Here is a 57,671-nt window from a genome sequence, read left to right on the forward strand (position 1 = left end):
CTCTGGATGTGACGGATGAAGAAGGCGACGATGTGACCAACGATATCTTCGTTGGAGCTAAGGCAGACCTTGAAAAGACGATCTGGATGTTGACAGCTGAGCTTGGCCAAGCACCAGGTTTGTAAAATGATGTTTAAAGAGGCTGGGACAAAAGTCCTAGCCTCTAAATTGTCTTTGGATTGTCGAGCAAGACGCAGTGGCTGAGTGGGCTCTACTACGCTGATTTCATCAACTTTTACAGCCCTACTCAACTGTGCGGAGGTGGGACGACGAAATCGAATTCTAACGAATTACCGATTTCTGTCCCACTCTCTGTTTTTTATTTTGTCCTACGAGATACTTTCCTCACTCTTTCCTTAAAGAAGATTTAACTTTTTCTTAAAGATAACTGATATCAGCTAGCTTTAAGCCGCAATCTGTATACTTTCTACAAATCATCTAAGAAAGAGGTATGGATATGGACTATCTAGTGATTCCGGCTTACGAGCCCGATTATAATTTAATTAAACTGATTCAAAAAATTCAGAGCAAGAGTAATTTTCATATCATTGTCATCGATGACGGTAGCTCAGCCAAGCGCCAGACAGTCTTTGAAAACGCTGAACAATATGCGACTGTCCTCCATCACGAAAACAATCAAGGCAAAGGACAAGCATTGAAAACTGCCTTCACCTATATCCAGTCTCTGGGTCAATACGGAACCGTCATCACAGCGGATGCGGATGGCCAGCACAAGGTCTGGGATATTTTCCGAGTGGCAACCAAGGCTGCTAAAAATCCTAATCAGCTGATTCTGGGCGCACGCGCCTTTACTGGTAAAGTCCCTCTGCGTAGCCGCTTTGGCAACAGCCTGACTCGGACTCTCTTCAAGCTCCAGACTGGGGTGGGTGTCTCCGATACGCAGACTGGTTTACGAGCCTTTACGACCAACATGATTCCCTTTATGCTAAAGGTAGAAGGTCAGCGCTATGAGTATGAAATGAACATGCTCCTAAAAGCCAGTAAGGAATATCGCATTTTGGAAGTGCCCATTGAGACGGTCTATATCAATGACAATCAAGGTTCGCACTTCCGGCCTGTTAGAGACGGACTCATGATTTATAAAAATATCTTTAAATTTGCTCTGACCTCTCTCAGCAGCTTCGTCGTGGACTACATGGTCTACGCACTGGCTCTCTTGTTTTTAGCCGCTGTGCCGACCAGCCTGAGAATTCTCCTAGCCAATGGGATTGCCCGCGTGACCAGTTCGGTCTTCAACTACTCGACCAATAAAAAACTGGTCTTTAAGAACGACGACAGCATTCTCAAGACAGGAACTGGCTATTTCAGCCTAGCTCTGGTGCTCTTTATCTTAGACACACTACTGATTCGCCTCTTCTACGCTGTCTTTGGGCTCAATCTTCTGCTTGTCAAGATCATCGTCGGACTGCTGCTTTTCACCGTCTCTTGGATGGTACAAAAGAGATTCATTTTTAAGGAAAGGACACACACTGCATCATGAAATTTTTAAAGAAAGGCTATGCCTACGCCTCGATTTTTGGCCTACTTCTGACAGCTTCTTTTAGCTACTCCATGTTGAAAACCTTCGTCATTGCAGAGACCATTTCCACAGTCTCAAGCACCGCTTCTTCGTCCAATGCCGAGGCTGCCAGCAAGGCTGCCGAAACAGCCACAGTGACAGATACTAGCTATTCAGACGACAATATCTCGGTCACGCTGACTGAAAAGACCGTCAACAATACCCAAGTCTACATCGCTGATGTGACCGTCAGCTCCGCTGAATATTTGAAAACAGCCCTTGCCAACAACACCTACGGAACCAATGTCACCGCCAAGACTTCAGAAACGGCCGCTAATAACAAGGCTATTCTAGCAGTTAACGGCGACTACTACGGTGCCAATTCTACCGGCTATGTTATCCGCAACGGTGTCGTCTACCGTGATACCGTCCGAGAGGACGCCAGTAATGGGGACTTGGCTATTTACAAAGACGGCTCTTTTAAAATCATTTACGAAAATGAAATCTCTGCCGATCAGCTGGTCGAAGACGGCGTGGTCAATCTCTTAGCCTTCGGCCCAGCCCTCGTAGAAAATGGTGAGATTGTCGTTGATACCAAGTCCGAAGTCGGCCAGTCCATGTCTTCCAATCCTCGGACAGCTATCGGTATCATTGACGAAAACCACTATATCATCATCGTTTCAGACGGACGCACTTCAGAAAGTCAGGGACTTTCCCTCTATGAAATGGCGGAAGTCATGAAATCTTATGGCGTCAAGACGGCCTACAATCTTGACGGTGGCGGATCGTCCACTATGTACTTCAACGGTCAGGTCATCAACAAGCCTACCACCAACGGAAATATTTCAGAAAGGGCGGTGAGCGACATTGTCTACATCGGTTACTAATCCCAGCAAAAAACGTTTCAAAAAAACAGCTGTTTCCTACATCCTGCTAACGATTTTCTTCTTTGCTTTCAGCAGAATCTATGAATCCTTCAGCTTCGGGGAAATATCTATCCACATGCACTATCTCTTTGCCCTTCCTCTCGTTGGGGGCATCCTCCTCCTGCTCTTCATGAAAATAATTCCCAATCTCTCTCGGCTCAGCCTTAATCTCTGGAACTCAGCTGTAGCCATTATGACAGCCGGCATGCTCTTTCGTGGCATCGTCAATCTCTCTGGACGCTCCACAACACTGGATATGCCCTACTGGTATGTAGGAGCAGCCTTTGCGTCTCTAGCTCTATTCTCCATGGTCTTTACGCGCAGTGTGTGGGTAGATAATAAAGAGACCAGCTCAATGTCTTAATCTCATAAAAAACAGAAAGGTCGTGGTGTTTAAGCCACGACCTTTTCTTGAACACAAATCTGCTTTTTTATAATCAACGATAGAACTTCTAAGAAAATCTTTGCTATCACATGGAAATGAGATCGACTTGTAAAATTAGACGATTCTACCCTGATCAACAACCAACTTGCCTGCTTTATAAACTTGATGGGTCAGGTTGGTCGCAAAGAAATAAAGTGGATAGTCAATGTTCTTAGCGTCTAGGATAGTAATGTCCGCCTGCTTGCCAGTATCAAAGCTACCAATCCTATCTTGGCGGTTAACTGAGTAGGCCGCATTGATGGTTACAGCGTTAAGGACTTCTACTGGTGTCAGGCGCATCATAAAGCAGCCCAGCTGCATGACGAACTGCAGGTTAGCTGTTGGACAGGAGCCTGGATTGCTGTCGGTGGTCAGGGTGATGGCCATACCAGCTTCCAGCATCTTGCGGGCTGGTGCATAGGTATCTTCCATCAGACTGAAGGTAGTCGCTGGCAGGAGATTGCCGATAACCTTGGCTTCTGCCATCTTGCGAATACCTTCATCGGTTGCTACCATCAAGTGCTCTGCGCTAGTTGCTCCTAGCTCAGCTGCTACATCTACTCCACCGATCGATTCGATTTCATCAGCATGGATGCGAATCTTGAAGCCCATTTCCTTAGCTTTAGAAAGCAGGTAGCGTGACTCGTCAGCTGTAAAGACGCCTTTTTCACAGAAAATATCACAGAATTCAGCTAGATTTTCTGCTTTTACCCGAGGCAGCATTTCCTCGACGATAAGCTCCAGATATTCCTGAGAGCGTCCCTTGTATTCTGGTGGAACGGCGTGGGCAGCCATAAAGGTTGAAACTAGGTCAATCTCATGGTCACGGTCCAGAGCTCCAACGACATCCAGCTGGCGCTTCTCTGTTTCCCAGTCCAGACCATAGCCACTCTTGGCCTCAACAGTCGTCACTCCATGCAGCAGCATATAGTCCAGCAACCTCTTGGACTTATCATAGAGAGTGTCAAAAGAAGCTTCTCTTGTCGCTCGGACTGTACTGAGAATTCCGCCGCCTTGAGCAAGAATCTCCAGATAAGGGACACCGGCTAATTTCTTGGCAAATTCATGTTCCCGGCTGCCACCGTAGACCAAGTGAGTGTGACAGTCGATCAAGCCAGGTGTAGCAATCTTGCCCTCATAAGACTGAATCTTAGTATCTGGTTCAACCAGACTGGCATCTGGCTCTCCACTGCCAACTGCTAGGATTTTACCGTCTTTGACTGCAATGTAGCCGTCCTCCAAGACCTGAGCTTCCTTCATCTCCTCGCCAAAAAGGGGATGTCCGAGGTCCTTGGGACAGAAGACTTGATTAAAGTGAGTTAATAGTAAATCAGCAGTCATGCTTGTTCCTCCATTCATTTTCCAACTTATTCGCTTTCCATCATAATACACTATCGTCAAATTATAGTCAAAAACCAATATATATTAGATATATTGATATTTTTTATCTCTGGGAATATTTTCTTGACTTTGTACTGACGGCGCTGTTATAAAATAAGGTCAAATCTTAAGTTATTTTACAAGGAGGAAATAAACATGTCATTCTACAGCGAACAAGATATTGCGGCAGCAATGACCGTCAAATTAGACGATGTATTACCTGAAAAAACGGTTTTCCAAGAAGGCATCCGTCGAGCACCCGATCGGGGCTTCCGTTTGACTCAAGCTCAAACCGAAATTGCACTTAAAAATGCCCTTCGCTATATTCCAAAGAGATTCCATAAGGAAGTGATTCCAGAATTTCTGGAAGAGCTGAAAACTCGCGGACGGATTTATGGCTACCGCTGGCGTCCAAAAGAACGCATTTATGGTAAACCAATTGACGAGTATAAAGGGAACTGTACCGCAGCTAAGGCTATGCAGGTCATGATTGACAACAACCTGAGCTTTGAAATCGCCCTTTATCCTTATGAATTGGTTACTTACGGAGAAACTGGATCTGTCTGCGCCAACTGGATGCAGTACAACCTGATCAAGAAATACTTGGAAGTCATGACAGACCATCAAACCTTGGTTGTAGAATCTGGCCACCCGCTCGGACTTTTCAAATCTAAACCAGAAGCACCTCGTGTTATCATCACCAACGGCCTCTTGGTCGGTGAATATGACAATATGAAAGACTGGGAAATTGCAGAAGAAATGGGTGTCACCAACTACGGTCAAATGACAGCTGGCGGCTGGATGTACATCGGCCCTCAAGGTATCGTCCATGGTACTTTCAACACCCTCCTCAATGCTGGGCGCTTGAAACTAGGTGTAGCTGATGATGGCGACCTGACTGGTAAACTCTTTATCTCTTCTGGTCTGGGTGGCATGAGTGGAGCTCAAGGGAAAGCAGCTGAAATTGCTAAAGCAGTAGCAATCGTAGCTGAAGTAGACCAATCCCGGATTGAAACTCGTCACTCCCAAGGCTGGATTAGCCAATTAGCCGAAAGTCCGAAAGAAGCAATTGACTTGGCTCAAAAAGCTCTGGAAGCTGGCAAATCAACTTCTATTGCCTATCATGGTAACATCGTAGACCTCTTAGAATATGTCAACGAGAACAATATCCATGTCGATTTGCTGTCTGACCAAACTTCTTGCCACAATGTCTATGACGGCGGCTACTGTCCAGCTGGTATCAGCTTTGAAGAGCGTACTCGTCTCCTGGCTGAAGACAAGGAAACCTTTACAAAGTTGGTTGACCAAACCTTGGAACGTCACTTCAAGGCGATCAAGACCTTGACTAGCAACGGCACCTACTTCTTTGACTACGGTAATGCCTTTATGAAGGCCGTCTACGACTCTGGCATCAAGGAAATTTCTAAGAATGGCTTTGACGACAAAGACGGCTTCATCTGGCCATCTTATGTCGAAGATATCATGGGGCCTATGCTCTTTGACTATGGTTACGGTCCTTTCCGTTGGGTATGTCTGAGCGGTAAGCACGAAGACCTAGTCGCTACTGACCATGCAGCTATGGAAGTGATCGATCCTAACCGCCGCTACCAAGACCGCGACAACTACAACTGGATCCGCGATGCAGAAAAGAACCAGCTGGTTGTTGGAACTCAAGCGCGGATTCTCTACCAAGACTGTATGGGCCGTGTCAATATCGCCCTCAAGTTCAATGAATTAGTCCGTGAAGGCAAGATTGGTCCTGTCATGATTGGCCGTGACCACCACGACGTATCTGGTACTGACTCTCCATTCCGTGAAACTTCCAATATTAAGGACGGTTCTAATGTTACCTGCGACATGGCTGTGCAATGTTACGCTGGTAATGCCGCTCGTGGTATGAGTCTGGTAGCTCTCCACAACGGTGGCGGAACTGGTATCGGTAAAGCAATCAACGGTGGCTTTGGCTTGGTACTGGACGGTAGCGAACTCATTGATGAAATCATCAAATCTGCTATCGCTTGGGATACGATCGGCGGAGTTGCTCGTCGTAACTGGGCTCGCAATGAGCATGCTATTGAGACAGCTATCGAGTACAACCGTCTTCACCAAGGCACAGACCATATCACCATTCCGTACCTGACTGACGAAGATTTGGTCAAAGAATCTGTTAAGAAATTGTTCGAATAGGAAAAACTTGTCCCCCAGCTTCTGAACTGAGCTAGGCTTCACACCTAGCTCAGCTGGAAGTCCCACCACTTTATTCACTTTATAATTTTAATAACATATAACACGAGGTAATATCTTATGGCAAAAATTGTTGAATGTATTCCTAACTTTTCTGAAGGCCGCAACCAAGCGGTCATCGACGGTCTAGTGGAAACAGCTAAGAGCGTACCAGGAGTGACACTTTTGGACCACTCTTCTGATGCCAGCCACAACCGCAGTGTCTTTACCTTGGTCGGCGACGATCAAAGCATTCAGGAAGTTGCCTTCCGTTTGGTTAAATACGCTTCTGAAAACATTGACTTGACCAAGCACCAGGGTGAACACCCTCGTATGGGCGCAACTGATGTCCTGCCTTTTGTACCGATCAAGGACATCACAAGTGAGGAATGCGTAGAAATTGCGAAGGCCGTATCTGAGCGGATCAACCGTGAGCTCGGTATTCCAATCTTCCTCTATGAAGATGCAGCGACTCGTCCAGAGCGTAAGAACTTGGCTAAGGTTCGTAAAGGACAATTTGAAGGCATGCCTGAAAAACTCTTGGAAGCTGACTGGGCGCCTGACTACGGTGAAAGAAAGATTCACCCAACTGCTGGTGTCACTGCTGTTGGTGCTAGAATGCCGCTCATCGCCTACAACATCAACTTGGATACAGACAATCTGGAAATTGCCAACAATATTGCCAAAATTATCCGTGGTTCAAGCGGTGGCTACAAATACTGTAAAGCGATTGGCGTTATGCTGGAAGACCGCAACATTGCTCAGGTTTCCATCAACATGGTCAATCTGGAAAAATTCCCACTCTATCGTGTCTTTGAAACTGTTCGCTTTGAAGCCAAACGTTACGGAGTTGGAATCCTCGGCTCAGAAGTCATTGGTTTGGCGCCAGCCAAGGCTCTGATTGACGCAGCAGAATACTATCTGCAAATCGAAGACTTTGACTACGGCAAGCAAGTTCTGGAAAACCATTTGCTGGGCTAGGAGGACAGAAACCTATGAAATTAGTAGATTTAAGCTTGACAGAATTTGCCAAAGTCCTAGGCTCAGATGCTCCTGCACCAGGAGGCGGCTCTGCCGCTGCTCTTTCCGCAGCCAACGGTATTTCCCTTACTAAGATGGTCTGTGAATTGACTCTTGGCAAGAAAAAATACGCAGAATTTGAAGCAGAAATTGCTCAAGTACACGCAGAAAGTGCACGCCTGCAAGAAAGCTTGCTCGCAGCTATCGACAAGGACACTGAAGCCTTCAATCTGGTCTCTGCTGTCTTTGATATGCCTAAGGAAACAGAGGAAGACAAGGCTGCCCGTCGGGAAGCGATGCAGCAAGCCCTCAAGGAAGCGACCAAGTCACCTTATGGCATGATGGAAGACATCTTGGCTGCCCTGCAAACAACTCAAAAAGCTGTCGGTAAATCCAATACCAATGCTGCCAGCGACCTGGGTGTAGCAGCTCTCAACCTCAAGGCTGGACTGCAAGGCGCTTGGCTCAATGTCCTCATCAACCTGTCAGGTATCAAGGATGAAGCATTCGTCGCAGACTACCGCAGCAAGGGTGAAGAGCTCCTACAAAAAGGCTGCGCTCTCGCCGATGAAATTTATCAAGAAATTTTGAAAGTTGTCTAATAAATAAACGGAAGAGAAGCTCACTCTTTCCTGTGAATGGACTTCCTCTTCTCAAGAGGTAACAATATGGTTTTATCAGATATTGAAATTGCGAATTCGGTTCAAATGAAGCCCATCAAAGAGGTGGCAGAAAAGCTAGGAATTGCTGAAGACGCCTTGTCTCTTTATGGAAATTACAAGGCAAAAATCAGTGCCGGCCAGCTGGAAGCCCTCAAAGACAAACCAGACGGCAAACTGATTCTCGTGACAGCTATTTCTCCTACACCAGCAGGAGAAGGCAAGACCACGACTTCTGTCGGATTGGTCGATGCTTTGGCTACTATCGGTAAAAAAGCCGTTATCGCTCTGCGGGAACCTTCACTCGGACCTGTCTTTGGTATCAAGGGCGGAGCTGCTGGCGGTGGGCATGCTCAGGTTGTGCCTATGGAAGACATCAACCTCCACTTCACTGGTGACTTTCATGCCATCGGTGTTGCAAACAACCTGCTGGCGGCCCTCATTGACAACCACATCCACCATGGCAATGCCTTAGGCATTGACTCTCGCCGCATCACTTGGAAGCGGGCAGTTGATATGAATGACCGGCAGTTGCGCCACATTGTAGATGGTTTACAAGGCAAGGTCAACGGTGTTCCACGTGAAGATGGGTTTGACATTACAGTTGCTTCTGAGGTTATGGCTATTCTCTGTCTGTCAGAAAATATCACTGACCTCAAGAACCGTTTAGAAAAAATCATCATTGGCTACAGCTTTGAAGGTAAGCCAGTCACTGCCAAGGATTTAAAAGCCGGTGGTGCTATGACTGCTGTACTCAAAGACGCCATCCATCCAAACTTGGTTCAAACTCTGGAACACACGCCAGCCTTGATTCACGGTGGACCTTTTGCCAACATTGCTCATGGCTGTAACAGTGTCCTAGCTACCAAGCTGGCTCTCAAATATGCCGACTATGCAGTCACAGAAGCTGGTTTCGGTGCTGACCTGGGTGCTGAGAAATTCATTGATATCAAATGTCGTACATCTGGTCTTCATCCATCGGCTGTAGTTCTGGTTGCTACCATCCGCGCTCTCAAGATGCATGGTGGTGTGGCTAAGAGCGATTTGGCTGAAGAAAATGTTCAAGCTGTTGTAGATGGTCTACCAAACTTGGAAAAACATCTGGAAAACATTCAAGATGTTTATGGCCTGCCAGCAGTCGTTGCTATCAATAAATTCCCGCTGGACACTGAAGCTGAATTGCAAGCTGTTTATGACGCCTGCCAAAAACGTGGCGTTGACGTAGTAATTTCCGACGTTTGGGCAAATGGCGGAGTCGGCGGTAAAGAGTTGGCTGAAAAAGTCGTTGAACTGGCCGAAGGAGACAATCACTTCCAATTTGTTTATAATGAAGAAGACTCCATTGAGACCAAGCTCAACAAAATTGTTACTAAGGTCTATGGAGGCAAGGGCGTTCGCCTGACTCCTGCCGCTAAGCGCGAGCTCAAACAGCTGGAAGAGCTGGGCTTCTCCAACTATCCTATCTGTATGGCTAAGACTCAGTACTCTTTCTCAGACGATGCTAAAAAACTGGGCGCTCCTAAAGACTTTGTTGTGACGATCAGCCAGCTCAAAGTTTCTGCTGGTGCAGGCTTTATCGTTGCTCTGACTGGTGCAATCATGACCATGCCAGGGCTGCCTAAGGTGCCAGCCAGCGAAAAGATTGATATTGACAAAGACGGCAATATCAGCGGTTTGTTCTAATAAATACCAAAAATGACACATATAACCCTTCTAAAATCAAACGATTTTCAAGTTTCCGATTGGTCAGGGGGAAAGACAAAACAACTTTATCTTTCCCCGCCAACTGGCCACTATGGCAAGCGGAACTTTGACTATCGACTCTCAACAGCAACTGTGGAGTTAGCTGAAAGTCAGTTTTCTGACCTCAGCGGCTTTCACCGCATTCTCATGAGCCTGGACCACACACTTCATCTCCACAATGCCAGCCGGCAGGAGGAAACGGTTCTAGCTCCCTTTACCCCCTATTTTTTCGAAGGGAGTGATTCTATCACAAGTCGTGGGACTTGTACCGACTTTAACTTAATCTACAGCGACCATTATCAGGGACAGATGCTTGCCATCTCAGATAGAGAAGAGCTTAGTCAAGATGAAGCAATTCAATTTATCTATGCCTTGAGTGATTTGATGGTGACAGGGACAGGCCTGCCATCGCTTAACCTAGAGACAGGGCAACTTCTGATAGTGGAAAAAGAGGCTCAGGAAACTGAGCTGCAAATAATGTTTTCGACTAACCAGCCAACGGGTGCTCCCCTTGCTATATGGGCTGGTTTGACCCATATCCCTACTAAGTAAAGATACAAGGAGTCCTATTATCGTTCTATCTTTACTTGGAAAGGATCCCACATCTCTAAAGGAGAAACATTATTATGGATGCAACTAAACTCACTGCACAAGAACAAGAACAGGAAAAAGCGAAATTCAGCTTTTCTGGCGCTACTCTCTACGGTATCAATGCCGTTATCGGTTCAGGGATTTTCCTCCTACCGCAAAAGATTTATAAAGGACTTGGTCCTGCCTCTCTAGCTGTCATGCTTGGAACCGCCCTCCTCGTTATTCTCCTAGCAGTCTGCTTGGCAGAGACTGCTGGTTATTTTAATAAAAACGGCGGAGCCTTCCAATATTCCAAAGCAGCCTTTGGAGACTTTGTCGGATTTAATGTTGGCTTCCTAGGCTGGGCGGTTACCATCATCGCTTGGTCAGCAATGGCAGCAGGATTTGCGAGACTTTTTGTCATTACTTTTAAATCCTTTGCCCCCTATGAACTTTTACTCAGTGTGAGCCTGATTATCCTACTCAGTCTGATGAATATATCAGGTCTTAAGACCTCCAAAATGTTCACCTTGACCGCAACTGTAGCCAAGCTCATCCCAATTGTTGCTTTCAGTCTATGTGCAATTTTCTTCATCAAAGGAGGAATTGACAAAGGAAACTTCACTCCGTTTCTTCAGCTAGAACCTGGCGTGGATATCATGAAAGCCATCTCTAGTACAGCTATCTACATTTTCTACGGTTTCATCGGTTTTGAAACCATGTCTATCGTTGCTGGTGAAATGCGCAACCCAGAAAAGAATGTGCCTCGAGCAATTTTGGGTTCTATCAGTATTGTATCTGTTCTCTATATGCTAATTATCGCAGGAACTATCGCCATGTTAGGCAGCCGTATCCTGCAAACAGATGCCTCTGTACAAGACGCCTTTGTCGAAATGATTGGCCCTGCTGGAGCATGGATTGTTTCCATCGGAGCGCTGATCTCTATTGCTGGACTTAACATTGGGGAATCTATCATGGTCCCACGTTATGGTGCAGCCATAGCAGATGAAGGCTTGTTACCTAAAAAAATCGCTGAAACCAATGCTAAAAACGCTCCTGTAATTGCCATTATTATCTCCGGACTTTTGGCCATCGCCCTGCTCTTTACAGGAACATTTGAAGTATTAGCGGCTCTCAGCGTAGTCTTCCGCTTCTTCCAATACATCCCAACTGCTCTAGCCGTATTGGTATTGAGAAAGAAATATCCAGATAAGAAAGTGGTCTTCCGCGTTCCATTTGGTCCTGTCATCCCAATTTTAGCGGTTCTAGTCAGCCTCATCATGATTTGGGGTGAAAATCCAATGAACTATGTCTATGGTCTCATCGGTGTCCTTGTCGCCAGTGCAGTCTACTATATCTACATAGTACTGATTTGTAAAAATAAAGTTCTTGAACAAAAAGGAGAATGAATCTTATGACACATGTAATCAATTTGGATGGCGAACACCTTACTTTAGAAGATGTCATTGCTGTAGCTCGTCATGGAGCTATCTGCGAAATCAACCAAGAAGCTAAGAAAGCTGTAGAAGCTTCCCGTAAAATCGTAGATGACATCGTCCGCGAAAAGCGGGTAGTCTACGGTGTTACGACTGGATTTGGCTCCCTCTGCAATGTCAGCATCTCGCCAGAAGATACGACTCAACTGCAGGAAAACTTGATTCGCACCCATGCTTCAGGATTTGGCGATCCTCTTCCCGAAGATGCAGTTCGTGCTATCATGTTAATTCGGATTAATTCTCTGGTCAAGGGCTATTCTGGTATCCGGCTCTCTACTGTCGAAAAACTTCTGGAATTGCTCAATAAAGGCGTCGTGCCATTTATTCCAGAAAAAGGCTCTCTCGGTGCCTCTGGTGACTTAGCACCCCTAGCTCATATGGTTCTGCCTATGCTAGGACTGGGCCACGCATACTATCAAGGTCAACTGCTCTCTGGGCAAGAAGCTTTGGACAAGGCTGGTATCGAGAAAATTGCTCTAGCAGCCAAGGAAGGGCTGGCGCTGATTAACGGAACGACTGTCCTGACAGGTATCGGAGCTCTGGCTACCTACGATGCCATAAAATTGCTCAAATTATCAGATGTCGCTGGGGCTCTTTCCATGGAAGTCCACAATGGTATTACCAGTCCTTTCGAAGAAGACTTACATACTATCCGTCCTCAAAGCGGACAGCTGGCTACAGCACGCAATATCCGCAACCTTCTGGAAGGCAGTGGAAATACGACCGTAGCCACTCAACAGCGGGTTCAAGACCCTTATACCCTGCGTTGTATTCCGCAGATTCATGGTGCCAGCAAGGACTCTATCGCTTATGTTAAGACCAAGGTTGAGATTGAGATCAACTCTGTTACAGACAACCCTATCATCACCAAGGAAGGCCATGTCATCTCAGGCGGTAACTTCCACGGAGAACCAATGGCTCAGCCATTCGACTTCCTCGGAATTGCCATTTCTGAAATCGGCAATGTATCCGAGCGGCGTGTAGAACGTCTGGTCAACAGCCAACTGAGCAAGCTCCCATCCTTCTTGGTCAAACACCCAGGACTCAACTCTGGCTTTATGATTACCCAGTATGCTTGTGCTTCGCTTGCTTCTGAAAACAAAGTTCTGTCTCATCCAGCCAGCGTAGACTCTATCCCATCTTGTGAAAACCAAGAAGACTTTGTCAGCATGGGAACTACTGCAGCACGCAAGGCAGCTGAAATTCTCAAGAATTCTCGCCGCATCGTAGCAACAGAAATCATGGCAGCCTGCCAAGCTCTGGATCTGAAACCAGAAAACCATGAACTGGGCAAAGGGACCAAGCCAGCCTATGACCTCTTCCGTCAGCATGTCCGCTTTATCGAGTTTGATAAGGACATCGAAATCTACGAAGAGCTCAACAAGGCTTCTGAGCTGATTGAGAGCGATGAATTCCTAGCAGCCGTTGAAAAGGCTGTGGACTTGAGCATTCAGTTCTAATTCTGATGACTCTATAAAAAGTTAACCTAAGAAGCCCGCTCTCGTGCAGCTGGGCTTCTTTTCCCGTCAAAAGCCATTGACAGGCTTGGTGGAAACTCTTATAATAAAGTCGCAAGTATCGTTATGGAAAAGGACAAAATCATGTTAGAAGATTACTATCAGCTAGACAACCGTTACTATCAGCGAGGTCCAGAGGACAATCTATATACTGCTAAGTGGGGCATGGTCATTGAGTTTCTGGACTTAAATGATCCTAGCCTAACCCCTTTTGAAGGGGTAAACTTTGCCTTGATTGGCTTCAAGAGCGACAAGGGTGTCTATATCAATAACGGCCGAGTGGGCGCAGTTGAAGGTCCTCAAGCCATTCGAACTCAGCTGGCCAAGCTTCCTTGGCATCTAGGTAGAAACGTTCGCGTCTTTGACGTTGGCGATATCGACGGGCCTAACCGCTCTCTGGAACAACTGCAGCAAAGCTTGGCACGAGTAGTCAAACGCCTGCGAGAGCTTAATCTCCGTCCCATCGTTCTAGGCGGCGGCCACGAAACAGCCTACGGCAACTATCTGGGGCTCAAGTCGTCACTAAATCCTGACCAAAACTTAGCTGTGATCAATATGGATGCCCATTTTGACCTACGCCCCTACGATCAGACGGGTCCCAACTCCGGTACCGGTTTTCGTCAAATGTTTGATGATACCTTAGCTCAGAAACAGATCTTTAACTATCTCATCCTAGGGATTCAGGAGCATAATAACAACCTCTTTCTCTTTGACTTTGTAGCCAAATCTAAGGCTATCCAGTTCCTGACTGGAATGGATATCTACCAAATGGGTTACAAGGAAGTCTGCAAGGTAGTTGATGCTTTTCTAGCCGATAAAGAGCAGGTTTATTTAACCATTGATATTGACTGCTTTGCAGCTGGCGCCGCTCCTGGTGTCAGTGCCATCCAGTCGCTCGGTGTGGATCCCAATCTGGCTGTGCTGGTCTTCCAGCACATCGCTGCGTCAGGCAAACTGATTGGCTTTGACATCGTCGAAGTCTCTCCCCCTCACGATATAGACAACCATACGGCTAATCTAGCGGCCAGTTTTGTCTTTTACCTAACCCAAGTCTGGGCACAAGTACATGACTGATGGGCATTTAAAAACTTCATTACAAACATCAAAAGAGGGTGAACATAGATTTCACCCTCTTTTATTTGTGTTCAATTCTTAAGACAAGGTTCGACGTAAGTTTTCTAATTCCTTTAGTTGATGACGATCCCGGTAGGGATTGAGCTGACTCTTGGCTGTTTCATAATAAGTTTCAAAGTCCTGAGCTAGTAAATTTTCAAAACCAGCTTCTTGCAAGCTACCAGCCAGCTGGCGATACTTGATCACAGCCATCAGATAGTAGATCAAGCCCTTGTCCCGCGGATTGCCATAGCGACTAATGAGACTATCCTTTTTCCGCAGCAGATCAAGCACCGGCTGGTAATCTCCCTTCTCGCAGCCAATCAAGGCCAAATACACTTCCAACTGGGTCTCTTTCCAAGGGAAGCTAAGGGACTTCAGGGCTGCTTTCGCTTTCAGCAAGATTCGCTCCGCCTTTTCATAATCTTTTAGCTGATAATAAGTCAGCCCCAAGCCTATGTAGAAAGCAAAAATCGAAGGCTCTGCTGTTTTATTTTCCGTCAGCTCAATTGCCTCTTTCTGATGAGCCAGCGCTGTCGTGAAATTCCCACGAATCTGCTCAATCTCTGCCAGATAATCTAGAGCCGCCGCAATCTGAATCGAATACTTTGAGCGCAACGAAGCCGTCAAACTAAAGCAATCGATAGACTGGTAGAGATGACGGAGCGACTGCTCCTCATCTCCAATCATGAGATGATACAGTCCCTTGAGTCGAAGATTCATTGCAATAGCTTCGTGATTATTGGCCTGAACTGAAGCATCCAGGGCCAACTCCGTATAGTAGCGCATCTCAGGAATATTCTCCGTCTGGATGCAGTAGTAGATCATCTGCCGATAGCCTTCTAGGAGAAACTCCATCTGCTGCAGCTCTTTAGCAGAAGCAATCACCTGCTGGATGTTGTCCATTCCCTGCTGGTAATTCCCCGTCCGGATAGCATAGCGCCCTTCCAGATAGAGAAAGCGGAGAACCAATAGTTGAAAATCTTTGTGATTCTGGTGTTTTCTCTCTAATCCTTCTATTTCCCGACGGATACGATCAAATTGGTCCAAAACCGCTGATTGATTGCTATCATCCGTCTTTTCGATAAAGCCAAACTCCCGCGAATAAATCGGAAAGAGCTCATGATGAAACTGCAAAGTAGCCTCGAGATAATGCAACTCATACTCCAAAGACTTAATCGGCTGTTTGGACAGCTTGTAGTGATAGGCGATTTCATTGAGCAGCTGAGCATGATAGAGAGAGGCTCCTAGCTGGTCTTCCATGCCTTGGGCAATCTGGTGATGTAGCATCCGCTTCTTGGCAAGCGGCAAGCGCTCATAAGCATAAATCCGCAAAAGCTCCTGGCTGAATCGTAAAACCAATTCCTCCTGTTCCTCTTCTATTAAAAGCTGTTTTTGCCCAAATCCTTCCGCAATTTCGACCACTTCTTCCACAGATAGGCCTAGCAACTTAGCTAAGAGCGCTACCGAAGCAGGGGAACTAAAGCAAGCCAGATAGTCAACCAATTCCTCCTCCTGGCTGCTCAAATAGCCTAATTTCAGAGATAGTTTTGCTTTAATAACTGAGGTTAATGGCTGGAATTTTTCACCTCGCAAAAGCTGCTCCGCATACTCCGACAGAAAGAAAGGAATGCCCTGACTGACCCGATAAATAGCCTCAAGCCGTTCTTCAGATATGACTAACTGTCCAGTCTGGGCCTGTAAATAAGCCACACTAGACTTAAAATCCAGTGGCTGCAGCTCAATGCAGTCTAGCTGACTACGAAGCAACAAGTGATTGAAAAAACGTCCAAGATAAGGTGGTGTACTCAGATGCTTGGTCAATACAAAGGCTACTGGATAATCCCTCAAATGGTTCATAACCTGCTCTAAAACAGCCACACTTGCCTCATCCATCCAGTGACAATCCTCAACCAAGATCACCAAAGCCTTTTTCTTGGAAATCTTTTGCAAAATATCCAGCACAAACCGAGCCAGACGATCTGTATTCAGCTCAAGATCCGAAGCTTCACCTGCCATCATCGGAAAATAACTATCCAAAATATCCTGCCACTGGCTAGTCGAAAGGATCTGATGTTGAATGACTAAGTCTCCCAAGCCATCTAGCAGACTGCGCCAAGGCTGCAATCCAACCGTCATTTCTTCCTTGAAGCACTCTGCCATAACAATTTGAAAATACTTAGTCTGATTAGCCAGTACTTGTCGGGTTACTGTCCGTTTACCGATACCAGTACCACCGACTAAGAGCAGTGCACGAGGTTCTTGCCTCTCTATGATCTTAGAAAAATAAGATTCCAAACGCTTGATTTCACCCACTCGGCCAAAAAAGTGGTCTGTATTACGTAAAAATTGCTTGATTTTACGCTCACTGCGATCCTTAGCCATCACTTCATGGTACAGCTGTTGGATTACTTCATTGGGACTAATCCCCAATTCCTTGTCCAAGAGATTGACCAATTTATAATAAGTCTCAATCACCTTACCAGGTCGATCATTCTCCTGATAAAGCTTCATAAGCAGATGATAATTCTTTTCATCAAACTCATCGATGCTGATCATACGGCGCAGATTCCGCTCTGATTCCTCCAAATTTGACGGATCTTTTTCCAACTTTTGATAGCAAGCCTGGGTATAGATCTGCTCATATCGCGTCCGCATCTTGGACACCCAATAGTCAAAGGCTTCACTGTCCTTGAGATAGAAGCCCTGCAGAAAATCACCCTGATAGAGCGACAGATGCTCCGCAGGCTTGTCCGTGAAAATTTCTACATCACTTTCAATCGCGCACTCGGGATTAAGCGATAGCACAGTACGGTTGGGAGCGACAATCCATTCTCCACCCAATAGCTTGTTAGCCTGATAAATGGTATTCCGCAGATTCTTTTTGGCAGTCTGATTATCCTTGTTTTCCCAGAGGATTCCTGCAATCTCCTCCCGATTGACTGCTCCATTGATATGGAGATAATAGAGCAGAGCATTGATTTTGGCAAAAGGAAAAAAGACCTCCTCTTGATTGAGAAAGACACTCGGACTTCCCAACAATTTCAACTTCAAACGATCTTCGGTCATGTAAACGCCTCCAGGAAAGCTTATAGAACTAATATAAACAAAATAAGACATTTTAGCAAGCAAGAAAAGAACGACTCTATCATTTATCAGCTTCTAAATGATCAAAACCTATAAACAAAAACCACTAAACAGCAAATGAATCTGATTAGTGGTTTCTTCATTCATCTTAAAAAGATTGAACGGATGGGGTATGGTTAAAGAGCGCATGGGTCGCCTTATAGATATGGTAAGCTGTTGCCGCGTTATTCATCGTATAGAGATGGATCCCTGCTACATCATGGGTCACCAAATCGACAATCTGATCCACCGCATAGGCTAAACCAGCTGTCCTCAGGGATTCTGGATCATGTTCATACTTATCCAGAATAGCCTTGAATTTGCGCGGAAGATGAATATTCTCACACGTTTTCAAAAGACGAAGCGCTTGGTTTCGATTCAGAATAGGCATGATACCTGCATGAATCGGAACATCGATCCCAGCCAAGGTACACTTATCTTGGAAATCATAGAAGCGTTCATTGTCAAAGAAGAGCTGAGTGACAAGACTAGAGCAGCCCGCATCAACCTTTTTCTTTAGATTCTGAATATCTGAGATCTGGTTTGGTGAGTCTGGGTGCCCCTCTGGATAGCAGGCTCCGATGATGTCAAAATGTGGTGCTTCTGTCTTGATATACTCAATCAAGTCAGTCGCATATCTAAAATCATCCTTAGGCGCCACATCTGGAAAAATATCGCCTCGCAAAGCCAAAATCTGATTGACCCCAACCCGATCCAAAACCTGCAAAATATTGGACACCATTTCTTTGGTTAGATAAACAGCTGGCAAATGGGCAATCGTTGGAATCTCAAGGTCATTGGAGATGAACTCAGCCAAACGAACCGTTGTCTCCTCAATATCAAATTTATTATTGCTGGCAGTCACACTGATAAAGTGGGGAGCCAGATCTTGCATCTCCCTCAACGCCTGAAAAATCTTATCATTGCCTACTGCCGGATTAGGAGGAAATACTTCAAATGAGAGACTAGGAGTTTGGCGATTCACCATAGAGATAAAATTCCTTTCAATCTACTAACTATCAGCCTATAACAAACCTGCAAACAGCTTTGTTGCAGGTTTATCAGAGCTGAGTTTAAATGTAGAAATAATATTAATTCAGTTTTTGTCTAGCTGCTTTAGCCGCTTCGACAAGGCGGATCAAGCTTTCTTTTGTTTCTGGAATACCACGTGTTTTCAAACCACAGTCAGGGTTGATCCAAACCTTCTTGCTTGGTACTTTGGCAAGGATGGCTTCGATAGTGTGGTCGATTTCGCCTTCGTTTGGCACACGAGGTGAGTGGATATCGTAAACCCCAGGTCCCACTTCTGTTTGGAAATTTTTCGCTTTGAGTTCGTCCAAGATTTCAAGGTTTGAACGGCTGGCTTCAAAGGAAATAACGTCCGCATCCATGTTGTCGATAGCCGGGATGATATCTGTAAATTCTGAGTAACACATGTGAGTGTGGATTTGAGTGTCTGGCGCAACTGTAGAGTGTACCAAGCGGAAGGCAGGAATTGCCCAGTCAAGGTAGTCTTCGTACCAGTCGCTACGACGGAGTGGCAATTTTTCACGAAGAGCAGCCTCGTCAATTTGGATGATTTTCACACCAGCAGCTTCAAGGTCAAGTACTTCATCTTTGATAGCAAGAGCGATTTGAAGAGTAGAATCCTTGATAGAGATGTCTTCACGTGGGAATGACCAGTTCAAGATTGTAACAGGTCCAGTCAACATACCTTTGACAGGTTTGTCTGTACGGCTTTGTGCGTAGCTAGACCATTTCACAGTGATTGGGTTGAGACGAGTGACATCACCCCAGATAATTGGTGGTTTAACCCCACGCATACCGTATGATTGTACCCAACCATTCTTAGAGAAGAGGTAACCTGACAAGTTTTGACCGAAGTACTCAACCATGTCGTTACGCTCGAACTCACCGTGTACAAGCACGTCAAATCCAACTTCTTCTTGCCACTTGATCCATTCATCAATCGTTTCAGCAAGGAAAGCATCGTATTCTTCTTGTGACAATTCACCTTTACGGTAAGCCAAACGTTTAGCACGAACTTCTTTTGTTTGAGGGAATGAACCAATCGTTGTTGTTGGGAGAGCTGGCAGTTTGAATGCTTCTTCTTGGATGGCTTCACGTTCTGCAAAGGCTGGCAAACGAGTGTAGTCAGCATCTGTCAAACCAGCAATACGCACACGAAGTTCTGCATTTTCACCAACACGTTCAGTCGCAAAAAGTTCTTTATTTGCTGCAAGTGCTTCTGCACCTTGACCGTTACGGATAGCATCCAAGTCACGAAGTTCTTCCAATTTTTCAACTGCAAAAGCAAAGTGGTTCAAGATTGCTGGTTCAAATTCTTCATTAGCAGTTGTAAATGGCACATGAAGAAGTGAGCATGAGCTTGTCAAGACGATGTTTTCAGCTGGGATTTGCTCAAGAACAGCCAAGCTCTTTTCGTAGTTGTTGCGCCAGATGTTCTTACCATTGACAATACCCGCATAAAGAGCCTTGTCAGCTGGGAAGCCACCTTTAACAAGCTCAAGAGTTTTCTTACCTTCAACAAAGTCCAAACCAATCGCATCAACTGGCAAGTTCACAAGATCAGCGTAAACGTCACGAACATCACCAAAGTAAGTTTGAAGCAAAACTTCAAGACCTTTTTTGTCAGCCAAGAGTTTGTTGTAGAGATTCAAGAAGAGAGCTTTTTCTTCAGCTGTCAAGTCTTTGACAAGAGCCGCTTCATCCAATTGGATACGGGTCGCACCAAGTTCCGCCAATTTAGCAAAAACTTCTTGGTATGCCGCCACAAAGCTGTCTACGAAGTCTTCTGCTTTCACACCTTCTTCGAAGTCTGACAATTGAAGGAAGGTGAATGGACCCACAAGGACAGGACGAGTGTTCAATCCAAGTTCTTTTGCTTCTTGGAATTCATCGAAAATCTTGTGACCTGCAAGTTTGACTTGAGTGTCTTTTTCAAACTTAGGAACGATGTAGTGGTAGTTGGTGTTGAACCATTTCTTCATTGGAAGGGCACGAACGTCCCCTTTTTCTCCTTGGTAACCACGCGCCAAAGCAAAGTAGCGCTCAAGGTCAGTCAAGTCCAAGTTTTGAACTGAAGCAGGTACCACGTTGAAGAGGAAAGCTGCATCAAGGAAGTTGTCATAGTGAGAAAAGTCATTTGATGGGATTTCAGTGATGCCCTTTTCTTTGACAATGTTCCAGTGCTTCGCACGCAAGTCTTTCGCTGCTGCCAAAAGTTCGTCTGCTGAGATTTCATTTCTAAAGTATTTTTCAGTTGTAAATTTTAATTCGCGGAATTCACCCAAACGAGGAAAACCAATGATAGTCGTTGACATAAACGTCCTCCAAAAATTGTTGTTGAAACTATCTTAACAGAAAATCCGCCCTCTGTATAATTGGAATTTCACAGAGTTTGATATAGTTTAAAACTATACCACCATTATAGACAAAAGAAAAAGATTTGAGACAAATGTCTCAAATCCCTTTTGTTGCTTGTTTTTAAGTTACATACTAGTTTATAGATTAAAACAGGCTATCGCTAATTCTTGTAAACAACTATGACTTGTTATTAGAAAAGACTATAGGTTATCTAAATTTTGATTTCTCTTATCGCTTTTTAATAAAATGAGCGAATCAATTGGAGTCCACTGCTAACTATACTAAACTTTAAGCATCTTTTCATCTTCTAGGACTTCCAAAACAATCAAGAAACAAAATAATAATTGGTTTTTAGTTCTCGAAAACGATCAAAACTGAGAATGCCCTCGTTTTGTAATCTTCCTAGAACAATACTCGGGTGAGTATCTATTTCCTCAGCAAATTGAAGGATGTCTGACTTATCAAAGTTTCCTTTTTCTACAAAAGTTTGATAGTCTTCAGGTCTAATCAAGAAATCTTTTGCAAACTGGTCTGCCTGTTCCTCAGAACGTCGGTATGAGTCACTGTTTCCGTCTTCAGATGAAAAATCGTTCTGTAAAATGTGCCCAATCTCATGGAAAAGTGAGAACCAGAAAATATCGGATGCCTTGTTTCGGTCTGTCAATAATAGCAAGGCACTACCATTGCTGAATTTTTTTGTAGCGCCATTCAGATTAGCATTTGCCAAAGCAGGTAGACCGACTAGAACAACACCACAGTCTAGCAAGATGTCAGACAAGCGTTGAGGAAAGACCTCTGGATCTTGTCTGGTCAACTTTCTCAAAGCAGGTAGGCTTCTCTCTAACTTTCTACGATTGAGCTTGGTAGTCGTTTTATCACGCGCTTTTTTAGATGCCAACTCCAGCATGATATTGGAGTTGACTATACTTTTAGGCGTAAACTCACGTGTATTACGGTAGCTAACTAGATGGTTGAAAGTCGTGAGGTTTTTTAAATTCGCCACACCTAAAATCTTGCGAAGCTCGACAATCTTTTCTTTCAAAGTATAGCGTTTGTCTGGAACGTAACCTTCTTCCTTAAAATACTTGAAATCAATCATCTCACAGATTTCTTTCTCGCTACCTTCTTCTAGCTCTCTTTGTTCTGCAATCTCTGCAACCTTTACATCGTAAGTATTCTGAAGATTGAGCCAGGTTTGCATGGAAACTCCGCTTAGCTTGGCTAACTTATGAGCCGTATCCTTACTAATAGACTCCTCAGCATTGACGATTTTGCTGACAGTCTTTGCTGACACTCCCAAACGCTCTGCAAATTCTTTTTGCGTCACGTTATAATCTTCAATCAACTCTTCAACATACTGACCTGGATGAAAAGCAATCAGGTCTTTGTATTCAACAATTTTATTACTCATAGTGATTGCTGACCTCCTCTATTTTTAGAATTTCGATTTCAACGGGACTAGGAAATACCTTTTCTAGATCCTCATCACGAAATTCTACAATCAACCGATAGGAACTCCTTCGACCATCTATATCCAAAGCAAACTGTCCCTGTCTCTTTCCCTTGAGTTGGTGAAAGTGATATTTAGGAAAAGCGATCACACTAGCTAAAGAATCCGCCGCTTCCAAAAAGTTGATCAACTGATGCAACTTTACAGCAACCTTATACGAAAAATCTTTTTTCGCTCGCCTCAGCTCTGTGCACTGCTTTTTAACAGTTTTGTTTGTATAGATAAGCTTCATAAGTCCCTTTCTGTTAAATTAAATTACCTTTTGGGTAATTTAATTATAGCATCTTTAGACAATAAAAACCAGCCAAAAGTTAATTTGGCTGGGATGATGAATACAAAAATACGACATTAAATTTTGTAATATGATAAAAATTAAATTCAAAAAATTTAATCATTTATCTCAACTAAAAGTAATTTAAACAATCCTTGAGTAACTATAATTATTATAATTACAATACTTAGTAAAAAACCTACATTGATAAAATTTGGAATACAATTAATATTTAAAGATAACTCCATCATATAAAGTAAACTAACTACAAACGTATAGAAATATCTAACAATTATTTCTTCCCATTTTGATGAATAAATGTTTGATTTTTTATCATATAAAACAGACCTCATAGGAGAAGAATACAGTATAGCAATAGCAGAAAGTAAAAACCCCGTGATTACAGAAATAAAAGATACCGTATCACTATGATTTAGTAGCACATAGTCCCTTAATAAATATGATACAAACAGACTTACTACTAAAATACCACCAGAAACAATTCTATCTTTTCTTCGTAACTTTCTCATTTGCCAAACTCTCTATTTCTTTAAGCAAAATATCTTTTACCTCTGAACCTAAAAATTTCCCAGTTGCCTGTTGTTTCTCGACATTAATTGAAATCTTTTTGATAAAAGTACCACGGTTAAACACATGTTCAAATCCAGCATCATCGTTTCCTCTAATTAAAATACCAGAAAGTTGATGATTCTCAGACTCTTTTACAATTTTTCTGAGAAATGCTTTGATGTTATTTATTTTCATACTAGAGAGTTTTACGTTCAGAGTTATATCTTTTAAACCATCAGTTTCGAATAAATCATATAAAGCTTCGCGTTTTTGTGATAAAGTTGAAAAAATATCATCTTTTGAAGTAAACTGGATTTCATCAACACTAGATAATATTTTTAAAAATTCCTCTTTATCTTCGTAAAAACCTTTTATACTAAACTCAACCCCTGTCGTATCTTTAAGAATTTTTTCTAGCAAATTACGGTGTCTCACATCCGAAAAGTACAATAAATTATTATCTAAATCAAATAAGACAAAGAATTGCTTCAAAAACTCCAACTCCGTTTCTGATTTAGGATTTTCGCGTTTTTGATTTGTATAGTAGTCCGTTACAGTAGTATCTCTGGGCTCTAACTTTCCAGATTCTATAACTATAAAAACATAATGCTTATTTTTATCAACCTCTAGATGATATAACCCTTTTTCGTGTTTTAAATCACATGGGGTCAACTTATCAAAAGTCTTTAAAATAGGCTGTAACCACCGCTCCCCTCTTTTTTCACTTTTAATAAATGGTTTCCATATAGAAAAAGTAAGCTCTGACATTTATTTGCCCTCAAATTCTTTCGACTTTATAATTCTAACTGCTATTTCCTCTACTCTACCTTCACCTGTCCATTCATCAGCATTGGCAAGAGCCAATCACGAAGTTGGGTAAGTTCTTGGTTTTCTTGAATATTTTTATTTGTTTTCTTACTAAAGTTTAGTATGATTTGGGAGTATTCCTCTTGCAGCTCAATTGGAGGAACAGAAATAGAGTACCAATTCATACCATCTAAATTTAAATGTAAAACATTAGTTCCAGATGCCCATTTTTTTATATAATTATGATAATGCTCCGTACGCAAAGTTGAGTACAGATAATACTTATTAATAAAATCCACTTTAGAATCTATTTTAGCCAAATCCATAGAAAAGACATATTTTTGTTCATCAAAGGGAACAATAATCGGTGAACCTACAATATCAGCATTTCTTGTTAAATCCGTGCATGCAATTAGTAAATCTCCCCCACTTACAATCTTTTCTTTTAAATATTCTCCATTAAAATATTTTAGACCAGTAGATTTATAATTTCTATTTATATCAATTGATGCTAAGTTAATCATAGGGGTACCGATATTATCTTTTATATTCTCAGTTTTATATGATATGCCGCGCGAGACTGAAAGCTTATCTTTCAGCTTCTCCACTCCCCATCCCTCTGGGATTTCGCGTTTAAGTTCTGGGTTATAGACCATCTTTCCGCCTGATGATTTGTAGGGTTTGCCGTTCTGGTCTGGGAAATCGAACTGCACAAACCAGTAGTCATAGAGGGTCTTAGCCATGGCTTCCAACTCTTGATTGATTTGGTTGTTGATTTGGATTTTTTGGTCAATTATTAAGATTGACTTTGCAATTCTTTTTTGTTTTTCATTATCAATTTCAACATCAACAACCATGTCTTTTAGCATACTTTGAGTAATAAGTGGTTGACTAGAACCAATTTGTTTACTATTTAGATTTAAAGACTTCAATACATAATACAAATAAGTTAAATCTTGACCTTCTTTCGGGATACCTGCGATTGCATTATCTGAAACCCAACATAAATTTTCTTCGACATGTATACTTCCGCAATATGCACCCACTCTTCCAACAACTATAGTATGACTAAAATTAGATTTATCGGTATAACCTAATATTCCGTTTCCACCGTATATAGGTATATTTCCATCACTTTTTTTTATCGATTTTCCATTTTTAAAATCAATTACATCACCTAATTTAATCTTTACCATACTTCAACCCCTTCATTTGCTCTTTAATCTCCTGCTCCAATGCATGCGATTGCTGAAAAAGATCTGAGAGCTTGTCTTGAAAGGCGGTCATCTTGGCTTCAAACTCTTCTGCTGTGATATCTACATAGTCGATCTTGATATCAAAGAATTGGCCTGCGCTGAGAGAGTAGTTTTTCTCCTTGATGTCCTCATAAGAGATGGTGACAGAAAAGTCCTCAACGGCCTCTTTCTTGATAAAGGTCTCGACGATCTTCTGCTCTTCCTCTGGAGAGAGCACTGTCTTTTGGTTCTTGCCTTCCTTGACCTTGGTTCCGAGGTTTGAAGCATCAATGAGGACGACATCGCCCTTGTTTTTCTTATCGATAAAGAGGATAGAGACGTTGGTACCTGTCGTCGCAAAGATATTAGACGGCATAGAAACGACACCAGCCAGCATTTGATTGTCCACCAAGTGTTGGCGGATGGCCTTATCAATCCCTGACTGGGCAGTGATAAATCCTGTTGGCAAGACAACGGCTGCTTGACCGTCTGACTTCAAGGAATAGATGATATGCTGGACAAAGAGCTCGTAAATCGCCATCTTATCCTTAGACTTGGCTGGAACCTTTGGCACTCCTGCAAAGAAACGCTCACTTGCTTCTGGCAAGCTTTCCACTCGGTCACGCCACTCTGAAAAGTCTAGCTTGAAAGGCGGGTTAGACACGATATAGTTCATCTTTTCAGGATGACGGTTGGCGATGATGGTATTTCCCTGTACGATATTATGGATGGAGTGTTGCAGTCCATTCAAGATTAGATTGAGACGGAGGAGATTAGACGATTTTTGCGAGATATCCTGACTATAGACAGTGGTTTTGTCCACACCGATACGACTAGCAAGGTTCATTAGCAAGGTTCCCGAACCAGCCGACGGGTCATATATCCGCACGTTTGATGGTTGGTCATTTCCCACCAAGATATCAGCGATAATCTTAGCCACAGAGTGAGGCGTGTAGTACTCAGCGTACTTACCACCGCCGTCTTTGTTGTAGTCCTTGATCATGTACTCAAAGAGGGTAGAGAAAAAGTCGAAACCTTGTGAAAAGATGGTCTCATCGAACTTCACTCGAGTAAGGAGATTGATGATAGCTTTTGCCACCTCGTTACGCTTACTACTATCTGAGATGGTATCAGTAATCAAGCGCTCATCAAAGAGACGAATAGCCGTATCTCCGTCCGTATGAACAGAGAAAATATCGTTATTATCAATGGCGATTTGGTTGAGAGTATTTTCAAAAATCTCATAGAAAGTCGCCTCGTTTTGCTGACGGTGGAGACTTTCGATCAACTGGTCTGGCTTGAGCCAGGCTGTGCTGGTACCGATATCCTCTAAGAGCCAGTCATAGTCTTCCTCACTCATGGTCAACAAGTTTTCATAGGTGTTCCCTGCATCTAGCACCTGTGCTAGATATAAAAACTTATCATTTAAAAATTTGTAGAGGAAGGACTGGGTGAGGAGTTTGTATTCCCCCGCTTCCCCTCCTAGTCCTGCGTGGGTAAAGACGGCTTTTAAATCATCTACCAAGTCTTGGACTTGAACCTTGTATGTTTCATTCATTAGTGTTGGTATTCCTCTTCATATCCTTCAAATAGTGATTCAACGATATAGTTAAAATCCTCTCTTGTCAAAACACTTGCAGATTGGTGGGTTTTCATTTCAATCCGAGCTTCTTCTCGAATCATTTTCTTGAGGAAGTCCTCGTTATCGAGCACTCCTTGGTTTTGACCGATTTTACGGTCTAGTCTGACTTTAGAACCCTTGATGACATGGTAGATAGCAGGGAAGTCACTGACCATGGTCGAGTGGGTCACATGCTTGTAGGAACGCGCTGCCATCTCATCTCCGTTAAAGTTCATGGTTAGGCGTCTCATACGAGTACGATAGTCCTCCACGGACTTAAAGAGTTCTTCGTAGTCTTTTTGGGTTTCCTTGATATTTTCCATGGTGAAGCCTTCTTGCCCATGGATCAAGTGTTTTTTCATGATGCGCTGGAATTCTTCGTAGAGAGAGACCCACTCGGGATCTTTTTCATCACGTTGGCCTTGGATTCCTCCAGCGACTCGGCGTTTTAAGTCGTCCAAGTCATTGGCAGCAAGACGGAGCTCTTCCTCAGCAATCTTGATAAAGCTAAAACTAGTTTCAGACATGGCTAAGTTTAGAAGGGTACGGCTTGAAAACTCGTCTGGTTTATCCATCAAGGACAGGGTCAGCAAGCGTCTAGAGATGATATTGAGCAGGGTTGCAATCTGTGCGACATCGATCTGCTGGAGCAATTGATCATAGCCCAGTAAGCGTGCAACGTTATAGTACTGCTTGACCGACTCTAGGGCTTTCCGTAGCTCATTTAACTGCTTTCTATCCTTGATGTCATTGATAGCCTGTGAAAAGAACTCCAGATTTCCCGTCGGATAGTCCAGGAGGACATGCTTGGTCTTGCTCAACTCTTGCGCAATCTCATCTGCTGGCACAAAGAGAGAACCAAAGATATCCTCGCCATTTTCTCCTGTCAGAGTGATATCGTATTCTTGGTTAAGTTCTTCCAAATAAGCACGATTGGTCTTGTCAAACTCTTTTGAGATATCTGCAAAGTCGATGACATAGCCAAAGAGATAGTCCTTGTAAGGACGATTGACCCGTGTCAAGGTTTGAAGGAGATTGTGGGCCTTGATCTTACGCCCCAGATAGAGCCGCTTGAGGCGTGGAGCATCAAAACCAGTCAATAACATGGAATAGACGATGATGAGATCAATCTTGCCCTCCTTGTAGGCATCTACCTTTTCTTTCTTTTCTTCCTTGTCTCCTTCGTCATGGAGGATAAGGACAGAAGTCAGCTGGGTACTGCCATTTTGTCTGCGTTCTTCCAACTGTCTTTCGAGCTCACGGGCTTGCTTGGAAGAGTCACAGACGATCATCCCACCGATGGTCTGATCATCAAAAATTATATCACGTGCACGATTAAAATCCTCAAGGATAAAATCAAGCATAGGTTCCACATAGTGGGGATGAGCAAAGATATCTTCCTTGGACAACCCGCCACGTTGGATCTCTTCATTGATGGATCTGAGATTGTCTTTATAAGAAGTCTCGATATCTTCTCGCATCAAGCGTAGGGTAAAGCCATCATCGATAGACTGGTTGTAGTAGTATTTATGGATGTAATCTCCAAAGATATCGCGTGTTGTCGCATGATTTTCTTTTGTTTTTCCGTCTTTCTTATAGGTGATGAGAGGCGTTCCCGTCAAAGCAATCTTGATAGCATTGGTATCTGCTTGATAGAGATTTGGTAGATAGGAACCATGCTCATTGTAGGAACGGTGGGCCTCGTCAATAAAGTATATGTTTTGGCGATTTAGATCATAACCAGAGCGGTCTGTCAGGTCAGAATCGTCTTTGAACTTCTGGATGTTAACAACGGCTACGTCATAGCCATCTTGTTTTTGATTGAGCTCTTGAGGGCTTTTGATTCGCTTAACCTTGAGCCCTCGTTTGGTAAATTCTTTAAAGGCTTGGTCTGCCAGATCCAAACGATCCACGACAAAGTAAAACTGAGGGACTATTCCTTGTTTTGAAAAATAGTTGGTTAGATAGCGGATATTGAAGAAAGCGAGGGCAGTCTTACCTGAACCTTGTGTATGCCAGATAACCCCTTTCTTGATACCCTTTGCGATCGTTTCCTCGATAGCTCTGGTCGCAAAATACTGAGGATAACGCATAACGTGCTTCTGTAGTTGCATCTGGCCATCCTTGCTCTCTTCTTCTACATAGACCAGACCAAAACGAAGTAGAAAGAGCAGGCGTTCTTTGGTATACAAAGATGAGAGAAAGGCATTACACGGTGTATCATGGTTTAGGTTTGTTGTAAACTCGGGTTGAGATTTGAGGGCAAAGCGCTTCATATCTTCAAGGACGAAGTCAATTTGTTCGTCTGTTAAAGGTCCAATTGAATGCAGAAAATCTACTTCTCTTTCTTCCTTGAAAGCATTAAATTTTGTTTTTGAATAGGCGTTTGAACCGTAATAGGAACCCTGTTTTTGCTGTCCCTGTCCATTGATATAAGGCAAATTATCAGAGAGCGCAATCAATTGAGTAATGTTATTGAAGCGACGGAACTTGCGATTCTCAAAACGATATCGGGTTCTATCCTGCTCTGACTGAATCCCCGTCTTGCCATCTCGGATAGCATTTGGCTGTTTGACTTCGATATAAGAAAGGGGGAGTCCGTTGATAAACACAACTACATCTGGACGGAACTCATCCTGACCATTGTGACAGGTCACTTCCAGTGCCAGATGGAAGGTGTTAGCTTCTGGATTTTCCCAGTCAATATATACGGTATTTTCCTGACCTTGCAATCGTTTAAAGAAAGAACGCCCCAAATCATTTTGATCTAGTTCCAACTTAATATTACTCAGTTCTCGGTCAACATCTTCATCAGTTGCATAATTGTTGAATTTTAAAAATTGGTCTCTAAAAACAGATACCAGAATATTTGTTTCAGGATCTCTTTCATTTAAAATCTTACCATTGTGAGGCAGGTAAGTATAACCCAGTCGCATCAAGTGCAGTGCTGCTGGGATTTGTACTCTCGTTAATTCAGAAAAATCTTTTCGTTTTGCCATTAAAAACCTTCTTATACTTTAATTAAAATATTCATATCATGATATTCCCAAATTCTATACTAATCTCATTGTAACACATTTAAAGTTAGAATCCCATCATCTACTTCCCCTTCTGTAGCAAGTCAAATCTTTCGTCTATTATTTATTTCTTCAATTCAGAAGAATAGTGAGAATTTCCCCATTCTTAACATTTTCTATTTCGTGACGTTTCATAAATCGGATTAAGTATCTAAGAGCCGATTCCTTGTTTTCGTAGACTATAGGTCGACCTTTGTCCTTATAAGATAAGTAAATGTCATAATAAAACACCCCAAAAAGTTAGATTTTTGTATCTAACTTTTGGGGGCAACTCATTTATAAACTTTTTAAATATACCTAAATAGAAGTCTCCAGATAAAGAAAAGCAATCTGCAGAAATACTATTAAAGATAATTTCTTTTACAACTACTTAATAGTTGATGGATTTTGGAACAAACGGTTTCTATGACACTTACTTTGAGAGGATCTTTTAGAGCAGGAGCAGGAACAAAAGCAGCTGTCAGAATGAAGCCACTAAACTTCATTTTTTCACCTACTTGTGTCCCCTTCAGCCTCCTCCTTCTCCACAACAAACTCTCTGACCAAGCGGTAGATGACTGCGAAGATAGGAGTGAAGAAGATCATGCCGACCAAGCCAAAGAGGTTACCCCCAATCAGGGCTGCGGCTAGGGTAAAGAGAGTTGGGAGACCGACGGACTGGCCGACCACGCGCGGATAGATGATGTTGCCCTCAATCAGCTGCACCAGCTGAAAGACTGCGATAGAAAGAAGGGCTTTCCAAGGGCTGTCGGTGAAGATAAAGATAGCACCCAAAGCACAAGCAGAGAAAGGCCCTATGTAAGGAATGAAAGAGAGCACTCCAGCCAAAACCCCTGTCAGGGCCGCATAAGGCAGACCTGTCAAAGAGTAGGCGATAAAGACCAAGACACCGACAATGACGGCCTCAATCATCTGCCCCATCAGGAACTTATCATAGGTCTCAACAATAACAGAACCGACATAGGATAGACGTTTCACAGCTTTCTCAGGGAGCAGAACCTGTAAGAGACGGCTAGTAATTGTCTGCAAATGCTCCTTGCTGCTCAAGAAGGCAAACATGAGAAAAATAGACATGATGACCGAGAAGAAATTACCAAAAATAGCAGAGATATTCCCCGTCAGACTGCCCAGAAGAGAGATGGCTCGGTTGACAATGTCGCTGTTTTGCAGTTGCTTGGTCAAATCTTTCAACTGGCTAGAGGAAAGCAAGCCAGACTGCTGCAGCCACTTGGCTACCTGAGGGGCTACTTTGCCGATTGTTGCGCTCAGCTGATTGACCGCTGTGGTCAGAGTCGGTACGACGATAGAAACAATCCCCGTCATAATGAGAGCTAAAATCAGCACCTCCAAAACCAAGGCCAGACTGCGCTGCAACTTCTGAGGGACTCGGCATTTGTCCAAGAGGTCTTCCAGCTTTTTCATCGGGACATTAAAGATAAAGGCCAATACTCCGCCCAGTATAATAGGTGAAAATACTGACGTCAGGCTCTGCAGGCCCGACCAGATGTTTCCGATATAGAGAACCAGAGCCAGAGCAAGCGCCGCAAAGACGATGAGTTTATAGGATTCATTGATTTTTTTCATAAGGCTTCCTTTACAGTTTAGTCATTTCCCTATTTTATCATAATTTTCAAGGCCTTTCGAGCAGGAGAAAGTCAATCGCCACACTTGTCAATCAGCTTTGTCATCACTCTTAAATTTTGACAAATCTAGAAGATATAGAATTCCTGAGATGATAGATAGAAGTCCTGAAAAAGTAAATAGAAAAGAGATAAAGCCCATGATGGAGGCGCAGAATAGAAGCTCATGACTCGTCTTATTGACTCTTGGGTCGTTGCTATAGTGATACATTCCGACTATAGAAAGTCCCAAAAGCAGCCAGCTGGTCAATACAACCATATCACCCCAGCCAGGGTTTTCAACCAGTGTGGGAACCGAATAAATAATTTCCCAGTGCCATCTATTTAAAGAAGCGTAAATGATCTGAAGGCCTCCTAAAATGCCAACAATTCCATTTATCCACAGCAATTTGTTTGATTTCATAAGCATCTCACTCTTTCTTTTTTAAAATAGTATACCGAGCCACTCTCTAATCTGTCAACTATTGTAAAAGAATGAGTGTCTCATCCGATAAATCCGTTTTCATTCAAATTATCTTATGATACAATAAACTCATGCACAAGAAAACAGTTATTGATTTTAAAGAACTGGGCCGGCGCTTGATTTTCAGCCAGCCCATCAAAGAGCTCAAAACACGCGAGTTGGCTGAAGTCAGAGTGATTCTGCAAGAAGTCGAAGACTGGCAGAAAAAGGGTTTTTATGCAGTCGGCTATGTCGGCTACGAAGCTGCTCCTGCTTTTGAGGAAAAACTCCAGGTCCACAAAGGCCCTCTGCTAGGAGAGTACCTGATTTACTTTACCATTCATGATAGAGCTGATGAAGCCCCTTTCCCATTGGCTTATGACGAGGTAGAAATGCCGGCGCAATGGCAGAGCCTAACGACTGAGCAAGAGTATGAAAAGGCCATCGGAACCATTCACCATCATATCCGTCAAGGCGATACTTATCAGGTCAACTACACCCTGCAGCTAGGCGCAGAGCTTAATCCACAGGACAGCTGGGCTATCTACAACCGTCTGGTCATCGAGCAAAACGCCGCCTACAATGCTTACATAGAGCACGATGAACAGGCAGTCTTATCCATCAGCCCTGAGCTCTTTTTCGAGGAGCATCGAGGTGAGCTGACAACGCGGCCGATGAAAGGTACTACCAATCGCGGTCTGACGGTCACTGCAGACTTAGAACAGGCTGCATGGCTCCGTCAGGATCCTAAAAACCGAGCAGAAAATATGATGATCGTTGATCTGCTGCGCAATGACATGAACCGCATTTCAGAGATTGGTAGTGAACGAGTCGACCACCTCTGTCAGGTCGAGCAGTATTCCACTGTCTGGCAAATGACCTCCACCATCAAGAGCCAGCTGCGGCCTGAGATTGGCCTAGGAGAAATTTTTGATGCTCTCTTTCCGTGCGGCTCTATCACAGGCGCTCCAAAGATTTCGACCATGGCTATCATCAAGGCGACCGAAAAAGCCGCCCGAGGTGTCTACTGCGGTACTGTTGGCATCTGTCTGCCAGACCAGAGACGGATTTTCAATGTGGCCATCCGCACCATTCAGCTTGAAGCTGGCAAGGCAATTTACGGTGTCGGCGGCGGCATCACTTGGGATAGCACATGGAAATCCGAGTACATCGAAACCCAGCAAAAATCGGCTGTTCTTTATCGGAAAAATCCGCAGTTTGACCTAGTTACGACTGGGAAGATTGAGCAAGGCAGCCTGACCTTCCAAGACCAACATCTGAAGCGGCTACGGGAAGCTACCCGTTACTTTGCTTATCCATTTGATGAGGAAAAACTGAAGGCAGAGTTGAACCAAACCTTAGCGGAACTGGATCCAAGTACGGACTACCGCCTGCGGATCTCCATCGCCAAATCTGGAAAAGTGACCTGCCAGCTAGAAAAGCTGCAAACACTCCCAGAAGCTTTCTGCAAGGCTATTCTCGTTCCACAAAATGCCAACTTACAACAGCCTTTCACCTACTTTAAAACCAGCTATCGGCCGCATTTATCCTTGGGCCAGCAGGAGCAGATTTACTACAATGCCCAAGGTCAGTTGCTGGAAAGCTCCATCGGCAACCTAGTTCTCCAGCTGGATGGTCACCTCTACACGCCACCAGTCGAGCTAGGCCTTTTGGACGGTATCTACCGCCAGCATCTCTTGACAACAGGTCAGGCCACAAAAAAATTCTCAGCCTAGACGACTTGAAATCAGCAGAAAAAATCTATGCCTGCAATGCACTACGCGGCCTGTATGAATTGGAAATAGATAATTGAGGCTGGGACAAAAGTCCTAGCCTCTCAATTGTCTTTGGATTGTCGAGCAAGACGCAGTGGTTGAGTGGGCTCTACTAGGCTGATTTTATCAGCTTTTACAGCCCTACTCAAATGTGCGGAGGTGGGACGACGAAACCGAATTCTAACCAATTACCGATTTCTGTCCAGCTCTCTTTTTCTATAGGCCTCAGTCCGCTGAGACAAGAAGTATGCCTGCTATTTTAAGATTTTAGAAATATTTTAAAAATGCTTGATGAATACTTAATAAGTGTCCGATATACTGGATAGTGAGGAAAGGATTTCCAAGAATAAATCAAAAAGGAGAAGTAAAACCATGGAAAATATTTTAGTTTTACAAGGGGTCAGCAAAAAGTTCGGCCAGCAGCAAGCTCTGAGCGATGTCAATCTGACCATCAAAAAAGGAGATATCTACGGTCTCATCGGTAAAAACGGGGCCGGTAAAACCACTCTGATCAAAATCATGACCCAGCTGATGCATGCCAACAACGGAACCGTGTCTCTCTTTGGTTCCAGCAATCAGGCCGAATGGACACAAGCCCTCAAGCGGGTCGGCTCGGTCATTGAAACACCCGTTGCCCACAACCACTTGACCGCCTACGAAAATCTCAGCTACTACTGCAAACTCCGCCAGATACCTAATGCCGAGAAGGCCATCCAAGAAACCTTGGAATACGTGAACTTAACAGATACTGGCAAGAAGGAATTCAGAGATTTTTCTCTCGGTATGAAGCAGCGTTTGGGAATTGCCATTGCCTTATTGTCTAAGCCAGATTTGATGATTCTAGACGAACCTATCAACGGACTAGATCCCGTCGGCATCAAGGAATTCCGCCAACTTGTCCAAAAGCTCAATGAAGAGCTGGGCATGACCTTCATCATTTCCAGTCATATCCTATCCGAGCTCTATCTAGTAGCTACGCGCTTTGGCATCATCGACCACGGTCATATGATCAAGGAAATTTCCAAAGCTGAATTTGAAGAGCAAAGCGAAGATTATATCGTCTTAAAAACGGATCATTTGGAGGAAGCCAGCCAGCTGCTCCAAGATCAATTAGGCTACCGCATCAAGGTGGTCAATGCTCTCAATGAGATCCATGTCTTTACCCATTCGCACAACATCAACAATATCGTAAAAGAGCTAGCCACAGCTGACTTAGTCATTCAAGAAATCTACTATGCACGGCAAAATCTCGAAAATTTCTTTACAGATTTAGTTGATCAAAACCAGGGAGGTCTATCATGATTCAAACCATTCGCGCTGACTTTTACCGCCTCTTCCACTCCAAGGGCTTTTGGATTACTGAGTTCGTTTTACTAGCCAATATCCTGCTCGGCGTCCTCTATAAGGTTACCAGCAGATTTGGAACATCCATTGAGACGGATGGACAAAACATCACTCAGCAAGCACCAGTAAAAATGACGGGTATCAATGCTCTTGCCCATTTCTCTGGAAATTCTGACAGTATTATATTTTTCACTCTCATTGTCGTCTGCCTCTTATTAGGTGTGGACTTGTCCCGCAAGCTTTATAAAAACAGCCTCGCTCACGGTATTTCACGGACAGAGTTCTTCCTATCTAAAACTTTGGTCTCCTTTGTTGTCGCCATCTTCCAATTCATTCTCTTGCTAGGGCTATCCTTCATCATCGCTAGCTCTATCAATGGAATTGGGATAGCTCCGACAGGTTTCTTTGGCCAATTTTTGCTAACCATTCTCGTCCAGCTCATGATAACCATCGCTTGGATTGGCATCGTGTCTTTCGTTCTCTATCTCAGCCATTCTATTGCTGCGGTCTTTATTACCTATTTTGTCGGAAGCGCCCTGCTCATCTTTCCAGTCTTGCTCTATCCTCATATAGAATGGTTCCGCTATTTAACCTTACAATTTGGAATAGAGATGGCAGCGGATCCTGCTGTAGTTTTGCGAGCTAGTTTAGTCGCGATTGGCATAGCAGTCTTCTTCCTAGGCAACAGCCTCCTCATTTTCAAGAAAAAAGATCTCTAAAACTAAACAATCAGCTAATCTTCTGACTAGCTGATTCTTTTTTATAAAGCCACAATCAATTCAAACCAATCTCCCTCTGCTTGAATGGTCAAATCACCACCTAAGATTTCGACCAGCTGCTGGGTGATATAAAGGCCCAGTCCAGAGGATTCCTCACTACTGGAGAGGTTTTCAGAATAGAAGCGATTAGTTAGTTTATCCAGATGCAAAATAGGCTTCTGGACCTTATTTTTGACCTGGAAAATAACCTTTTGCCCTTCATTTTTCAGACTGATGCTGGCTGTTTCTCGACCATGTTTGAGGACATTGCTGAGCATGTTCTGGATGATTCGATCAAAGATGTCACTGTCCGTTTCCAAAAGCAGATTTTCAGAGAGATCCACATCTAAATCAATCCCTGCTCGCTGAAAGGCATCATAGTAGGCAAAGAGTTGCTGGGTGACCAGCTGGGATAGATCTACCCGCTGCAACTTTGGTCGAATGGCTCCTTCCATCAAGCGACGGTATTCCATCAGAGCCTCCAAGCGTCTGGATACCATACTTAGATTATCCGCAATCTTTTGCAACTGCTGGTCCATCTGCTCCTTATCAGCGTCTTTGAGTAGCTGTTGCGTGTAGCCACTAGCAATGGTCAGTGGCGTTCGGATATCGTGGGCAATATTGCTGATAGCCATGTCCAAGGTTTTCTTTTCCTGCTGGGTCACAAAGGACATCTTATCAATTTCCTGAAAAAGCTGCTCCACCTCGTCAATCAGAGCCACTAGGCTAGGAGATTGATCTCTCAAAGTCAGCCGAACCTGACTTCCTGTGCGATGTTTGGCACGGATCTGGCTGGTCAGACTACGAATCGTCAGATGATAGCGAACCAGCATGATTAACAAGAAGAGTATGAGCACAAAGGCTAAAATCAACCACATAGCTAATCCTCCTTGAGCCGCACACCCAGACCCCAAATGGTCTCGATATAGTCTGTCGAACTATCCAGCTGGGCTAATTTCTTGCGAAGATTGCTGAGATGGGCATTGAGCGTATTATCGCCTGGCAGATAGGTCTCCTCCCAGACCGACTCATACAGCTCCTCCTTGGTAAAAATCTTTTTAGGATGAGCCAGCAAGGTCTGGAAGATCTGAAATTCCTTCTTCCCTAGCCGCATGGACTGGTCACCAGAAGCAATTTCAAAGGTATCTGGCAAAAGGCGGATATTTTTGATTGAGGTCTCCCCAGCAGGCTTAGACTGAGGCTGCTGACTACCTCGCAATTGGACAGTGACACGCGCCGCCACTTCATCTAGATTAAAAGGCTTGACAATGTAGTCATTGGCACCGTCCAGCAGATACTGACTCACGAGGCTCTTTTCGCCCAGAGCGGTCAGCATGACTACTGGAACCTGACTGGTCTTGCGAATTTCCCTCAGCACCTCATCGCCATTTTTTCCAGGCAGCATAATATCTAGCAGGACTAGATGAATCTCTTCTTCCGCAAAAATCCGCAGTCCCTCGGTTCCAGAATAAGCTGAAAACACGACATGCTCCTGCGTAAAGAGATTTTTCAAAATCTCATGAATATCATTGTTGTCTTCAATTAGTAAAAGATTGGCCATTCTCATTCTCCAATAGCTTGATAAAACTAGTGTAGCAAGGATGAGCCAGCAAGTCAATCAAATATAAACGATACAAAAGAAAGAGAGTGGGACAGAAATCGGTAATTCGTTAGAATTCGATTTCGTCGTCCCACCTCCGCACAGTTGAGTAGGGCTGTAAAAGCTGATGAAATCAGCCTAGTAGAGCCCACTCAACCACTGCGTCTTGCTCGACAATCCAAAGACAATTGAGAGGCTAGGACTTTTGTCCCAGCCTCCTTGATGTTATTTCACAGATGCTCCGTTAGTCGCGATGACTTCCTTGTACCAGTCAAAGGATTTCTTCTTGGAGCGTTTAAGCGTTCCCTTGCCTTCATTGTCCCGGTCCACGTAGATAAAGCCATAGCGCTTCTTCATCTCGCCAGTGCCGGCTGATACTAGGTCGATACAGCCCCAGGTCGTGTAGCCCCACAGAACTACCCCATCTTCATTGATGGCTTCCCGCATGGCCTTGACATGGGCTGCCAAATAGTCAATCCGGTAGTCATCAGCCACATAGCCATTTTCATCCGGACTATCCACTGCGCCCAGACCATTCTCCACGATAAACATAGGCTTTTGATAGCGATCCCAAATGGTATTAAGCGTAATGCGCAAGCCCAGTGGATCGATCTGCCAGCCCCAGTCAGAGCTTTCCAAATAAGGGTTCTTGAGAGAAGCAAAGATATTACCCGCTGTCAACTCATTGACCTCAGGGTCGCCTGAAGCTACCCGACTCGCATAGTATGAGAAGGAAATGAAGTCCACCGTATGCTCCTTGAGCAGCTGCAGGTCTTCTTCTGTCATGTCGACAGTGATGCCCTCGCGCTCCCAAGCTTTCTTGGCATAGTTAGGATATTCACCACGCGCCTGCACGTCGATGAAGAAATAATTTTTCCTGTCTTCCTCCATACCAGCCCATACATCGCGTGGATGGCAGGTGTTAGGATAATTTTGACCCGCCGCTAACATACAGCCGACCTTATTTTCCGGATCAATCTCATGAGCCAGCTTGGTGGCAATAGCTGACGCGACTAGCTCATGATGGGCTGCTTGATACTTGACCTGCTCCTCATTTTCGCCTTCTTCAAAGCAGAGCCCCGCCCCCATAAATGGTGCATGAAGAATCATGTTAATCTCATTAAAGGTCAGCCAGTACTTGACCAAGCCCTTGTAGCGGGTAAAGAGTGTGCGACAGAGACGCTCGTAAAATTCCAGCATGAGACGATTTCGCCAACCACCATATTGCTTAATCAAGTGCATGGGACAGTCAAAGTGAGTAATGGTCACCAGAGGCTCAATACCGTACTTGTGGCATTCCTTAAAGAGGTCTTCGTAAAATTTCAGGCCAGCTTCATTAGGCTCCAGCTCATCCCCCTTAGGAAAAATCCGGCTCCAAGCAATGGACAGACGATAGGTCTTAAAGCCCATCTCACCAAAGAGGGCAATGTCCTCCTTGAAGTGATGGTACATGTCAATAGCTTCCTTAGTTGGGTAGAAATAGCCTTCCTCAAAGTCAAACATCTTTTTCTTACCCGTGATGATGGCTAGACGGTCCTCACCAATCGGCACCACATCTACATTAGCCAGCCCGCGACCATCCGCATCATAAGCGCCCTCACACTGGTTGGCAGCTGTCGCTCCGCCCCACAAGAAACCATCCGGAAAAGTCAGTTTTTCAGTCATAATTCTACCCGCTTTCTTATTGATTGTTTATTTACTAATATTATAGCTCATTCTGTAAACCTTTTCTTATAAAAAACTGCGAGATACTGATACTATTCTACTATTTTGTTTTATTCGACAAATTTTCAGGGTTCGGTTTTAAAGAGATCGTCTTCTAAAATGAAAGCAAATAGTCTCCCTTAAAACAAAAGAGAAGACTGAAAACCAGTCTTCTCTTATTCCTCTTAAATTAAAGCCGTGATGGCCGTCACTAGTCCAAAAATGATTCCCGGTGCATTTGCTGCTGCAAGCGGAATATCTCTTTCTTTTTTGAACAAGCCGTAGTAGACCCATAGGCTACAGTTGATTGCTGCGACGAGCGGTTGGATAAAATTCCCTTTTTGTCCCGCTAGGTTGTTCATGATTTGTGGAAAATAGGACACATACATCATTACGGACATAAAGGTTGCAACCCATCCCAAAATTTTCATTTGTTTTTCAGACATTTTTAATACCTCTTTCATTTTTCGGTTATATTTTATAACGATAGTCCAAAACAATCAAGTTCTTTTCCCCCTTTGTTATGAAGATGTAAACTATCACAATCTTGTGATAAGAAAAAAGACAAAGAAAAAGACCGGATTACTCCGATCTTTTCAAGTTCGACTCTTGAAAATCAAAGAATAAAATCTACAAACTTCAAATTTGATTTTCGGCGAGAGGAATTATTTAATTGCGCGTGATTGCAACCCTTCTTCTTCCAAGAAGAAACGGAATGGTACGAGTTCTTCTGCTTCGTATTTTTCCTTGAAGGCTTTGATGGCTTCTTCTGAGTGAAGTTTTGGATCCAATTCAAGTACTTCTACTGGAAGTGGACGATGTTGAGTGATGTGAGCATCGATAACAACAGTTTTACCTTCTTTGTTCAATTTAACAGCTTCTGCAACAACTGCATCGATATCTTCGATACGGTTTACAGTGAACCCTACAGCACCTTGAGCTTCAGCGATTTTCGCATAGTCAGCATTAGGGAAGTCACAACCAAACAAGTGTTTGTTTGTGTCTTCGTATTTGTCCTTGATGAAGGCATATTTACCATTCGAGAAGACAACGTTGATAACTGGAAGGTCGTATTGAACGTTTGTGATCACGTCTGGGTAGCACATGTTGAATGCACCGTCACCCATGATGTTCCATACTTGGCGATCTGGATTGTCCTTCTTAGCAGCGATACCACCAGGAAGGGCAATACCCATTGTCGCAAAGAGTGGAGATGTACGCCACATGTTCTCAGGTGTCATGTGAAGGTGACGAGTAGATGTTTGAGTAGTGTCACCTACGTCGATTGAGTAGATAGCGTCTTGATCAGCATGTTTGTTGATTGCATTGTAAACTTGGTACAATTGCAATTCACCCTCAGTTTTACCTTCGAGTTTATTCATGTAATCACGCCAGTTTTGGTTGTTCTTAACGTTTGCACGCCACCATGGAGTAGATTCTACTGGGTTTACTTTGTCAAGGATAGCTTTCGCTGCTTGACCTGCGTCACCAAGGATTGAAGCGTCAAGGGCATGACGTTTACCAAGTTTGTAAGGGTCGATATCGACTTGGATGAATTTTTCAGTGTTCTTGAAGGCTTCGTAAACTTCAGCAAATGGGAAGTTTGAACCGAGGAAAAGAACGGTGTCTGCTTCAAAGACAACTTCGTTGGCTGGTTTCCAACCAACACGGTAAGCAGAACCTGTCAAACCTTCATAGTTCCATTCGAAAGCTTCAAAGTTTTTACCAGTGGTGATGATTGGTGCTTTGATTTTACGTGACAATTCAGTAATCACTTCACCAGCTTTAACACCACCGTAACCAGCGTAGATAACTGGACGTTCAGCATTGTTCAAGATTTCAACTGCTTTGTCGATTTCAACTTCGTTCAAAGCAGGAGCGATGAATGAACGTTCGTATGAACCTGAACCGTAGTATGAGTTTTCGTCGATTTCTTGGAAACCAAAGTTCACTGGGATTTCAACAACAGCTGGACCCTTTTTAGAAACTGCAGCACGGCAAGCTTCGTCGATTACTTTTGGCAATTGCTCTGCGTATGCCACACGTTTGTTGTAAACAGCGATACCGTTGTACATTGGGTTTTGGTTCAATTCTTGGAAGGCATCCATGTTGAGTTCGTTGACTGGACGTGATCCAAGGATAGCGAGGAATGGAGTGTTGTCCATAGCTGCATCCTAAACACCGTTAATCAAGTGAGTCGCACCTGGACCACCTGAACCAACTGCAACCCCGATTGAGCCGCCGAATTTAGCTTGCATGACCGCTGCAAGAGCACCAGTCTCTTCGTGGCGAACTTGCAAGAAGCGGATATCTTTGTCTTCAGCCAAAGCGTCCATCAATGAGCTGAGTGTTCCTGATGGGATACCGTAGATTGTGTCTACGCCCCATGTTTTCAATACGTTGAGCATTGCTGCAGATGCAGTAATTTTCCCTTGAGTCATAATAACTCTCCTTCAAAATTAAATTATTTATCGAAAACTTTCAGATAATATAATGAAAACGTTTCAATAAACTTACTCTACAAATTTATCACTTTTTCCATCGCTTGTATAAGAATATGCTCAGGAACGCTTTAGAACTATTACATAACAATTATGAGATTTTTCTGACTTTTGAAATGTATATTATAATAGATTTCAGAAAAAGGTGAAAGTGCCTCTCGCTGACCTTTGAAAATGGGGAAGATTTTAATTTGGAGCAAGCTAGAAATTTAAGGGCTAAACATGCTATAATATTGCTAGGTAAACAAAAAGATTCCAATATAGTAGGTAAAAAGATGATCAGAGAAGCCAGTCCCAACGACCTAGATGAATTACTCCATTTGTACCTCTCCTTGCACGAGACGGCCATTCCAGAAAAAAGCCCATCCTTACAAAAAGTCTGGCAGCGGATGGTAGAAGATCCAGACCACCATATCATTGTCAAAGTGCTTGACGGAAAGATTGTTTCTTCTTGTATTTGTGTCGTTATTCCCAATCTCACGAGAGGACTACGTCCCTACGCCTTGATTGAAAATGTCGTCACTCATCATGACTTTAGAGGCAAGGGCTATGCTAGTGAATGCCTTGATTTTGCTAAGAAAATAGCGACCGAAGCCAATTGCTACAAAATGATGCTGCTGACGGGATCCAAGAAAGAAAGCACCTGGGAATTTTATAAACGGGCTGGCTACAACCACCAAGACAAAACAGCCTTTATCCAATGGCTAGACTAAAGCAAGCAAAAATCTTTAATAAATATAGAAAGAGAGTGGGACAGAAATCGGTAATTCCTTAGAATTCGATTTCGTCGTCCCACCTCCGCACAGTTGAGTAGGGCTGTAAAAGCTGATGAAATCAGCGTAGTAGAGCCCACTCAACCACTGCGTCTTGCTCGACAATCCAAAGACAATTGAGAGGCTTGGACTTTTGTCCCAGCCTCTTTGAAATGTCAGTTTTAACTGCTTGATTAAGCTGGCCAAGAAAAATATTTTCAGAAAACATTTATAGATACGGCTGCAGAACCTTTGACAGCGTCGCATAGCCAGCAATAGTCAAATGCAAGCCATCCGTCGTAAAATCCTCCCGCAGCTGACCTCTCTCATCCAAGAAGCTATCATAAAGGTCTATAAAATGGACATTGGTATAGATGCTTGCTAGGTCTTGATAAGCCCGATTGAGATCCTGAATTTTCTCATTCGTCCGGATATAAACCGTCCCTTTGTACTGCTCCTGCTCATTCACAGGTAGGACGGACAGCAACTGGATCTGAGCCAGAGGATAGTCACGGGAAATTTCCTGAATGACCGCTTCCAGATTGGCCAGCGTTTCAGCCTGATCCATCTCCTTGCCAATGTCGTTGGTTCCAATCAGGAGAAAGACCTTGTCTAGAGCCTGCCCAAAGAGATGGGCATCCAAGTTCTCTAGAAGCAAATCAGTCTTGTAGCCACGAATGCCACGATTGACCAAGGTTTTAGGGCTTTGCACTAGCTCGTGCAGCGGGAAATATTCCACAATCGAATCACCGATAAAAATAATCGCTGGCTCCTTTACCGCAAGCTGATTCAGATCCCGATAATTTTTCTGGATCTTTGCCTGCTCATTTAAAAGCCACTGTTCTAATAGTTGAACTGCCATTTAGACTCCTTTTTCTAAGTATTGCTCAATCACCTGCAAAACACCGGCCTCTGCATTGGCTGGTGCCAAGCGACTGGCAATGCGCTTAATCTTCTCATCCCCATTTTCCATAGCATAGGAGAAATCTGCTAGTTCCAGCATTTCCAAGTCATTTTCGCTGTCGCCAAAAGCCATGATTTCCTTGCTTTTGATTTGCCACCGCTCCATGAGCTGACGAAGTCCCCAAGCCTTGTGGAGACCTTCTTGGATAACGTCAATCGCGCCATAGCCGCTGGTCACGGCACTCAATCTTCCAGCAAATGCTGTATTGATCTGCCGCGTAATCTCTGCTGCTTGCGCTTCATCCACCATAACGCTCATCTTTAGCACTTCTTCAAACGGATGATCTTGCAGATTGGGCACAAAATTCATTCGTTTGTAGAAATGGGCCGCCATTTCTTCTGTCATAATCTTGCTAATCATCGGAAAATCAGTGCCGTCCTGAACAAAGCCACCTTTAGTGGAAGTGACCACCAGATGCACCTCACGTTCTTGACCCTGAAAATAAGCCAGCGTGTCCGCAATCAAATCAGGCTGCCAGAAAGTGCCCAGCAACATTTCATTCTTTTCAAAGATTCTAGCGCCGTTGGCGACGATCAGGGTCATACGCTCTGTCAAATCGCCCAACAATAAACGCATTCTCTGAATTTCATTGCCCGTCGCAATAACAAACTTGATGTCCCGCTCTTCCAGCTGGTCTAAAACTGCTGTCAGGCGTGGTAAATCCAGCTCGCCTCTCGGATCCAAAAGGGTGCCGTCCATATCCGTAGCGATCATTTTAATTGGCATCTTCCCACCTCATTTCTATAGTCTCAGATACTTATTTTTCACTTTATTCCATAAATATTTGAGATAATCTTTCTCTTTTAACTTTTCGACTAATAATTTTTCAAAGTTTTTTACTTGGACATCTACTTGACTTTTAGCGCTTTTCCCCTCAATCGCATAGCAGCTCTTAGCCGTATGGTAACCAGCCAGACCTCGATTATTCTGAGGGGCTTTGAAGGCTTGCCCTCCATTTCGAATCGCTAGCTTACGAAACTGGGGATCCCACTGGGCTGGACTTTTGACATCGTAGTAATAATGGGAACTGTGATTGAAAAACGAAGGTTTCTCCCCATAATTAAAACTAGCTCCATTGACTAGCCCATTTTGACTGCTCTTTTCTGGATCCAAAACATTAAGGAATCGCTCTTCCCTATCCAGAATAAACTCGGTATGGAAACGATGGAGAATCTTGATATTGGCCTGATAAGGCTGCTGGTCTGGGTAGGTCACCTTGCCCTTATTGACAAAGGCTTTATTGTGCAACCGCGAAGATTCCCAGAGCTGACAATCCAGGTCAGGATGCGCCTGAAAATAGGCTACAAGAGCCTGGCCGTCTGTCATCCCCGGCTTACGGAAATGCTGTCTGACCCACTGGGCCTGCTGACAAGAAATAAGGTAGCGAAACTGGTGCAACTGACCTTTTAACCTTTGATTACCACTGTCTGCAATAAAGTCTGCTGGAGAAAAAGCCTGCCGAATCGTTTGAGAAAACCGGCGCCAAAAGGGAGCGTGTGGCGATAAGTCCGGATGTATACGTGAGAGCAAGCGGGTGATTTCTGCTGCTTCCCCGCTCAATTCATCAGGCATGTCCATATAGAGCATAGCTAGCTCTAACAATTTCTCAGCTTGCTGGGGCTGGACTGCTCGACATTCAAAAGACCACAGTTTCTGAAAGAGGGGACTGCCAAATATAAGGGCCTCCTCAAAAAGACCTTGGCGAGCTGATTCATGCGGCAATGACGCCATTTCTGCTAGAAAAACTGTATCAAGAGCAGCTTGAGACCAGCCGAGCGCTTGTAATTCTGTATAGCATTGCTCTATTTCTACTTTCATCACCATCCACATCCATCATATGAAATTTCTTCAGCACCGTTCGGAGCTTCGCTAGCAGGCTCATGCAGCCTTCTATAGCTCTCCTATTTACCTCTAAATATGCCAAAATTTCAGCTAAAAGTCAATGTGCAAAGGAACATCCAATCTCAAATTGTATTCTTTCAGCATTTTTTGCTATACTAGTCTTAGGAAAACAACGAGGACAAAAGATGACGCCAAATAAAGAAGACTATTTAAAATGTATTTACGAGATTGGCACGCGCCAGGAGAAAATCACCAATAAAGAAATCGCCCAGCACATGCAGGTTTCCCCGCCAGCTGTGACGGAGATGATGAAGAAAATGCTGGCTGAAGAATTCCTAATCAAGGACAAAAAGGCAGGCTATCTGCTAACTGACCTAGGCTTGCAACTGGTCTCTGACCTCTACCGCAAGCACCGATTGATTGAGGTGTTCTTGGTCCAAAAGCTGGGCTACACCACAGACGAAATCCATCAGGAAGCCGAGATTCTAGAACATACCGTTTCTGAGCGCTTTGTCGCAGGCTTGGAAAAAATGCTGGATTTCCCTGAGACCTGCCCTCACGGTGGCACAATCCCAGCCAAACACCAGCCGCTAAAAGAAAAATACCATCAAACTTTGGCCTCCGCTCAGGAGCCTGGTAGCTACCTCATCCGCCGTGTCCACGACGACTTTGAGCTTTTGGCTTATTTGGAAAAGCACAATCTGAACATAAACCAAGAAATCAATTTCCTCCAGTATGACGACTACAGCCAGCTCTATCAACTAGAAGTAGACGACCGAGCAATCCAAGTTAGCCCTATGATTGCCCAACAGATTTATGTAGAAAAACTATAAACAGAACCCAGTTCGGACTTTTTAGTCTAAACTGGGTTTTTATTGACAAAAATAAGATGTCAGATTATAATAAGTATACTTACAAAATATCCAGAGGAAAAGCTAATGGAAAAATCTCAGTTTAACTCCATCTATAGGGATGAATACAAAAAATCAACCGGTCTGCTCTTTATCCGTACCTATCACAAGTGGCATGGGCTGATAAAAAACAAACTGAGAATGATTGATTTGACCCATCCCCAGTTTGTCGTTCTGACCACTCTTGCTGCACTCCTGCATCAGCAAGAATGGGTGAATCAGACCGATATTGCCCAATTTTCTGACATGGATGTTATGACCATATCCCAAATCATCCGCCTCTTGGTCAAGAAAGATTTGATCATGCGGGAAGTCCATCCCAAAGACAGCCGCGCCAACATCATACTTCTAACAGATATGGGGCTGCAAAAGGTCAATCAAGCTCTTCCTCTGGTAGAAAGCATTGATCAGGCATTCTTTAGAAAATTAGAAGATAAAACAGAAATATTAAATCAACTCTTAATAGAACTGGAGGCAGAAAATGACTAGATTTTGGGTGGGCGTCGTATCAAAAGAACATGTACTAAGAGGTGTAGAGGGAGGCTTTTGCCAAGTCTGCCATGGAAAGAAAGCACCACTGAACCGAATGAAAAAAGGAGATTACCTTTTGTACTACAGCCCCAAGTATCAGCTGAATGATCAGGAAAAATTGCAGGCCTTTACAGCAGTTGGCAAGATTCTAGATGATACAGCCTACCAAGTAGAAATGTTTGAGGGTTTCTTCCCTTTTCGACGTGACGTCAGCTACTACCAGCCTGTCAAAGACTGCCCCATCGAGCAAGTACGGCCACATCCCGAATGGCGTCAATATGCTTCTCAACTACGTTATGGACATTTTGAAGTTTCGAAAGAATTTTTTCTCTATGTCTTTGAACAGATGAAGGGAGAATAGGAGGCTGGGACATCCTGACCTCCTATTTTTTCGTATCCGATATCATAATGCTCTATAATTGTTTTAGCAGGAATTATGGAGTTTTTTTAGGAAAAATCCTATCTACCTTACTGAAAAGAATAAATTAAATCAATAGAAAGATGTATAGAAAACAACCAAATCACATCACAAACCTCCTAGAAAGACCTGGGCTTTTCTGATCAAAATAATACTCTAGACACTTCCACTTCATCACGTTTTTTAAAAGAAAGAAAAGATCCTATTTACCCCCTTGCAAACCTTTTCACTTTTTGCTAGAATGATATCAAAAAATTAAGAAGGACAAATTATGCCACAAAATCTCTTTAAAGAATTGGCTCAACTGGAGCAAGTGGAAGCTCTGGCTCTAGGAGGCTCACGGGCCGGCCAACATTTTGACCAAGACTCAGACTATGATGTTTATGTCTACCTGAGCGCTCCTCTCGCGCCAGCCATCCGCCAGGAAATCCTCAGCAAGTACTGCTCCTATATGGAAATTGGCAATCAATTTTGGGAACTGGAAGACGACTGCGTCCTCAATAATGGTATCGAGATTGAGCTGATTTACCGCTCGCTGGACGACTTTGACCAAGACCTACGAACTGTCGTTTTAGAGCACCAAGCCCAGAATTCTTACACCACCTGTATGTGGTACAATCTGATCCACAGCAAGATTCTCTACGATCGAGACGGTCGCTATGCTGACCTCCAGAGCAAGTACAGTCTGCCCTATCCGGCTGAGCTGAAAAAGAATATCATCAGTAAGCAGCTCCTACTTCTTGACCAAGCTATGCCAGCCTTTTCAAGACAGATCAAAAAAGCTCTCAAGCGCCAAGATCTGCTCAGCATCAATCACCGCAGCAGTGAGTTTTTCGCCTCTTACTTTGATGCCCTCTTTGCCCTCAATGAGCAGCTCCATCCAGGCGAAAAGCGTATGCTCCAGTATGCCAAAGAAAATTGCTCCCGCCTGCCTCGGGATTTTGAAGCCAATATCCAAGACTACTTCCAACATCTCTACCAGCCAGAACAGCAGCAAAAAGCGGTCCTAGCCTTGGATAGCCTCCTAGACAATCTTAAGCACTTGATTGAAGCATCCATCTAGAATTTCAACAAATAAAAAGCTCATGAACCTGCTGAAAAGCTGGTTTCATGAGCTTTTTTCTATTTTCGACAAGCAAACTAAGGCTTATTTGTTAAAGATTGACTGTCTGAAGTCGTCTGTCTCACGAAGATAGGCATTGTAAATCTTCTTCTTGAGCAGGTTGACCCAGCTAGCTTCAACACGATTTGTCGCATTGGTAATGTTGCGCACATCCTCTGCGACTGCTTCGTCCATCAGCTTCTGCATCTCTGCATACGAGCGAATGGTTACTTGCTTGGTACTGTTAGGATTTCTGAGTTCGTACTCAATGGTGATTGGTTTGAGCTTGGTTAGCTGGTCAATCCGCTCTTGGTACATGGCCTTCTTGAAGGCCGCCCAAGAGGTGTATTCACCCTTGAATACATTTTCCAAGACCTTCTGGTCTGTCACCAGACCAACATCTCTCCTGAGCCAGCCATCCCAGGTCGTCTTGCCTTCTGCAGCAGCCTCTTCAGAGAATTTCCCTGAGACATAAGGGACAAAACCTTCATGGTAGCCCTTGGCTGCTAGCAATTCATAGGCTGTGCGACGGAACATAACGTCACCCGGCGCCCCATTTGGATTGCTCAAGGCTGAGTAGATTGGCGAGAAGAGGCTGAGACTGAGGTAGCCATTACGCGGATACTGTCCGCTATCTTTATTCTCTCGACGAGTGATGACATCATTGTCAATCAGGGATTCAAAGCTGGTCAGCTGCTTGATTTCCTCAGCAGTGAAACTGCGGGTCTGGTTACCAGCATGGGTCTGCTTGCCATATTTATCCGTAATATAGTAATTTTCCATCTTTCTGAACCACTGGAGCTTGGCTGCATCGCTCTGCTTGACCATCGAAGTCCCCTCTAGGTAATCCAGTGTGTAAATCATGTCAAACATGCCATGGACATAGTGCTGCAAATCTGCCGCATTTTGGACACGTTCCTTGAAGTTGTAGGTATGCATCCGTGTCTTAGAGTCCTTGTCCGTCTTGAAGAGGGTATTGAGGGTAATGGTAGGCTCATTTGGACTTGGTGTGGACTGCAAGAGACCACGCGCATAGAGCTCAGCCCCCAGTCCTTCGCGGCGACCATAACCTTCAAAGTAGATCGAACCATCAGAGTTATGCGTCATCTCATGGGTGTAGACAGAGTTCCCATAGTCTTCTAACAAGCGAGCAGCATCAAAGTGGGTGACACTTCCCGTAGCATAGGCATTGTATCCCTTGCTTGGATACCACTTGCCGGCTGGTCCGAAGAATTCCTGCATAGCTAGTGATTTCTTGTCATTAGCTGGAGCCCAATATCTTTTACCATCCTTGTCAACCAATGAGAATCCATCGTAAACTAGAACAGAACGGAAGAGCTTGTCCTTGCTTTCAGGACTTAAAATCTTATACCAGAAATCATAGTGGTCACGTTGCCATTCAGCTGACTTTCTAACTCGGTCTTCGACATACTCAACCAATTCTGCATCTGTTCGCACCCTGTTATTGGCATCAAGGCGGTAGCGATCATAAGCTCCCATGGAGACGGTGGACATATTGGAGATGACGTAGACACCCTTCTCAGTCATGGTCAAGAGCGGCAGAAGCATGCCCTTGTGTTCCCAGTTATCTGCAGTAATCTTGTCGTAAACGCCGACAGAATACTTGCTCTTGGCCTTAGCTGTATCTTGAAGCTGTCTAGCTTCTGCCACATCCGACTTAGCCTCAACGATGTAGGCTTTTGTATTGGTCTTGAGCCACTCGTTATTGGTCTTGTCTGGCAGGAAGAGCTGGCGATAGCTTTCCAGATAGTTGAAAAGGCCACGCTTACCAGTTGCTTCAGAGAGCGAGTTATCGTAGGCCAGATGGTTATTCTTGGCCTTGAGATTTTCAAAACCAGACTGACCGAGTGCAATGATGGTATCTAGCGTCGAAGCCTTATGATTACCAAAGAAATCAAACTTATAGGCCGACAAATCCTTGACATTGGTCTTGTCATAGTTGATATTATACCAGCGGTTGAGATAGGTCAGACCCAGCAGTAATGCTTCCTTATTGGCTCTAATCTTCTGAGCTACATAGTCAGCTACAACATCGCCTTCAGTATTGATGGACTTGTCCATAGCCAGAACCTTGCGCAACTCTTCTGCCAACTTGGTCTTGACTTGGTCAAAGGCTGTGTCCAGATAGAGCTCATCCAGAGAAGCATCCGCATTCACGCCTAAAACAGTTCGCATGGCTGGTGAGTCAAGGACAACCTTGTTCAACTCTGGCAGCACTTGGTTAAGAACCCTGCTATAGTCTGATAGGAAGGTTTCTGGTGTATAAAGGAGGTCTAAGCCATTCACAGTGTACTCTGCGATAGCTTGATGTTTGAAGTCTCCTTTATAGGTCAGATTTAGATAATCAACCGTCTTATCCTCAAAGTGCAGCATCAGGCGGTTAATCGTAGTCTTGTTGCTATTGATATCCATGATCATCTGGTCGCCCTTCATCGGAACCACATCCAGCAAATACTCTCTAGTAAGCTTGTGATTATCTGGAAGTTTATTGCCGTAGGCAACGATGGTTTCCTTATTGTAGAATGGCAGAAGTTTTTCCATATTAGCATAGGCTATCAGACGGTCTGCACGAGTATTCTTTTCCTTGCTGTAGTCAACAGTATGAAGATTGAGATTGCTGTCTTCTAGCGTGGTCCTAATGTCTAGGCTCGCCAGCTTCTCTTCAGCCTCGTCCAAAGTCAGAGTAGACGTGACAAACTGATCATTGCCTAGAGTTTCGTTTCCTTCAACGGCATAGGCTTCTTTAATGCGATCATTCTTGTAATCTTGGTCGCCAGAAATACTGTAGACATTTGTACCGCTGACATTGCTGATAACATTGTCAATCAAGCCATTGAAGTAATTGGAACCGACTACTCCACCGATTTGACCATTCTTCGTAGAGTTTTGGATCTTTCCAGTCACATAGGAACGGCTGATGCGGGCATTGTCTTCCAAGCGACCGACCAGACCGCCGAAGCGCTGCTCGTTTGTTCGAGCACCTGCTAGAATGGTCACATCCGCCCTGCTCTGACTCAGCAAGGAATTTCCTCCCTTGAGGTTGGCAACCAAACCGCCGACATTATAAGCCTTGTACTGCTTGTCATTGGCTTGGATAGTTCCTGTAAAGGAGCTGTTGGTGATTTGGCTATTACTTGCAACAACGACCAAACCAGCCGCTTGCGAAGCATTGCCCACTACCGACACTCTACCTTGGGCAGAAACATCCGTGATTCGCGCATTATCTGCACTACGAGCCAAGGCAGCAGAGTCATAGGTGCCGATAATATTGACCTCTTTCAGGTCCAGATTAGAAATAGAGGAACCGCTCTTGAGGTTTTCAAACAAAGGCTTGGCTAGATTATAAATCGCATACTGCTTGCCATTGTGATTACCAGTCAGACTGCCTGTGAAGTTTCCTCGGAGATAGACATAATCCGCAGGTGCCAGACTGACCTCGCTCGCATCCAAATCGGCTCCTAGAACAAAGTTGCCAGCCATATTTTTCTTCATGGCGTCTACCAAACCAGCAAAGCTCGTGTAGACATTTTGCTGACTAGGCACTGCCCTGCTGATATAAAAGTCATAACCAGACTTGTAGCCTGTGTCACCCTCTTGCACCAGCTCAGGCAGAGAGACCCTAACCTTGTAGACAGCCTTGCCATCCTTCTGGCCTTCTGCCATGCTGTGAACCGGAAGGAGCATGTCCTTGGATTCAATCGATTTGACTTTGACAAAGTAGGTAGACAGGTCCGTAGGTATAGTGCTCATAGAAACGACACGCTTGAACTGGTCCTTTTCTTTTCTGTAAAACTCTGCCGAATCAATATCTCGGAAAGAAATCTTCTTGTATTGCAACTCAAAGTTGCGGCTATCTTTTTCAAGGTCAGTCAGGCTGCCAGCATCAAGCTCATAAGTCAGCTTGGTTTTCAAAGTATAGCCTGTATAGTAGTCTAAATCGTCAATCTTCAGACTTCCTGCCACATTGGCAATCGGAAGCGAGCGAACAAGCTGGTCTCCCTTGTACAATTCAGCTGTCGCTGAGCGCAAGGATTTTGTCTTGTCTTCCAAGCTGTATTGAACCGTGACCGACTTATCCTCTGGATTTTCTGTCAGACTTAAGATCGAAACTGTCGGCTTGACCTTAGGCACACCATTTAGAGCCGTCTTGCTTGCTGTCAGGCTGGCAAAAGCTTGATTGACCTGCACTTGTGTGGCGGTTTGATTATTCAGAACTCCTTCTGCCTTGGTCAATTCGTTTGTATAGGCTGCTTTCTTATCTTCATCAGCATTCTTATATTGGACGGTCGTCTGCACAGTGCTGCCCAAATCATGTTCATTCCGCAAGCGTGTTTTGTCTACTTCAAGACCCTGTAACTGAGCCTTTGCTTGATTGATTTGGTCCACCAGCTGATTGACTTCTTCTTGGCTGGCTTGTGACTGATTGAGAAGCGCTTGGCCTGCCGCCAAAGCAGTATCATAGGCTGCTTGGTGACTTTGACTATCATTGAAATAGCGAGCCTGAGCCTTGATTTTCTCTGCTTCTGTCAGTAGATTGTGAAGCGAAATCAGATCGAACTCTCTCAAGGCTTCCACTTGCGGGGCATCGCTTGGTACCATGTGCGGTTTTATTGTGCCAACTTTGACAAGCTGAGCAACTGCTGCTCGCGTTTCCTCGTTGGACAGCTCTTGGCGGGCAAGTTCTTGACCGTTAGAAGTATAAACTCTAGTCTTGATGGTTCGCTCGCCTAGCACTCCTGGAGTAACGATGTGGCGAGCGCCTTGCACAAGCTCATCCGTCTCTTCCTCTCGCGTAGTGAAATCGATTTTCTCTACTCGCGTTTCATCCTTATAGGTCAGTGGGTACTCTGGTAAAGAGGGCTCTTGCGGAGCAGTGCTCGGTACCATATGTGGCTTGGCTGTCCCAATTTTGACAACTTGTGTGACCGGAGCTAGAGTTTCCTCATTGAACAGCTCTTGACGGTCAATTTCCTGACCGTTGGAAGTATAGATACGAGTCTTGATGGTCCGTTCGCCTTGCACACCTGGAGTGACGATTTGGCGGGCACCTTGTACAAGCTCATCCGTCTCTTCTTCACGTGTGGTAAAATCGATTTTCTCTACTCGCGTTTCATCCGTATAAGTCAGCGGATATTCTGGGAGGGCAGATGCTTGCGGAGCAGTGCTCGGTACCATATGTGGCTTGGCAGTGCCAACTTTGACAAGCTGCGTAACTGGGGCTAGCGTTTCCTCGTTGGACAGTTCTTGACGGGCAATCTCTTGTCCGTTGGAACTATAGATACGAGTCTTAATCGTACGCTCGCCTGGCACTCCTGGAATGACGATATGGCGGACACCTTGGACAAGCTCATCCGTCTCCTCTTCACGTGTGGTGAAGTCGATTTTCTCTACTCGAGTTTCATCCGTATAAGTCAGCGGATATTCTGGGAGGGCAGATGCTTGCGGAGCAGTGCTCGGTACCATATGTGGCTTGGCAGTGCCAATTTTGACAACTTGTGTGACTGGAGCTAGAGTTTCCTCGTTGGACAGCTCTTGACGGGCAATTTCTTGACCGTTGGAACTATAGATACGAGTCTTAATCGTACGCTCGCCCTGCACTCCTGGAGTGACGATTTGGCGGGCACCTTGGACAAGCTCATCCGTCTCTTCTTCACGTGTGGTAAAATCGATTTTCTCTACTCGCGTTTCATCCCTATAAGTTAGCGGATACTCTGGAAGGGTAGATGTTTGCGGGGCAGTGCTCGGTACCATATAGGACTTGGCAGTGCCAATTTTGACAACTTGTGTGACTGGAGCTAGCGTCTCCTCGTTGGACAACTCTTGGCGGGCAATCTCTTGACCGTTGGAGGTATAAACTCTAGTCTTGATGGTACGCTCGCCTTGAACACCTGGAGTGACGATTTGGCAAGCATCCTGAGGTAACTCATCAGTATATTGTTCCTCGATGTTAAAAGCAATCTTCTCCACACGAGTTTCATCCTTTGCAACCAACTCTAACTCAGGAAGTCCATGGACTGGAGCAGTATCTGGGACTTTTCCATAACCAGTTAACTCGGGAACTTCATGAACGGGAGCGCTATCTGGAACTGTACCATAATCAGTTAATTCAGGAACCTCGTGCACAGGAGCAGTGTCGGGAAGGGTGCCATAGCCAGTGAACTCGGGAACTTCGTGTACAGGAGCATTATCAGGAACGGCGCCATAATTAGTGAGCTCAGGAACTTCGTGTACAGGAGCGCTAGCGGGAACAGTGCCATAATCAGTTAACTCAGGAACTTCATGAACGGGAGCGCTATCTGGAACTGTACCATAATCAGTTAATTCAGGAACCTCGTGCACGGGAGCAGTGTCGGGAACGGTGCCATAATCAGTTAATTCTGGTTTCTCGTGCACGGGAGCACTAGCGGGAACAGTAGCATAATCAGTTAACTCAGGAACCTCGTGCACAGGAGCGGTATCTGGAACCGTGCCATAGCTAGTTAACTCAGGTTTCTCATGTACGGGAGCGCTAGCGGGAACAGTACCATAGCCAGACAACGCTGGAACTTCGTGCACGGGAGCGCTAGCAGGTGCGGTGCCATAACTAGTGAGCTCGGGGACCTCATGCACAGGAGCAGTATCGGGAACCATGCCATAATTAGTTAACTCAGGTTTCTCATGTACGGGAGCGCTAGCGGGAACAGTACCATAGCCAGACAACGCTGGAACTTCGTGCACGGGAGCAGTATCGGGAACAGTGCCATAATCAGTTAACTCAGGAACTTCATGAACGGGAGCGCTATCTGGAACTGTACCATAATCAGTTAACTCAGGCTTCTCATGCACGGGAGCAGTATCTGGGACTGTGCCATAATCAGTTAACTCAGGCTTATCATGCACGGGAGCGGCATCTGGGACTGTGCCATAATCAGTTAACTCAGGCTTATCATGCACGGGAGCGGCATCTGGAACCGTACCATAATCAGTTAGCTCGGGGACCTCGTGCACAGGAGCGCTAGCGGGGACCGTACCATAATCAGTTAACTCGGGGACCTCGTGCACGGGAGCGCTATCCGGAACTGTACCATAACCAGGCAACTCAGGAACCTCGTGCACAGGAGCGCTATCCGGAACCGTGCCATAACTAGTAAGCTCGGGAACTTCGTGCACAGGAGCGCTAGTGGGGACCGTGCCATAGACAGTTAACTCGGGTTTCTCGTGCACGGGGGCACTATCTGGAACGGTGCCATAATCAGTTAACTGAGACTTCTCGTGCACAGGGGCTGTATCTGGAACGGTGCCATAATCAGCTAACTCAGGCTTCTCTCGCACAGGAGCGCTATCTGGGACCGTGCCATAACTAGATAGCTCAGGCTTATCATGCACGGGAGCACTAGCGGGAACCGTGCCATAACTAGTGAGTTCGGGGACTTCGTGCACGGGAGCGCTATCTGGGACTGTGCCATATCCAGACAACTCGGGTTTCTCATGCACGGGAGCGCTATCTGGAACCGTACCATAATCAGTTAACTCGGGTACCTCGTGCACGGGAGCACTAGCAGGAACGGTGCCATATCCAGGCAACTCGGGTTTCTCATGCACGGGAGCGCTATCTGGAACCGTACCATAATCAGTTAACTCGGGTACCTCGTGCACGGGAGCACTAGCAGGAACGGTGCCATATCCAGGCAACTCGGGTTTCTCATGCACGGGAGCGCTATCTGGAACAGTACCATAGTCAGACAACTCTGGAACCTCGTGCACGGGAGCGCTATCTGGAACCGTGCCATAACTAGTGAGCTCCGGAACTTTATGGATTGGAGCCTCTTTAGGAACTGCCTTATTTGCTGCAGTCCCGACTAAAACAACTTCTGAAACAGGCTCAGTGGTTACTTGATCGGAAACCTGCTTGCTCTCTACGACTTTTCCTTCAACACTATAGTGGCGTGTTACGATCTTGCGAATCCCTGGAATGCCCGCACGTATCACTCGAGATTGTCCTTCGGCTAAGTCATCTGAATACTGATACTCCGTTTTATAGGGGATTTCTTGGGTCTGGGTCGCTGCTTGACTTGTAAATTGCAGTTCTGGTCGCTCATGAACAGGTGTTTGACGAGCAAACTGCCCTTCTTTAGCAGCAATTTCCTCCCTTTCCTTCTCGGAGAGATGGTCTCCGCCAGCAGGCTGCGCCTCTTTCGGAGCTTCAGTATTCTTAGGGCGACTTGCTAACTCTTTCAACTCCTGATCAGGCTGACTAGCTGAGGCTTCCTTTTGAAGGGCTGGCAGCTGAGAGTTTCCTCTTTGAGCTAGTTGATGCTGCGCTTCTTTTTTAAGGTAACCAATATACTGGTAGCCAGCAATTTTCAATGGTTCTGGCAACTGATCGCCAACAGCCAAAGTCAGACTTTGATTATAGGCAGCCAAATCCGTACTGCTGATTGCCAAAACAGAAGCTGGCAGAAGCACAGAACCCAAGCCTGTCACAAGCAAAATAGAAGACAGGTATCTCTTGCCATTTTTCCCTCGTGCCAGCACTAAAACAACTAAGGCCAGACCTGTAGCTGCAAAAGCTGCTCCCAAAAGGCCTGACTCGCCTGTCTTAGGGAGCTTCCCTGACAAGCTTTCCTGACTTGTCGGACGGTAAACCAAATAATAAGCGTCCGAATTTTCTTCCGCAAATTTGGGTAGTTCATTTACAATAGCAGCTTTTTCAGCCTCAGTCAGATCGCTCTCCACCACATAGTGGTACTGAACGACGGTAGACTGATTGGCAGATACTTCTGCTGCCTCGACAGAGTTGACAGCTCCTCCCATTGTCGTACACAAAAAGAAGCTTCCGATAGTAGCGGAAACTAGACCTACAGACAGCTTTCTAAAAGAATAGCGCTGGTATATGTCACCAGTGACTCTTTTTTTCATAAAATTCCCTTTTCTTCATATAATAAACTAATAAAAATTTTACTGGATTTTACTCTAAATTGCAATCCCTTAGCCTGATAAAATACTTTTCTTTCAGCTGTCGAAAAGGTCTCCATTTTAGCGACAAGTAAAAAGCAGATTCTCTGGGAGAGAACCTACTGTTTACAGATCATCCAAGCCCCAAATCCAACTCAAAGAGGCCGTACTCATGCTTGTCCCCTTGCAATTCTGCTGCATAGTGGCGCGTGACGGTATTTTGGTGAATCAGGGCTCC

General features: G+C 44.5%; 40 protein-coding genes and 3 pseudogenes (1 of these 43 running past the window's edge). 20 read left to right on the forward strand and 23 right to left on the reverse strand.

Annotated features, from left to right (window positions below; genetic code table 11):
* The 4 genes and pseudogenes from HMPREF9960_RS08410 to HMPREF9960_RS08425 all read left to right on the forward strand — a co-directional run.
* Positions 1-125 (forward strand): annotated as a pseudogene (locus HMPREF9960_RS08410) (ferritin-like domain-containing protein); the annotation flags it as partial.
* A gap of 326 nt (positions 126-451) precedes the next feature.
* Positions 452-1,501, forward strand: coding sequence for a bifunctional glycosyltransferase family 2/GtrA family protein (locus tag HMPREF9960_RS08415; protein ID WP_005591194.1), 1,050 nt, complete (start codon positions 452-454; stop codon positions 1,499-1,501).
* Positions 1,498-2,406, forward strand: a complete 909-nt coding sequence (locus tag HMPREF9960_RS08420) for a phosphodiester glycosidase family protein (RefSeq protein ID WP_005591195.1) — start codon at positions 1,498-1,500, stop codon at positions 2,404-2,406. The genes HMPREF9960_RS08415 and HMPREF9960_RS08420 overlap by 4 nt, the downstream gene beginning before the upstream one ends.
* Positions 2,387-2,809 (forward strand): hypothetical protein, encoded by a 423-nt coding sequence (locus HMPREF9960_RS08425; RefSeq protein WP_037586371.1) that lies wholly within the window; start codon positions 2,387-2,389, stop codon positions 2,807-2,809. The genes HMPREF9960_RS08420 and HMPREF9960_RS08425 overlap by 20 nt, the downstream gene beginning before the upstream one ends.
* Positions 2,810-2,944: 135 nt before the next feature.
* Here the strand turns inward: HMPREF9960_RS08425 and hutI are convergent, their stop codons facing one another.
* Positions 2,945-4,210 (reverse strand): imidazolonepropionase, encoded by a 1,266-nt coding sequence (hutI, locus tag HMPREF9960_RS08430; RefSeq protein WP_005592444.1) that lies wholly within the window; start codon positions 4,208-4,210, stop codon positions 2,945-2,947.
* Between the two features lie 195 nt (positions 4,211-4,405).
* Between hutI and hutU the strand changes: the two genes are divergently transcribed.
* From hutU to hutG, 8 genes are all read left to right on the forward strand, one after another.
* Positions 4,406-6,436 carry a urocanate hydratase gene (gene hutU / locus HMPREF9960_RS08435; protein WP_005591198.1) on the forward strand — a complete coding sequence of 677 codons (2,031 nt, stop codon included), beginning with the start codon at positions 4,406-4,408 and terminating at the stop codon, positions 6,434-6,436.
* Positions 6,437-6,553: 117 nt separating this feature from the next.
* Entirely contained in the window at positions 6,554-7,453 is a 900-nt protein-coding gene (gene ftcD, locus HMPREF9960_RS08440) for a glutamate formimidoyltransferase (RefSeq protein ID WP_005591199.1), read from the forward strand.
* 14 nt (positions 7,454-7,467) lie between these two features.
* The gene (locus HMPREF9960_RS08445) at positions 7,468-8,094 is read left to right on the forward strand and encodes a cyclodeaminase/cyclohydrolase family protein (RefSeq protein ID WP_005591200.1); all 627 of its coding nucleotides are present in this window, start codon (positions 7,468-7,470) and stop codon (positions 8,092-8,094) included.
* 66 nt (positions 8,095-8,160) lie between these two features.
* A complete protein-coding gene (locus tag HMPREF9960_RS08450; RefSeq protein ID WP_005592450.1) occupies positions 8,161-9,834 on the forward strand; it encodes a formate--tetrahydrofolate ligase in 1,674 nt (557 codons plus the stop codon).
* A gap of 12 nt (positions 9,835-9,846) precedes the next feature.
* Entirely contained in the window at positions 9,847-10,446 is a 600-nt protein-coding gene (locus HMPREF9960_RS08455) for a HutD/Ves family protein (protein WP_005591202.1), read from the forward strand.
* Between the two features lie 74 nt (positions 10,447-10,520).
* Entirely contained in the window at positions 10,521-11,873 is a 1,353-nt protein-coding gene (locus HMPREF9960_RS08460; RefSeq protein WP_005591203.1) for an APC family permease, read from the forward strand.
* Positions 11,874-11,878: 5 nt separating this feature from the next.
* On the forward strand, positions 11,879-13,420 hold the full coding sequence (hutH, locus tag HMPREF9960_RS08465) for a histidine ammonia-lyase (protein WP_005592463.1): 1,542 nt from the start codon (positions 11,879-11,881) through the stop codon (positions 13,418-13,420).
* A 141-nt stretch (positions 13,421-13,561) separates the two neighbouring features.
* Positions 13,562-14,551 carry a formimidoylglutamase gene (gene hutG, locus HMPREF9960_RS08470; protein ID WP_111705338.1) on the forward strand — a complete coding sequence of 330 codons (990 nt, stop codon included), beginning with the start codon at positions 13,562-13,564 and terminating at the stop codon, positions 14,549-14,551.
* Positions 14,552-14,629: 78 nt separating this feature from the next.
* Here the strand turns inward: hutG and HMPREF9960_RS08475 are convergent, their stop codons facing one another.
* The 12 genes from HMPREF9960_RS08475 to HMPREF9960_RS08530 all read right to left on the reverse strand — a co-directional run bounded on the left by HMPREF9960_RS08475 (position 14,630) and on the right by HMPREF9960_RS08530 (position 32,237).
* Positions 14,630-17,659: an ATP-binding protein gene (locus HMPREF9960_RS08475; protein ID WP_005591206.1), complete on the reverse strand. Its 3,030-nt coding sequence runs from the start codon at positions 17,657-17,659 to the stop codon at positions 14,630-14,632.
* A gap of 166 nt (positions 17,660-17,825) precedes the next feature.
* Entirely contained in the window at positions 17,826-18,704 is an 879-nt protein-coding gene (gene metF / locus HMPREF9960_RS08480; protein WP_005591207.1) for a methylenetetrahydrofolate reductase [NAD(P)H], read from the reverse strand.
* 103 nt (positions 18,705-18,807) lie between these two features.
* Positions 18,808-21,060: a 5-methyltetrahydropteroyltriglutamate--homocysteine S-methyltransferase gene (metE, locus tag HMPREF9960_RS08485; RefSeq protein WP_005591208.1), complete on the reverse strand. Its 2,253-nt coding sequence runs from the start codon at positions 21,058-21,060 to the stop codon at positions 18,808-18,810.
* 368 nt (positions 21,061-21,428) lie between these two features.
* Positions 21,429-22,514 (reverse strand): HigA family addiction module antitoxin, encoded by a 1,086-nt coding sequence (locus HMPREF9960_RS08490; RefSeq protein ID WP_005591209.1) that lies wholly within the window; start codon positions 22,512-22,514, stop codon positions 21,429-21,431.
* Positions 22,507-22,845 (reverse strand): type II toxin-antitoxin system RelE/ParE family toxin, encoded by a 339-nt coding sequence (locus HMPREF9960_RS08495; protein WP_005591210.1) that lies wholly within the window; start codon positions 22,843-22,845, stop codon positions 22,507-22,509. Before HMPREF9960_RS08495 ends, HMPREF9960_RS08490 begins: the two co-directional genes overlap by 8 nt.
* Positions 22,846-23,000: 155 nt before the next feature.
* A complete protein-coding gene (locus tag HMPREF9960_RS08500; RefSeq protein WP_005591211.1) occupies positions 23,001-23,414 on the reverse strand; it encodes a hypothetical protein in 414 nt (137 codons plus the stop codon).
* The gene (locus HMPREF9960_RS08505) at positions 23,389-24,222 is read right to left on the reverse strand and encodes a hypothetical protein (protein ID WP_005591212.1); all 834 of its coding nucleotides are present in this window, start codon (positions 24,220-24,222) and stop codon (positions 23,389-23,391) included. Before HMPREF9960_RS08505 ends, HMPREF9960_RS08500 begins: the two co-directional genes overlap by 26 nt.
* Positions 24,223-24,272: 50 nt before the next feature.
* Positions 24,273-25,457: a restriction endonuclease subunit S gene (locus HMPREF9960_RS08510; RefSeq protein ID WP_005591213.1), complete on the reverse strand. Its 1,185-nt coding sequence runs from the start codon at positions 25,455-25,457 to the stop codon at positions 24,273-24,275.
* Positions 25,444-27,054 carry an HsdM family class I SAM-dependent methyltransferase gene (locus HMPREF9960_RS08515; protein WP_005591214.1) on the reverse strand — a complete coding sequence of 537 codons (1,611 nt, stop codon included), beginning with the start codon at positions 27,052-27,054 and terminating at the stop codon, positions 25,444-25,446. The genes HMPREF9960_RS08510 and HMPREF9960_RS08515 overlap by 14 nt, the downstream gene beginning before the upstream one ends.
* Complete coding sequence (locus tag HMPREF9960_RS08520; protein ID WP_005591215.1) at positions 27,054-30,116, reverse strand: type I restriction endonuclease; 3,063 nt, start codon at positions 30,114-30,116, stop codon at positions 27,054-27,056. The genes HMPREF9960_RS08515 and HMPREF9960_RS08520 overlap by 1 nt, the downstream gene beginning before the upstream one ends.
* A 567-nt stretch (positions 30,117-30,683) precedes the next feature.
* The gene (locus HMPREF9960_RS08525) at positions 30,684-31,778 is read right to left on the reverse strand and encodes an AI-2E family transporter (RefSeq protein WP_005591216.1); all 1,095 of its coding nucleotides are present in this window, start codon (positions 31,776-31,778) and stop codon (positions 30,684-30,686) included.
* An 87-nt stretch (positions 31,779-31,865) separates the two neighbouring features.
* Positions 31,866-32,237, reverse strand: coding sequence for a hypothetical protein (locus HMPREF9960_RS08530; protein ID WP_005592453.1), 372 nt, complete (start codon positions 32,235-32,237; stop codon positions 31,866-31,868).
* 131 nt (positions 32,238-32,368) lie between these two features.
* Here HMPREF9960_RS08530 and pabB point away from each other — a divergent pair.
* The 3 genes and pseudogenes from pabB to HMPREF9960_RS08545 all read left to right on the forward strand — a co-directional run bounded on the left by pabB (position 32,369) and on the right by HMPREF9960_RS08545 (position 36,114).
* Positions 32,369-34,089, forward strand: a pseudogene (gene pabB, locus HMPREF9960_RS08535) (aminodeoxychorismate synthase component I).
* 334 nt (positions 34,090-34,423) lie between these two features.
* The gene (locus tag HMPREF9960_RS08540) at positions 34,424-35,353 is read left to right on the forward strand and encodes an ABC transporter ATP-binding protein (RefSeq protein WP_005592455.1); all 930 of its coding nucleotides are present in this window, start codon (positions 34,424-34,426) and stop codon (positions 35,351-35,353) included.
* Positions 35,350-36,114: an ABC-2 transporter permease family protein gene (locus HMPREF9960_RS08545; protein WP_005591220.1), complete on the forward strand. Its 765-nt coding sequence runs from the start codon at positions 35,350-35,352 to the stop codon at positions 36,112-36,114. Before HMPREF9960_RS08540 ends, HMPREF9960_RS08545 begins: the two co-directional genes overlap by 4 nt.
* Positions 36,115-36,155: 41 nt before the next feature.
* Here the strand turns inward: HMPREF9960_RS08545 and HMPREF9960_RS08550 are convergent, their stop codons facing one another.
* The 5 genes and pseudogenes from HMPREF9960_RS08550 to spxB form a co-directional block, all read right to left on the reverse strand.
* Positions 36,156-37,031 carry a sensor histidine kinase gene (locus HMPREF9960_RS08550; RefSeq protein ID WP_005591221.1) on the reverse strand — a complete coding sequence of 292 codons (876 nt, stop codon included), beginning with the start codon at positions 37,029-37,031 and terminating at the stop codon, positions 36,156-36,158.
* A 2-nt stretch (positions 37,032-37,033) separates the two neighbouring features.
* Positions 37,034-37,714: a response regulator transcription factor gene (locus tag HMPREF9960_RS08555; protein WP_005592464.1), complete on the reverse strand. Its 681-nt coding sequence runs from the start codon at positions 37,712-37,714 to the stop codon at positions 37,034-37,036.
* Positions 37,715-37,978: 264 nt separating this feature from the next.
* On the reverse strand, positions 37,979-39,418 hold the full coding sequence (locus tag HMPREF9960_RS08560) for a 6-phospho-beta-glucosidase (protein ID WP_005591223.1): 1,440 nt from the start codon (positions 39,416-39,418) through the stop codon (positions 37,979-37,981).
* Between the two features lie 224 nt (positions 39,419-39,642).
* Positions 39,643-39,903: a SemiSWEET family transporter gene (locus HMPREF9960_RS08565; RefSeq protein ID WP_001291471.1), complete on the reverse strand. Its 261-nt coding sequence runs from the start codon at positions 39,901-39,903 to the stop codon at positions 39,643-39,645.
* Between the two features lie 219 nt (positions 39,904-40,122).
* Positions 40,123-41,898, reverse strand: a pseudogene (gene spxB / locus HMPREF9960_RS08570) (pyruvate oxidase).
* A 335-nt stretch (positions 41,899-42,233) separates the two neighbouring features.
* Between spxB and HMPREF9960_RS08575 the strand changes: the two are divergent.
* Positions 42,234-42,671, forward strand: a complete 438-nt coding sequence (locus tag HMPREF9960_RS08575) for a GNAT family N-acetyltransferase (RefSeq protein ID WP_005592468.1) — start codon at positions 42,234-42,236, stop codon at positions 42,669-42,671.
* A 268-nt stretch (positions 42,672-42,939) separates the two neighbouring features.
* On the opposite strand, the gene HMPREF9960_RS08580 is transcribed toward HMPREF9960_RS08575, so the two are convergent.
* From HMPREF9960_RS08580 to HMPREF9960_RS08590, 3 genes are read right to left on the reverse strand one after another with little or no spacing between them, the layout of a single operon-like run.
* A complete protein-coding gene (locus tag HMPREF9960_RS08580; protein ID WP_005591229.1) occupies positions 42,940-43,572 on the reverse strand; it encodes an SGNH/GDSL hydrolase family protein in 633 nt (210 codons plus the stop codon).
* On the reverse strand, positions 43,573-44,400 hold the full coding sequence (locus HMPREF9960_RS08585; RefSeq protein WP_005591230.1) for a Cof-type HAD-IIB family hydrolase: 828 nt from the start codon (positions 44,398-44,400) through the stop codon (positions 43,573-43,575).
* A 15-nt stretch (positions 44,401-44,415) separates the two neighbouring features.
* Complete coding sequence (locus HMPREF9960_RS08590; protein WP_005592452.1) at positions 44,416-45,498, reverse strand: DUF3114 domain-containing protein; 1,083 nt, start codon at positions 45,496-45,498, stop codon at positions 44,416-44,418.
* Positions 45,499-45,701: 203 nt separating this feature from the next.
* Here HMPREF9960_RS08590 and HMPREF9960_RS08595 point away from each other — a divergent pair, with 203 nt between their 5' ends.
* The 4 genes from HMPREF9960_RS08595 (at position 45,702) to HMPREF9960_RS08610 (ending at position 48,439) form a co-directional block, all read left to right on the forward strand.
* On the forward strand, positions 45,702-46,349 hold the full coding sequence (locus tag HMPREF9960_RS08595) for a metal-dependent transcriptional regulator (protein ID WP_037586384.1): 648 nt from the start codon (positions 45,702-45,704) through the stop codon (positions 46,347-46,349).
* A gap of 105 nt (positions 46,350-46,454) precedes the next feature.
* A complete protein-coding gene (locus HMPREF9960_RS08600) occupies positions 46,455-46,916 on the forward strand; it encodes a MarR family winged helix-turn-helix transcriptional regulator (protein ID WP_005591233.1) in 462 nt (153 codons plus the stop codon).
* Positions 46,909-47,319 (forward strand): EVE domain-containing protein, encoded by a 411-nt coding sequence (locus HMPREF9960_RS08605; RefSeq protein ID WP_005591234.1) that lies wholly within the window; start codon positions 46,909-46,911, stop codon positions 47,317-47,319. Before HMPREF9960_RS08600 ends, HMPREF9960_RS08605 begins: the two co-directional genes overlap by 8 nt.
* 328 nt (positions 47,320-47,647) lie before the next feature.
* Entirely contained in the window at positions 47,648-48,439 is a 792-nt protein-coding gene (locus HMPREF9960_RS08610; protein ID WP_005591235.1) for a nucleotidyltransferase domain-containing protein, read from the forward strand.
* Between the two features lie 84 nt (positions 48,440-48,523).
* Here HMPREF9960_RS08610 and HMPREF9960_RS08615 read toward each other — a convergent pair whose 3' ends face one another.
* Together HMPREF9960_RS08615 and HMPREF9960_RS08620 are read right to left on the reverse strand one after the other, a co-directional pair.
* Positions 48,524-57,397 (reverse strand): SIALI-17 repeat-containing surface protein, encoded by an 8,874-nt coding sequence (locus HMPREF9960_RS08615; RefSeq protein ID WP_037586373.1) that lies wholly within the window; start codon positions 57,395-57,397, stop codon positions 48,524-48,526.
* Positions 57,398-57,566: 169 nt separating this feature from the next.
* Positions 57,567-57,671: the 3' portion of a hypothetical protein gene (locus tag HMPREF9960_RS08620; protein ID WP_005591239.1), read on the reverse strand. Its footprint extends 972 nt past the window's final position; 105 of the gene's 1,077 nt are visible here — the last part of the coding sequence; the start codon falls outside the window, past its right edge; it ends in the stop codon at positions 57,567-57,569.

Source organism: Streptococcus cristatus ATCC 51100 (assembly GCF_000222765.1).
In the GTDB taxonomy this organism is placed as follows: domain Bacteria; phylum Bacillota; class Bacilli; order Lactobacillales; family Streptococcaceae; genus Streptococcus; species Streptococcus cristatus.

Coding starts and splice junctions, on each gene's coding strand:
- HMPREF9960_RS08415 (WP_005591194.1), top strand. CDS start 452: ATGGATATGGACTATCTAGTGATTCCGGCTTACGAGCCCGATTATAAT.
- HMPREF9960_RS08420 (WP_005591195.1), top strand. CDS start 1,498: ATGAAATTTTTAAAGAAAGGCTATGCCTACGCCTCGATTTTTGGCCTA.
- hutI (WP_005592444.1), bottom strand. CDS start 4,210: ATGACTGCTGATTTACTATTAACTCACTTTAATCAAGTCTTCTGTCCC.
- hutU (WP_005591198.1), top strand. CDS start 4,406: ATGTCATTCTACAGCGAACAAGATATTGCGGCAGCAATGACCGTCAAA.
- ftcD (WP_005591199.1), top strand. CDS start 6,554: ATGGCAAAAATTGTTGAATGTATTCCTAACTTTTCTGAAGGCCGCAAC.
- HMPREF9960_RS08445 (WP_005591200.1), top strand. CDS start 7,468: ATGAAATTAGTAGATTTAAGCTTGACAGAATTTGCCAAAGTCCTAGGC.
- HMPREF9960_RS08450 (WP_005592450.1), top strand. CDS start 8,161: ATGGTTTTATCAGATATTGAAATTGCGAATTCGGTTCAAATGAAGCCC.
- HMPREF9960_RS08455 (WP_005591202.1), top strand. CDS start 9,847: ATGACACATATAACCCTTCTAAAATCAAACGATTTTCAAGTTTCCGAT.
- HMPREF9960_RS08460 (WP_005591203.1), top strand. CDS start 10,521: ATGGATGCAACTAAACTCACTGCACAAGAACAAGAACAGGAAAAAGCG.
- hutH (WP_005592463.1), top strand. CDS start 11,879: ATGACACATGTAATCAATTTGGATGGCGAACACCTTACTTTAGAAGAT.
- hutG (WP_111705338.1), top strand. CDS start 13,562: ATGTTAGAAGATTACTATCAGCTAGACAACCGTTACTATCAGCGAGGT.
- HMPREF9960_RS08475 (WP_005591206.1), bottom strand. CDS start 17,659: ATGACCGAAGATCGTTTGAAGTTGAAATTGTTGGGAAGTCCGAGTGTC.
- metF (WP_005591207.1), bottom strand. CDS start 18,704: ATGGTGAATCGCCAAACTCCTAGTCTCTCATTTGAAGTATTTCCTCCT.
- metE (WP_005591208.1), bottom strand. CDS start 21,060: ATGTCAACGACTATCATTGGTTTTCCTCGTTTGGGTGAATTCCGCGAA.
- HMPREF9960_RS08490 (WP_005591209.1), bottom strand. CDS start 22,514: ATGAGTAATAAAATTGTTGAATACAAAGACCTGATTGCTTTTCATCCA.
- HMPREF9960_RS08495 (WP_005591210.1), bottom strand. CDS start 22,845: ATGAAGCTTATCTATACAAACAAAACTGTTAAAAAGCAGTGCACAGAG.
- HMPREF9960_RS08500 (WP_005591211.1), bottom strand. CDS start 23,414: ATGAGAAAGTTACGAAGAAAAGATAGAATTGTTTCTGGTGGTATTTTA.
- HMPREF9960_RS08505 (WP_005591212.1), bottom strand. CDS start 24,222: ATGTCAGAGCTTACTTTTTCTATATGGAAACCATTTATTAAAAGTGAA.
- HMPREF9960_RS08510 (WP_005591213.1), bottom strand. CDS start 25,457: ATGGTAAAGATTAAATTAGGTGATGTAATTGATTTTAAAAATGGAAAA.
- HMPREF9960_RS08515 (WP_005591214.1), bottom strand. CDS start 27,054: ATGAATGAAACATACAAGGTTCAAGTCCAAGACTTGGTAGATGATTTA.
- HMPREF9960_RS08520 (WP_005591215.1), bottom strand. CDS start 30,116: ATGGCAAAACGAAAAGATTTTTCTGAATTAACGAGAGTACAAATCCCA.
- HMPREF9960_RS08525 (WP_005591216.1), bottom strand. CDS start 31,778: ATGAAAAAAATCAATGAATCCTATAAACTCATCGTCTTTGCGGCGCTT.
- HMPREF9960_RS08530 (WP_005592453.1), bottom strand. CDS start 32,237: ATGAAATCAAACAAATTGCTGTGGATAAATGGAATTGTTGGCATTTTA.
- HMPREF9960_RS08540 (WP_005592455.1), top strand. CDS start 34,424: ATGGAAAATATTTTAGTTTTACAAGGGGTCAGCAAAAAGTTCGGCCAG.
- HMPREF9960_RS08545 (WP_005591220.1), top strand. CDS start 35,350: ATGATTCAAACCATTCGCGCTGACTTTTACCGCCTCTTCCACTCCAAG.
- HMPREF9960_RS08550 (WP_005591221.1), bottom strand. CDS start 37,031: ATGTGGTTGATTTTAGCCTTTGTGCTCATACTCTTCTTGTTAATCATG.
- HMPREF9960_RS08555 (WP_005592464.1), bottom strand. CDS start 37,714: ATGGCCAATCTTTTACTAATTGAAGACAACAATGATATTCATGAGATT.
- HMPREF9960_RS08560 (WP_005591223.1), bottom strand. CDS start 39,418: ATGACTGAAAAACTGACTTTTCCGGATGGTTTCTTGTGGGGCGGAGCG.
- HMPREF9960_RS08565 (WP_001291471.1), bottom strand. CDS start 39,903: ATGTCTGAAAAACAAATGAAAATTTTGGGATGGGTTGCAACCTTTATG.
- HMPREF9960_RS08575 (WP_005592468.1), top strand. CDS start 42,234: ATGATCAGAGAAGCCAGTCCCAACGACCTAGATGAATTACTCCATTTG.
- HMPREF9960_RS08580 (WP_005591229.1), bottom strand. CDS start 43,572: ATGGCAGTTCAACTATTAGAACAGTGGCTTTTAAATGAGCAGGCAAAG.
- HMPREF9960_RS08585 (WP_005591230.1), bottom strand. CDS start 44,400: ATGCCAATTAAAATGATCGCTACGGATATGGACGGCACCCTTTTGGAT.
- HMPREF9960_RS08590 (WP_005592452.1), bottom strand. CDS start 45,498: ATGGTGATGAAAGTAGAAATAGAGCAATGCTATACAGAATTACAAGCG.
- HMPREF9960_RS08595 (WP_037586384.1), top strand. CDS start 45,702: ATGACGCCAAATAAAGAAGACTATTTAAAATGTATTTACGAGATTGGC.
- HMPREF9960_RS08600 (WP_005591233.1), top strand. CDS start 46,455: ATGGAAAAATCTCAGTTTAACTCCATCTATAGGGATGAATACAAAAAA.
- HMPREF9960_RS08605 (WP_005591234.1), top strand. CDS start 46,909: ATGACTAGATTTTGGGTGGGCGTCGTATCAAAAGAACATGTACTAAGA.
- HMPREF9960_RS08610 (WP_005591235.1), top strand. CDS start 47,648: ATGCCACAAAATCTCTTTAAAGAATTGGCTCAACTGGAGCAAGTGGAA.
- HMPREF9960_RS08615 (WP_037586373.1), bottom strand. CDS start 57,397: ATGAAAAAAAGAGTCACTGGTGACATATACCAGCGCTATTCTTTTAGA.